The organism is Streptomyces sp. NPDC097981, from assembly GCF_040302565.1.
Classification (GTDB): Bacteria; Actinomycetota; Actinomycetes; order Streptomycetales; family Streptomycetaceae; genus Streptomyces.
Genome location: NZ_JBEORW010000002.1, coordinates 111683 through 167905 on the forward strand (window position 1 = coordinate 111683; position 56223 = coordinate 167905).

A 56223-nucleotide genomic window follows, 5' to 3' on the forward strand; every position below is an offset into this window, starting at 1 on the left:
GTCCAGGTCACCGCCCCCTGCTCCAGCAGCCGGGCCGCGCCGCGCTCCTCCGCGGTGATGCCGACCTTGACCATGCCGGGCCCGAACCAGGCCAGGTAGACGCGATAGGTGCGCGGATCGGCGGCGTTGGTGTCGGCGGCCACCGAGAACGACCGGTCCAGGCGGGCGCATTCGGGGCACTGGGCGTTCCCGGCCCGGCCGGGCACGGTGGCGGCCGTGGGGCACGGTGTCCGCTTGCCGGCCCGCCGCACACCGAGGCAGTGCCGCTCCCCCCGGGCCGCGAACGCCAGCCGCTGCCCGTACACGAGCGGGCTGCTGCGCTCAGCGCGGCCCGGCGCCCACCACCCGATGGCGGGGCGGCCGTCGTTCCACCGGATCCCGGTGCACCGCCAGGTCACAGCGGGAGCGGCCGCTCGAAGAACGTCTCCAGTACGACGGTGGCGTGCGTACCGCTGACGCCCTCGATGGCGTAGAGGCGGCGCAGCACGTCCTGGAGCTGTTCGGTCGAGGCCGTGCGCACCTTCACCAGGACCGAGGCGGTCCCCGCGATGATGTGTGCCTCCTGGATCTCGGCGATCGCCTCGAAGGCCGCCTTCGAATCCCCCATCCAGGCGTTGGAGTCGACCATCACGTAGGCGAGCACCCCGCTCCCGACGGCCGCGGGATCCACGTCGACCGTCGTGCGCCGGATGACCCCGCGCTCGCGCAGCTTGCGTACGCGCTCGTGCGTGGCCCCGGCCGAGAGCCCGACGGCGGCACCGAGGGTGGCGTACGACTGGCCCGCGTCCTGCTGCAGGCGCAGGACGAGCGCCCGGTCGATGTCATCCACGCGATCTTCCTCCCACATCCCCGGAATCCCTTGCGCTGACGGTACAGGATCCTGCAATGTCACCACGATACCGAACAAGATTCGGCAATCAACGCGACAGGAGGAATGATGTCATCCATAGCCGACCTCGATCTGTACGAGATCCTGGACGAACGCTTCCGCACAGGCCGCTGCGCGAACGGCGACATGCGGCTCGAACGGCTCTACGACGACTGCCGCTGGGCGGAGGGCCCGCTGTACCTGCCGGCCTGGCGGCAGCTGGTGTGGAGCGACATCCCCAACGACCGGATGCTGCGCTGGGACGAGGCGACCGGCGCGGTCTCCGAGTTCCGCTCCCCGGCGGGCCACCCCAACGGCAACACCCTGGACCGCGAAGGCCGCCTGATCACCTGCGAGCAGGGCAACCGGCGTGTCACCCGCACCGAACCGGACGGCAGCCTCACGGTCATCGCCGACCGCTTCGACGGCAAGCGGCTCAACAGCCCGAACGACGCAGTGGTGCACTCGGACGGCTCGATCTGGTTCTCCGACCCGGACTTCGGCATCACCAGCGACTACGAGGGCAGGCGCGCACCGGGCGAGATCGGCGCGTGCAACCTCTACCGCGCCGACCCGGCGACCGGCGAGGTGCGCCTCGCCGCGGACGGCTTCCTCGGCCCGAACGGCCTGGTCTTCTCACCGGACGAGAGCGAGCTGTACGCGGCGGACACCCGGGCGGGCCACATCCGCGCGTTCAAGGTCGGCGCGGACGGCACGCTGACGGACGACCGCGTCTTCGCCGAATGCCGCCCGGTGGACAACATCCGCTTCGACGACGGAGGCCGGCTGTGGGCGGCCGCGATGGAGAACGGCGTGCACTGCTACGACCCGGACGGCACCCTGATCGGCCGCATCCGCGTCCCCGAACCGGTCTCGAACATCGCCTTCGGCGGCCCGCGGAACAACCGCCTCTTCATCACCGCCACCACGTCCCTCTACTCCTTGGTGGTCTCGGTGACGGGCCTCCCCCGCGTCCGCTAGGCCCTGTCGACGACCGCGGCGGGGCTACCGCGCGACGAACTGCGTCAGGATGGCCTGCACCTCGTAGATGTCCACACCCTTGGTGAACGTCTTCTCGATCGGCGCCGCACTCCCGGAGAGCCAGATCTTCAGCTCGGCGTCGAGGTCGAAGTGGCCGGCGGTCTCCACGGAGAAGTGCGTGATGCTCCGGTAGGGGATGGAGTGGTACTCCACCTTCTTTCCGGTGAGCCCCTGCTTGTCGACGAGCACGAGGCGCCGGTCGGTGAACAGGATCGTGTCCCGTATCAACAGGTACGCGGCGTGCACCTGCTCCCCCTGCCCGAGCAGCCGCGCGTAGTCCCGCTGCGCCGACGTCGGATCGACCGTGTGCGCGTTCCCGAACAGCCCCATGGGAGTCCCCCTCTCTCGGCCCGAACCGTTCCGAACCGTCTGCGAGGACCGTATCCGGGCCCCGGGCCCCCGGTCGTCCTCCACTGGACCGATCCCCGACCCGGACGACCCCCGGGTCCCCCTCCCCACCAAGGAGGACCCCCGCACCCCGCACCGGGGCTCACACCGTCGCCGGACAACGCAAGAGGCCCCCCGGTGAACCGGGGGGCCTCTTCGGCTGTGCACTCGGCAGGATTCGAACCTGCAACCTTCTGATCCGTAGTCAGATGCTCTATCCGTTAAGCTACGAGTGCTTGGGCTTCCCGGGGTTTTTCGCCCCGTTGGCCTTGCGAGAACAACAATACATGGACCTCGGCGGGACGCGAAATCCATTACCCAAACCGCCCCTGACCTGCGAAAACGCCCTGGACGGAGATCATCCGGAAGGGTTCGCACAGACGTCGGGGCGGGTGGGGCGGGGAGAAGCCGTGGCCGGAAGCCGCCGGGGTGGCCCCGGAACGCACCGAAGCCCCGGTCCGTCAGGACCGGGGCTTCGGCAGGTGCGGAGGCGGAGGGATTTGAACCCTCGATGGGCTTTAAGACCCAAACCGCATTAGCAGTGCGGCGCCATAGACCGGACTAGGCGACGCCTCCAGCACACCCCCGCGTACGAGGGTGCGTGCAGATGATGACACAGCCACAGGGCCGCTCACCAATCCGCTCCCACGGTACAAGCACAGCCGCCGCAAGAGCAAAGCCTTAAGCCCGCCACGCACGCATGCACGCATGCAACGTCGGCGGGTGCACGTCGTTGGTCAGACGTACGACGTACGGACGACCTGGAGTGCCCCATGCTGCGTCTCGCCGCCTTCGCCGTCACCTCAGCCCTCGCCGCCACAGCGGCCACGACCGCCGGGCCGCTGCCCCCGCTGCCGCCGCTGGGCCGGCTGCTGGCCGCGCCCGACCACCTCACCATCTCCGTGTCCGCCTCCGGCAACCCCCGGGCGGACGGCGAGTACGTACTCGAATGCAACCCCGTCGGCGGGAACCACCCGAAGGCCGAGGAGGCCTGTGCCCGCCTCGACACGCTCGCGAGGCAGGACAAGGACCCCTTCGCCCCCGAGTCCAAGCAGCAGATCTGCACCATGCAGGACGGCGGCCCGGCCACCGCACACGTCACCGGAACGTGGCAAGGCCACAAAGTGGACGCCACGTTCCGGCGGACCAACGGATGCGAGATCGCCCGGTGGAACAACCTGGAACCTGTGCTTCCGGGTGGGCGCTCCTGACCTGGGAGGATGCGGCGGATGCGTGGTGTCCGCCGCACATCCGCCACCTCGGGCCGGGGCCGTGCCCTTAGACTCCTCCCGTGACATGCCGGTAGTTGTGGTCAGGGAGGAAGCTCGTCGTGAGCAGCAGGCCATCCCGAGGCGCTGCTCGCCTCGCAGCAATACTCGACGCTCTTCCGGACGCGCTGTTGCTCGTCAACGCCAACGGCACGGTCGTCAACGCGAATTCGATCGCCCTTGAGGTCATGGAGAGCCCCGGCACCGGGCTCGTCGGCCGCGGCGTGCTGGACCTCCTGCCCGAGTTCGACTCCAAGCTGATCCCCGGCTCCATGCGCCGGCCCGGCGAGGACGAGGGCGGCCGGGCCAAGCCCAAGCGGATGCTCGCGCGCCGCACCGACGGCAGCGAGTTCCCCGTCGAGGTCACCGCCGCCCACCTCGACGGCCGCGACGCCTACCGCGAGCCGCAGCCCTACACCGGTGACGAGCTGCTGATGCTCGTCGTGCGCGACCTCTCCGAGACCGTGGACACCGAGGCCGAGCTGGCCCGCTCGCAGCGGCAGACCGAGATGATCCTGCGGGCCGCCGCCGAGGGCGTCGTCGGCACGGACACCGACGGGCGGGTCGTCCTCGTCAACCCGGCCGCCGCCCAGATCCTCGGGTACCGCGCCACCGATCTCGGCAACCGCGAACTGCACGGGCTGATCCAGCACTCGCGCACCGACGGTTCGCCGTTCCCCTTCGAGGAGTCCCCGCTCGCCGACACCCTGCGCAGCGGCCGCAAGCACCGGGTGCGCGGCCAGGTCCTGTGGAACAAGGCCGGACAGCCCGTCGCCGTCGACCTGACGACCTCGCCCGTACGGGACGGGGAGCTGCTCGTCGGCGCCGTCATGACCTTCACGGACCGCCGGCCCTACGACGCCCTGGCCGCGCGGCACGCACAGCTGCTGGCGGTCCTCGGCGAGTCGCTGCGCGGGCCGCTGGAGGAACTGCGCGGGGAACTGGCCACGCTGGCCGCCGACGACGCGGGGCAGCTGTGGCCCGAGGCCAACCAGCTCCTGCACCACCTGGCCGCCGGGTACTCCCGGATGACCACGCTGGTCGACAACGTGCTCGGCTTCCAGCGCCTCGACGCGGGCGCCGAGAAGCTCAGGAAGAAGAAGGTACTGATCAACAAGGTCGTCGCCGCCGGCATCGACGGCGCGGTCGAGCTGATCGGCCCGGGCCGCGTGCAGTTCGCCGTGCACGCGCCGACCATCGAGGCCGAGGTGGACGCGGAGCGGATCGCCGGCGCCCTCGCGCACCTCGTCGCGGACGTCGCCGGGGTGGACGCCACCGGCAAGACCCCCCAGGGCAGCGGGTACAGCGACTCGACCATCGTGGTGGCCGCCGCTCAGCGGGGCGAGGTCGTACGGATCGAGGTGCGCGGGCCGTTCGAGGGCGGGAACCCGGTGCACGAGCCGATCGTGCGGGGCATCGTCGGCGCGCACGGGGGTGTGCTCCAGACGGTGGAGGTGCCGGGCGCGCCCGGCGGTGCGTACGTACTGGAGCTGCCGCTGGGTGCGGGAGCCGGAACGGTGACGCTGCCGGAGCCCGTGCAGGAGCCCGCGAAGGAGCCGTCGGCCGAGGAGGCCGCGGAGAAGGGCCCCGCCGGGCGGCGGGCCCGGCGCGGGGTGGACGCGTTCCTGGAGGACGGCGCCGACGAGGCACGGCCGAACGGGGCCGCCGAGGGCGGGAGCGCCCTGGCGCTGCCGTCCGGGCGGCGGCGGGCGGGCGAGGCCGGCGCCCCGGACGCTCCCGCCACGGGCCCCGAGCTCGCGCAGTCCCCGGTGAACCCGGCGGGGCTGGGAACCGGGCGCCGGCGCGGCCGGGACGGCGACGGAAACGGAAACGGAAGCGGCGGCGAGGGCGCTCAGGGCGGTCCCGGCCGGCCCGTGCCCCCGCAGGGAACCGCCATGCCCGCTCTGCCGCCGGTGCCGCAGCCGGCTCCTGGTCCCGGTCCCGGCGTTCCTGTGGGGCCGCAGGGCTCGCCGGTGCCGTTGGGCTCTCCGGTGCCGCCCGTGCCTCCCGTACCGCCGGTGCCCGCCGTGCCGCCGGTTCCGGTGAGCGAGCATCCCGCCGGGCGTCGACGGGCGCTGGGTCCCGCTGCCGCGCCGCAGCCCGGCGGTCCCGTGCCCGCGACGGGTCTCCGGCCGGCTCCGGCCGCCCCGCAGGCCCCCGTACGGCCCATCGCCCCGGAGGGCGGCTTCGCGCTGCCCGCCGGCCCGACTCCGGCCGCGGCTCCCGCCCCGGCCGAGGCCCCGGCCCCGGCCCCGGCTCAGGCCGCTGCGCAGGCCTCCGCTCCCGGCGAGACCGAGGGCGACGTCCCGGCCGGGCGGCGTGGCCGCCGGGTCCTGGGCGCGCCCGGTACCGAGCCCGCGGCTCCCGCCGCGCCGCCGGCCGCGGCCGCCGAGGAGCCCGTACCCCCGACCGGGCGGCGGCGTGCGCTGCCCGCCACTCCGGCCTGGCCGGTTCCGGCGGCCCGGACCGCTCCCGAGGACGAGGAGGCCTCCGGTCAGGTTGCCGTGCCCGGGGCCCGGCAACCGCAGGAGTCCGCGGCCGAGGCCGCACAGCCGATCAGCGTGCGCGCCCTCGGCACCCTCGGCCAGGGCATCTCGGTCGACTCCGCAAGCACCAACGGCGCGGGCGCCACGAGCGGCTCCGGCCGCCGGCGCCGGCTCGCCGAGCCCGCGCCCCAGGGCCGGGCGTTCGCGATAGGAGCCCCCGAGGCGGGCGCCGACGAGGGCCCCGAACCGCTGGACGGTCCCGGGGGCGCCGTCGAGGTGGTCAACCGGCCGCCCGTACCGCTGCCCGTGGACGACGAGCTGCCTCCGGAGCCGCTGGACAACCCGCGCCGCCTCCTGGTGTGGCCGGCCCCGGACGTGCAGACCCAGCAGGCGCTCAGCGATCGCGGCTACCGGCCGGTGATCGTGCACTCCCGTGAGGAGGTGGACGCGCAGATCGCCGCGTTCCCCGCCGCACTGTTCGTGGACCCGCTGACCGGGCCGATCACCCGGACCGCCCTGCAGTCCCTGCGCCAGGCGGCGGTGGCCGCCGAGGTCCCCGTACTGGTCACGGCCGGTCTGGGGCACGCCACGCGCGAGGCGGCGTACGGGGCCGACCCGGCCGTCCTCCTCAAGGCGCTCGCGCCGCGCGACAGCGAGCAGCACCCCTCCCGGGTGCTGCTGATCGAGGAGCACGACGCGATCGCGACGGCTCTGACGGCCGCCCTGGAACGGCGCGGTCTCCAGGTCGCACGGGCGGGGGCGGACACCGACGCGGTGGAGCTGGCGACGCGGATGCGGCCCAACCTGGTCGTCATGGACCTCATGCAGGTCCGGCGCCGGCGGGCCGGGATCGTGGACTGGCTGCGCGCCAACGGGCAGCTCAACCGGACGCCGCTGGTCGTCTACACGACCGCGGGGATCGACCCGGCCGAACTGCCGCGGCTGGCCTCCGGGGAGAGCGTGCTCTTCCTCGCCGAGCGGTCCACCACGCCGGACGTCCAGGGCCGCATCGTGGATCTGCTCGCCAAGATCGGCACGAACTAGTCATCCTGGCCCGATGGCCATCATCGACACGAGCGAGCAGGCCGTCCCCGCCGACAACGGGGAAGTGAACCTGCTCATCGCCCGGCAGGTGGAGCCGGGGCACGAGGAGACGTTCGAGGCCTGGGCCCACGGCATCCTGGAGACGGCCTCGACGTTCCCGGGCCACCTGGGGTACGGGCTGTTCCGTCCGGCGACGGACGGCGGGCCGTGGTTCCTGGTCCACCGCTTCCGGGACCAGGCCGCCTTCCAGCGGTGGCAGGACTCCGCAGAGCGGGCCCAGTGGTTCTCCAACTGCCTCGGGCACCACCACACCGAGATAGCCCGGCGCGAACTGCACGGCATGGAGACGTGGTTCGCCAAGCCGGGTACGACCCGGCCCGCGCCGCCGCGGTGGAAGATGGCGATCAGCTCGGGGCTGGCCATCTTCCCGATCTCGCTCGCCGGCAACGCGGTGCTCGGGCCGTACCTCGTGAACCTGCACTTCATCCTGCGGACGGCCGTGTTCGCCGTGGTCTTCAGCACGTTGATGACCTACCTGGCGATGCCCGCGGTCAGCAGGCTGCTGCGGCCCTGGCTGACGAAGGGCGGCCAGGGCTGAGCAGGTGGCAGTCCGCGGTCAGTCGAGCCTGATGACCTCCAGCTCGCCGTCCGCGTACTGCTTGCGGATCACCTTCTTGTCGAATTTGCCGACGCTGGTCTTCGGCACGGCCGTGACGGTCGTCCAGCGCTCGGGCAGCTGCCACTTGGCGATGGACTGGCCGAGGAAGACGCGCAGCCCCGCGTAGTCCACGGTCGCGCCCTCCCTGAGGACGACGGTGGCCAGCGGGCGCTCGCCCCACTTGTCGTCGGGGACGGCGACGACCGCCGCCTCGGCGACCTCGGGGTGCGCCATCAGCGCGTTCTCCAGCTCCACGCTGGAGATCCACTCACCACCGGACTTGATGACGTCCTTGGCCCGGTCGGTCAGCGTGAGGAACCCGTCGGGGCTGATCACGCCGACGTCTCCGGTCTTGAGCCAGCCGTCCGCGCTGAACTTGTCCTCGGGGCGCAGCGGTTCGCCGGAGGCGCCGCCGTAGTAGGCACCCGCGATCCAGGTGCCGCGCACCTCCAGCTCGCCCGCCGACTCGCCGTCCCAGGGCAGGATGTCGCCCCCGGGGCCCACCAGGCGGGGCTCGACGCCCGCCGGGAAGCGGCCCTGGGTGATCCGGTACGGCCACTCCTCCTCGGCGCTCAGGCCGGCCGGCGGGTGCGCCATGGTGCCCAGCGGGGAGGTCTCGGTCATGCCCCAGGCGTGGCAGAGGCGGACGCCGAGCTTGTCGTAGGCCTCCATCAGGGAGGGCGGACAGGCCGCGCCGCCGATGGTGACCTGCTTCATGGAGGTGAGGTCGCGCGGGTTGGCGGTGACCTCGGCGAGCAGCCCCTGCCAGATGGTGGGGACGGCCGCGGCGTGCGAGGGCTTCTCCCGCTCGATCATCTCGGCGAGCGGGGCCGGCTGGAGGAACCGGTCCGGCATCAGCATGTTGATGCCGGTCATGAAGGTGGCGTGGGGCAGGCCCCAGGCGTTCACGTGGAACTGGGGGACGACGACGAGGCTGGTGTCCTTGTCGGTCAGGCCCATCGACTCGGTCATGTTGACCTGCATGGAGTGCAGGTAGATCGAGCGGTGGGAGTAGATGACGCCCTTGGGGTCTCCGGTGGTCCCGGAGGTGTAGCACATGGCGGCGGCCTGGCGCTCGTCCAGCTCCGGCCAGTCGTAGCTGTCGGGGCGGCCGTCGAGGAGCTCCTCGTACTCGTGGACGCGTACGTTCAGCCCGTCGAGCAGGGATCGGTCGCCGATGCCGGAGACCACCACGTGCTCGACGACGGGCAGGTGCGGGAGCAGCGGTGCGAGCAGGGGCAGCAGGGACCCGTTGACCAGCACGACCCGGTCGGCTGCGTGGTTGACGATGAAGACCAGCTGCTCGGGCGGCAGTCGCAGGTTGAGGGTGTGGAGGACAGCGCCCATGGAGGGGATCGCGAAGTAGGCCTCGACGTGCTCCGCGTTGTTCCACATCAGGGTGGCCACCCGGTCGTCCTGCTGGACGCCCAGTCCGTCGCGCAGGGCGTTGGCGAGGCGGGTGGCACGGGTACCGATCTCGGCGAAGCTGCGGCGGTGCGGCTCGGCCTCCCCGGTCCAGGTCGTGACCTGGGATTTTCCGTGGATCGTCATCCCGTGCTGGAGTATGCGGGTGACGAGGAGCGGTACGTCCTGCATGGTGCTCAGCAAAGCGTCCTCCCGGTGGGCGCTGCGGCGCTGCGGCGGCTACGGATGCTGCCGATTCTGCGCACGTACCGGTCGGCATGTCACTACCCGGGGGTACAAACGCGGCAAGTAATCGCTGTTCGGGTCCTTGCGGTGGCATCGTGCACAGGCTGGGGGCGGGCGCGCAGTGCACGGCGCACAGCGCCGGGGCAGCGGGGATGTTTCACGTGAAACAGCCACGGCGCCCCGGCCCTGGCTGTTTCTCCCCGGCCGCCGCCGGGAGGTGCCCCCGGTGAGACGTCGGCCGTTCAGCGGACCGGCGTGAGCTCCGGGTCCTCGCGGAGCTTGACCAGCGCGCGCGAGACGGCGCTCTTGACGGTGCCGATCGAGACTCCGAGCAGGTCGGCGGTCTGCGCCTCGCTGAGGTCCTCGTAGTAGCGCAGTACGACCATCGCGCGCTGCCGGTCGGGCAGCCGGGTCACCGCGCGCCACATCGCGTCGCGCAGCGCCTGCGCCTCGGCGGGGTCGGACGCGGGCGTCGCCTCGGTTTCCGGGAGCTCGTCGCAGGCGAACTCGTCGACCTTGCGCTTGCGCCACTGGGAGGTACGCGTGTTGACCAGGGCCCGCCGGACGTATCCGTCGAGGGCGCGGTGGTCCTCGATGCGGTCCCAGGCGACGTAGGTCTTGGCGAGGGCCGTCTGGAGCAGGTCCTCGGCATCGCACGGGTTGGCGGTGAGCGAGCGTGCGGTGCGCATCAGGACCGTGCCGCGGGTCCGGACGTACGCCGAGAACGACGGGTACGGCGTCGGATTCGAGGCGAGCGTGCACACAGGCGTGGTCATGGCTCCACGCTAGAAGCGCGGGCCGCTCCTGGGATCGGCCGCAAGTGCCGAAGCCGGATCCATCTCAGGTTGTAGGGGTGGGGCTCACCTCACCTCCTGAAGGTGGAGGAGGCGGGGTGAGCCGGGGGTGGCGCCGGGGACGGCCCGCAGGCCGGCGCCCGGAATCCGGCCTCAGCCGTCGGCGCCGAGGATCAGTCCGGACGTCGGCACCCCCGTACCGGCCGTGACCAGGGCACGGGCGGCTCCCGCCACCTGGTTGACGGAGGTGCCGCGCAGCTGGCGGACAGCCTCGGCGATGCCGTTCATGCCGTGCAGGTACGCCTCGCCGAGCTGGCCGCCGTGGGTGTTGAGCGGCAGCCCGTCCGCGGCCACGAAGCCGGCGGCCTCGCCGGGCTCGCAGAAGCCGAACCCCTCAAGCTGCATCAGGACGAACGGGGTGAAGTGGTCGTAGAGGATGCCGACGTCGATGTCCGAGGGCCGCAGTCCGCTGGTCCGCCACAGCTGCCGGGCGACCACGTCCATCTCCGGCAGCCCGGTGAGGTCGTCGCGGTAGAAGGAGGTCATGCCCTCCTGGCGGCGCCCTGCGCCCTGCGCGGCCGCGGTGATCACGGCGGGCGCGTGGCGCAGGTTCCGGGCCCGTTCGGTGCTGGTGACGATCAGCGCCTGGCCGCCGTCCGTCTCCTGACAGCAGTCCAGCAGCCGCAGCGGTTCGACGATCCAGCGTGAGGCGGCATGGTCGGCGAGGGTGATGGGCTTGCCGTGGAAGTACGCGGCGGGGTTGTTCGCGGCGTGCCGGCGGTCGGTGACGGCGACATGGCCGAAGGCCTCGGGGGTCAGGTTGTAGGCGTGCAGATAGCGCTGGGCGGTCATGGCCACCCAGGAGGCCGGGGTGAGCAGCCCCCAGGGCAGCGACCAGCCGAGCGCCGCGCCCTCCGCCGAGGGCTCGCGCTGCTGCACGCCGGAGCCGAAGCGCCGGCCGGAGCGCTCGTTGAAGGCCCGGTAGCAGACCACGACCTCCGCGATCCCTGCGGCGACGGCGAGGGCGGCCTGCTGGACGGTGGCGCAGGCCGCGCCGCCGCCGTAGTGGATGCGGGAGAAGAAGGAGAGGTCCCCGATCCCGGCGGCCTGGGCCACGGTGATCTCGGGGCTGGTGTCCATGGTGAAGGTGACCATGCCGTCGACGTCTGCGGGGGTCAGCCCGGCGTCGTCCAGGGCGGCGTGCACGGCCTCGACGGCGAGCCGCAGCTCACTGCGGCCGGAGTCCTTGGAGAACTCGGTCGCGCCGATTCCGGCGATGGCGGCGCGCCCGCCGAGCGTGTCACGTCGTCGGACGCTCATGCCGCCACCTCCGCGGTGACCGTGCCGGTGACGTGGTGGCCGATGCCGTTGGCGCCGACGACCCGGATCTCCACCCTGCGCCCGTCGACGGCGACCACGGTGCCGGTCAGGACCATGGTGTCGCCCGGGTAGTTGGGTGCGCCGAGGCGGATGGCCACCTTGCGCAGGACGGCGCCCGGCCCGAGGCGGTCGGTGATGTACCGGCCGACCAGGCCGTTGGTGGTCAGGATGTTCATGAAGATGTCCGGGGAGCCCTTCTCGCGGGCGAGCGAGGCGTCGTGGTGCACGTCCTGGTAGTCGCGCGAGGCGATCGCGCCCGCGACGATCAGCGTGCGGGTCACGGGGATCTCCAGCGGCGCCAGTGTGTCGCCGACGTTCATGCGTCGTCCCCCTCGGGTGCGGCGTGGTCGGACAGGAGCGCGCCCAGTTCGGCCAGCAGTTCGCTGCCGCAGCCCAGGTACGCGTCCAGCTGGCGCCCCCAGAGGAAGTGCCGGTGGACGGGATGGTCCAGGTCGGCGCCCATCCCGCCGTGCAGGTGCTGGCCCGCGTGCACGACCCGCTTGCCCGCTTCCGAGGCCCACCAGGCCGCGGTCAGGGCATGCTCGCGGGCCGGAAGCCCCTCGTCGATCCGCCAGGCCGCCTCGTACGCGGTGACCCGGATCGCCTCCGTGTCCATGTACGCGTCGGCGGCGCGCAGCATCACGCCCTGGTTCGTGGAGAGCGGCCGGCCGAACTGCTCGCGGGTGGAGGTGTACTCGACCGCACGGGCCAGGGAGCCGGTGCAGACCCCCGCCTGCAGCCCGGCGAAGGCGGTGCGGGCGGTGGCGAGGACCTCGTCGTGGGCCCGGCCGTCCCCGAGCCGTTCCGCCTCGGCCCCGGCCAGGATGAGCCGCCCCGCCGACCAGGGTGCCGTGGTCTCCACCTCCGGCGTCCCGACGCCGGGCGCGTCCGTCCGTACGAACCACAGGGCCCGGTCGGCGTCCGGGACCAGCACGTGCGTGGCGTCGCGCAGCCAGGGCACGACGGGCGCGGTCCCGGTCAGCCGTCCGTCCGCCGAGGCAGTGATGCGGCCGCGGGCCGGGAAGGCGCCGGTGGCGACCGCCTCGCCCGAGCCCAGGGCGGGCAGCAGCCGGGCGCGCTGCTCGGCGCTGCCGTGCGCGGAGACGGGCAGGATCCCGTACACGCAGGTGGCGGCGTACGGGACCTGCGCGGTGGTGCGGCCCTGCTCCTCCAGCAGCAGCACCAGGCCGAGGAGGCCGATGTCCTCCACGGCGGTGGTCAGCCCGGCGGCGGTGAGGGCCTTCCACAGCTCGGCGTCGCTGCCGGTGCCGGCGGCGGCGAGGCGTTCGTGGGTGGCGAGGTCGCGGAAGATCCGGCCGGCGAGTCCGGCCGCCGCGGCCTGGTCCTCGGTGGGGTGGAAGTCCATCAGCCCTCGCTCCCCCGGAAGACCGGCAGCTCCAGGTCCTCGTCGACCCGCAGGAACTCCAGGTGCACGGGCAGCCCGATGCGCACCTTGTCGTACGGGACGCCGGTGATGTTGCTGACCATCCGGACGCCCTCGGCGAGTTCGACGAGGGCGACCGCGTAGGGACCCGCCGCGGCAGCGGCATGTTCATGCGCGGTGAAGGCGGGGAACGGCGGGTGGTGCATGACGACGTAGCTGAACACCGTGCCGGCGCCGGAGGCCTCGACGGTGTCCCACTCCAGGCTCGCGCAGGCATTGCAGCCGGGCAGCCAGGGGAAGCGGAGGGCCGTGCAGGCGGCGCAGCGCTGGATCAGCAGCTTGTGTTCCGCGACCCCGTCCCAGAAGCCCTGGTTGTCGCGGTTGACCACCGGGCGGGGGCGCCGGGCGGCGGGCTTCTTCGCGCCGCCGGCGGCGGGCGCGTACTTGAGGATCCGGAAGCGGTGGGTCCCGGCGAGTTCGCCGTCCGCGCGGACGTCCGTGCGGGTCGTCACGAAGTGGCCGGTGCCCAGCTTGGTCGTCTTGCGCGGGGACACGGACTCGATGACGGCGTCGAATGTGATCGTGTCGCCGGGGCGCAGCGGACGCAGGTACTCCTGCTCGCAGTCCGTGGCCACGACGGAGGTGCAGCCCGCGCCGTCGAGCAGGGCGAGGAGCTCGTCGTACGCGGTGGAGCGGTCGCCGTGGCCGGAGAGCCCGCCCATCGTCCAGGCCTGGAGCATGGTGGGCGGGGCGATGGCGTCCGGGCCCGAGTAGGCGGGGTCGGCGTCGCCCATCGCCTCGCACCAGTGGCGGATCATCGGCTGGTTGACCGGGTCCTTGCCCCGGCCCGCGGTGGCGGCGGGCTGCCCTTCGAAGGCCTTCAGCAGCGTGTGGAACCGGGCCGCCTCCTCGGCTCCCGCTGCCTGGTCCGCCGTGGCGGTCATCGCTTCCTCCCCTTCATGCCGAGCCGCATCATGGCGACGATCTCCCGCTGGACCTCGCTGACCCCGCCGCCGAAGGTGTTGATCTGGGCGGCCCGGTTCATCCGTTCCAGCTCGCCTCCGGCGAAGGCCGCAGGCCCCCGTACGAGAGCCTCCTCACCGACCACCTCCTGGCACATCCGGTACACCTCGACGGTGGACTCGGTGCTGAGGAACTTCACCCCGCTGGCGTCGCCGGGGGCCAGTGCGCCGCTGCCCACGTCCTGGACGAGGCGCCAGTTGAGGAGGCGTACGGCGGCCAGCCGGGCATGTGCCTCGGCGAGCCGGGAGCGCACCCAGGGCCGGTCGGCGGGGCGTTCGCCGGTGACCGGATCGGGGGTCCGGGCATGGCAGAGCACGCGCTTGTAGAAGTCCTCGGCCTGCATGCCGATGGCGGCGAGGGCCACGCGCTCGTGGTTGAGCTGGTTGGTGATCAGCCCCCAGCCGCCGTGCTCGGGGCCGACGAGGTTGCCGGCGGGCACGCGGAGCGCGTCGTAGTACGTGGAGGTGGTCGTGAGGCCGCCGACCGTGGCGATCGGGGTCCACGCGAAGCCGGGGGCGTCGGTGGGCACCAGGATGATCGAGATGCCCTTGTGCTTGGGGGCGTCGGGATCGGTGCGGCAGGCGAGCCAGATCCAGTCCGCGTTCTGGGCGTTGGAGGTGAAGATCTTCTGCCCGTCGACGACCCAGTCGGCTCCGTCGCGTACGGCGCGGGTGCGCAGCGAGGCGAGGTCCGTACCGGCCCCGGGCTCCGAGTAGCCGATGGCGAAGACGGTCTCGCCGCTGAGGATCCGGGGCAGGAAGTAGTCCTTCTGCTCCGGGGTCCCGTACTTCATCAGGGTCGGCCCGACGGTGTTGAGGGTGACCATGGAGACGGGGGCGCCGGCCCGGTAGGCCTCGTCGAAGAACACGAACTGCTCGTCGGGACCGCGCCCTTGGCCGCCGTACTCGACCGGCCAGCCGAGGCCGAGCAGTCCGTCGGAGCCGATGCGGCGCAGCAGTGCACGCTGGGCGGCGGGGTCCTCGGGGGGCCCGTCCGGCAGCAGATCGTGGAAGTACTCCCGCAGTTCGGCGCGGAGCCGCAACTGGCCTTCGGTCGGGGCGAGGTGCACGGCGCTGGCCTCCCGGCTTCGCATCGTCGAGTGAACCTGACTGTCCGTCAGATTCACTGCCGGTGTCAAGGTCGGGCTCGGACGCGGGCGCAGGTGCGGACGCACGAGGGCGCCCGCCCCACCGGACCCCAGCCGGTCCGGTGGCACGGGCGCCCTCGATGCTCAGAGGACGGGAGAACCCCTACCACCAGGGGTGGAAGTCGACCGCGATGTTCGAGTTGGCCTGGTGGATCGCCGTGAAGGCCGAGCCGTTGACCTGCGCGGTGTTGTTCTGGTTGGACGCGCCGGAGCCGGTGGCGATCTGCTGGGAGGTGGACGAGTTGCCGAGGTTGCTCCCGCCGACACCGCTGCCGAAGATGCTGCCGGCACTCGCAGTCGATCCGTCGTTCGCGAAGGAGCCGTTGTCGGCCGAGGCCAGCCCGCCGAAGAGGCCGACGGCGAGGGGGAGAGCGGCGACGGCGGCCATGACGCGGGCGGTACGGATGCTTGCCATGTCTGAATCCTCCAGAAAACCGAAGTGGGAGTTTCTCCAAGGCAGTTGGCCGGCCGCCTCGGTCTTTCCGTGTGGTGACGACGTCGCGAGACCAGAGTTGCCCACCGAATCCCTGGCGAACCGCCTCGGAGTCCGCGATTCCCTCGCAAGCATGAGCAACATCGAATAAACCTCATTCACACCCCATCGGCGCATGTCAGCGCCTCGGAAGCCGTCGAAACCGCCGTCACGCGCATGCTGAAACGTTCCCTCAAATCTGTGTGCGCCGGGCATGCCGAAAAGGGCCGCGCCGTCCGGGAACCCCACCGTCTCCCGGCCCTGCGGCCCTGCGATACCAAGCTTCACGCCCCCTGCGCGCCCCTGGCGCCCGCCGGGGCGTTCCTGTCGTGCCCCGCTCCGGGGCACATCACCGGCGCGATCCGCGGTCGCGAGCTGCCGACCGGGCTCCAGCGCCTGCTGCTGTTGCTCCTGATGTCCCTTGCGGCTGATGTTGCTGCTGCCGCGGTACTGCCTCACTGCCTACCGCGTTCGTACGAGGTACCCGGTGCGCGTCACCGTACGGGCGCTACGCGGCCAGATCGAGCTGTTCGCGACCGGCTCCGACGGTGCCACCGGCCAGGGACGCGGCGGTGGTCGAGCGGCGGACGGACGGAGCCTTGCCGTGCGCCTCGGCGCGGATCCGCTGCTTGATGGTCGGCGGGAGGGATCCGCCACGCATCATCGCCCGCCAGGACCTCCGGCTCATCGGCCGCACCGGCCGGCGTACGGCGGCAGTGAGGCCGGAAGGAGCAAGGCCGGAGGGGGCTGCCGGGGCAGCCGGGGCGGTCTTGGCGGCCTTGGCGCCGAACCCGAGGGAGGCGAGGAGCGCCACGACGACGGCGACGACTGCGGTCCAGACCGACTTGACGGTGATGCGGTGAGCCATGAAGAGGTCCTTCGATTCGCGATGTTCCGACGGGCGGATCTGCATACATTCGTCATGATGTGTCCGCAACCGCAGCGCCCCCACCACGCGCGCCGATCTTCCGACAAACACCACTCGAAGGGCCCAACGCGACCTTCCGAGACCCGCGTACGGGCCGGGACGGGGCACTGTGCGCCGGCCGGGACATCGACATTCGCGCCACGGGCGAATCATGATCCGCAGGCGCGACGGCTCTTGCCTTCTCGTGGCCGGGGGACCACGAACCGGCCACTCACATCTGCCAGTTCGGCGAGACGGTCAGCCAGCGGGGGCACTTCCATGCAGAACCAGGACGTCCTGATTTCCGGCGCCGGCATTGCGGGCACGGCCTTGGCCTATTGGCTGCGGCGGCACGGCTTCCGGCCGACCGTGGTCGAACGGGCCCCGGCCCTCCGTGAGGGCGGGTACAAGATCGACGTCCGGGGCGCCGCCCTCGACGTGGTGTCCCGCATCGGCGTGCTGGACGCCGTCCGCGCGCAGCGCACCGACGTCCAGGGCGGCTCCATCGTCAACGCCGCGGGCAAGCGGGTGGCCACGCTGGACGGCGACGCCTTCGACGCCCGGGAGAGCCGCGACGCCGAGATCATGCGCGGCGACCTGAGGGAGCGCATGATGGCCAAGGTCATGGAGCCGGTCCAGAAGGCGGCGAAGTCGATCACCCTCAAGGACTACTGACCGGACCGCCCGGCACCCGGTCGGCCGCCTTGGCAGCCTTGGCCTCCTTGGCCTCCTTGGCCTCCTTGGCCGCCTCAGGCGAGCTTGGCCGCCAGGATGTCGACCGGGAGGATCTCGGGGTCCTCGGCGAGCAGCTTCGGGGCGTTCTCCATCAGGGCCGCGGCGATCTCGCCCTGGAGGTGGGCGGTGCGGTCCTCGTCGGTGCCGAAGGCATCGAAGATGCCGAACGTGGTCGGTCCGAGCCGCAGAGCAAACCAGACCGTGGTGCCGGTTTCCTGCTGGGCCAGGGCCAGGGCGCCGGTGAGGAGCGCCTCGACGTCGGCGGCGTGCTCCGGCTTGGCCTCGATCCGGGCGAGCAGGCCGAGACGGGTGGTGTCGGGGACGGAAGCGCTGGTCATGGAGGCTCTCCTTCTGCAGTGGGCGTACCGCGCCGTGCGGTGCGCGCTGTGCGGTACGACCACCGTAGGAGCGGGCCCCGCCCGTGCTCAGTGGCGGATCCGCCGGATGCTTTACCGTTTCCGCCATGCGAATCTCGGTGCTGGTCATGGACGACCTCTTCGACTCCGGGCTGGCCACGGTCCTCGACGTCCTCCAGATGGCCAATGAACTGCGGGGCGAGCTCCCTCATCCCCCGCCGCGCTGGGAACTGACCCGGGTCAGCGGCTCCGGCGCCGTGCGCACCGCCTCGGGGCACGCGATCGAGGCCGTCGCCGTCGCGGACGCCCCGCGGCCCGACCTCCTCCTCGTACCGGGTGCCGGCCCCAAGCAGCCCGAGCCGCTGCTGGACTGGGTGGCGTCGGCGCAGCGCGGTCCGGAGCGCGAGGCGCTGCGGCAGGCCCGGGCCGACGGCATCCCCCTGGCCGCGGCCTGCACGAGCACGTTCCTCCTCGCCGAGGCCGGAATCCTGGACGGGCTCCGTGCCACCACCAGTTGGTGGCTGGCCCCGGCCTTCCGGCAGGCCTACCCGCATGTGGGTCTGGACGAGAGCAACATGCTGGCCCACGCGGACGGAGTGATCACTGCCGGCGCTGCCATGGCCCACCTCGACCTGGCCCTCGCGCTGGTCAGGCAGGCGAGCCCCGCACTGGCCGAACTCACGGCCCGCTACCTGGTGGTCGACGACCGCCCTACCCAGGCGGGTTACGCGATACCCAGCCACCTCGCCCGCACCGATCCCACGGTCAGCGCCTTCGAACGCTGGGTGCGCCGGCACATCGACGAGCCCCTGCGGATGGCGGACGCGGCCCGGGCGGTCGGTACCAGCGAGCGGACCCTGCAGCGGGCGGTGGACCGGGTACTGGGGGTGTCACCGCTGCGGTTCGCCCAGACCATCCGCCTCGAACAGGCCGCCCACCTGCTGCGCACCACCGGTCTCCCCACCGAGGCCGTGGCCCGCCGCGTCGGCTACGAGAACGCCTCGACCCTCACCACCCTGCTCCGCCAACGCCTCGGCACCACCCCGGGCCGCCTCCGCACCCCGGACTCGCCCCGCCCATGACGAAGACGAAGGGGCGCCCCGGACCCGGGACGCCCCTTCTGACCAGCGCATTCGCTGAGCTGGCGGTGGGTGTGGGATTTGAACCCACGGTGACTCGCGCCACGACGGTTTTCAAGACCGTTCCCTTAGGCCGCTCGGGCAACCCACCTGGCCGGTACAGAGTACCGGCAGGTGGGGGGCTGCCGGGTCAGGAATTCTGGGCCTTGTCGTAGGCCGCCTTCGCCTCGTTGCCGAAGTACGGGCCGAACATGCGGTTGGGCAGGAAGTTGTAGCCGAAGCTGTTCACCGAGACCTGGGTGCCCAGGCCCGTGGCCTCGTTGAAGTCCTGGAGCCAGGGGCCGCCGCTGGAGCCGCCGGTCATGTTGCAGCCCAGGCTGTGGTCCTTGGTCAGCAGGAAGTCCTTGCCGGTGTTCCCGCTGCAGTAGACCAGCTTGGTGCCGTCGTAGGGCGCGGCCGCCGGGAACCCGAAGGAGTACATCTTCTTGTTGTAGCCGCCGTTGAACAGGATCCCCTGGGCGCCGACGACCTGGCTGAGCTTCTGTCCGTTCAGCGGGGCGACGACGGCGAGGCCGACGTCCATGTTCATGTCCTCGCTGGCGGCCCACTGGTCGGTGGCGAAGGTCTTGGTGGCCGACCACTGGCCGTAGGGCGCGTTCCCGTTGTCGTACGCGGGGACGAAGATCCAGTTGGTGTGCCAGGTGCCCTGGTACTTCACGCAGTGGCCGGCGGTGATGACCGTGCTGCCGTTGGCACTGGTGATCGAGTCGCCGGAGCAGGACGCGGTCCGGTCACCGAAGGTGAAGAAGACCCGGCCCGAGGTCTTGACCACCGCGCCGCCACCCGTCCACGCGCCGCCCGCCTGCGGGAACGCCGTCGGGGAGGCTGCCACTGCGGACGCCGCAGAAGACGCCGCCGTCGGGGCGACCGCCGTGGGCCGGGCCGCGGCCACGGCCGGCGCCCGCCCGGATCCGGGCGCTGTCGTCACGTCCAGCGGGGTGGCGCTGCGCATCCGCTCGGCGGTCCAGAAACCCTGGCTGTGCTGCTGCTTGAACGAGGCCGGGGCGTCGGCGGCGACCGAGGGGGTGGCCGCCGTCAGCGCGCCCGCGATCAGGGCGCCCGCCGCCATGAGGACCGATGCTGCCGTGCGATGACGATTCACGCAGGACTCCTTCTGCCGTGCCCGGTCCCGGTGGACCGGGCAGGGTGGGGGTGAAGAACTGTCGGTGCGGATCGGCCGCAGGGTCGCACGCGCGGCACGAGAAGTCAGGAGACGGTCGGAACGTTCGGTTGGTTCCGGCCAGGAATTGGCCAACTCCCTTCGGTGGGCACGTTCTGCGACGTCATGCGGTCAGCAGCACCCCCGCGTACGAGACGCCGGCGACCACCAGCCAGGCCCCGAGCCCGAGGACCGCGGCCCGTCCGCCGGTCCGGGCCAGCCGGGGAAGGTCCACCGCGCTGCCCAGCCCGAACAGGGCTGCCGCCAGCAGCAGTTCCTGCGCGGTGTGCGCCCACTCCAGTGCCGCGTCGGGCAGCACGCCGGTGGCACGCACCGCGGCCGCCGCCAGGAACCCGGCCACGAACAGCGGCACCGGCGCCGGTCGGCGTCCCGAGGGCATGCGCACACCCTGCCGCCGCGCCCGTACGGAGAAGGCCACCGCAGCCACCAGCGGGGCCAGCAGGGCCACCCGCATCAGCTTGACCAGGACGGCCTCGCCGAGCGCGTCCGGGCCCGCGGTCTGGGCTGTGGCCACCACCTGGCCCACGTCGTGGACGCTCGCGCCGACCCAGCGCCCGAAGGCCGGGTCCGAGAGCCCCAAGGGGCTCTGGAGGAGCGGGAGGACGGCGATGGCCAGCGTCCCGCACAGGGTCACCAGCGCCACCGAGGCGGCCACGTCCTCCTCGTCGCTGCCCGACACCTGGCTCACCGCACCGATCGCCGAAGCCCCGCAGATCGAGTACCCGGTGGCAATCAGCAGCGGCTGGTCGCCGGGCAGCCCGAGCCGGCGGCCCAGCCAGAGCGTGCCGAAGAAGGTGGCCGCGACCACCGCGGCCACCATGGCCACCGTGGCCCAGCCCAGCCGCAGCACCTGGTCCAGGCCCAGGCCGAGGCCCAGCAGGACGATGCCGATCCGCATCAGCCGCCGCCCGGCCAGAGAGAGGCCTGGTCGGGCGGCTCCGCGTACGACCTCGCGTATGCCCGGGAGATGGGCCACCGCGATACCGAGCACCACCGACACGGTCAGCATGGGCGCGGCGGGCACCAGCCGGTGCACGCACCAGGCCACCAGCACTCCGACGGCCGCCAGCCCCAACCCCGGCCAGGACGAGGATGTTTCACGTGAAACATGCCCGGAACTCTGCGTCTCCGCCCCGCGTACCGGGCGGTTCAGCAGCGCCATCAGTCGGTGGGGAGCGTGTAGACCCGGCGGACGCTGCTGCCCAGACGGATGACGTCGGCTCCGTAGACATGCAGCGATATCGCCGTGGTGCTACAGGAGTTGCGTACCTTGTGGATATCGCCGGGCGGGGCGAATCCGCAGACGTCACCGGGGCCGTTGACCACCTGCTCGGTCGCCACCAGGCGGGCGCAGGCCTCTCCCGTGGACGGAGCCAGCCGGTAGCGGAGCTCGCTCTCCTGGCCCTCGTGCACCCCGGCCACGCACCACGAGACGTGGTCGTGGATGGCGGTCTCCTGGCCGGGCAGCCACACCAGGGCGACCACCGAGAAGCTGCCGTCCGGCTCCGCGTGCAGGACGTGCTGCCGGTACCGGTCGGGGCGTCCCTCGCGCTGCTCGGGGGTGAGCAGATCGGGGGTGCCCAGATGCGGGGCGACGCGCTCGCCGACGAGGTAGGCGGTCAGGTCCGGGGCCAGCCCCCGGTCCACGACCGTACGGATCTCACTGACGAGGGCGGCCATCCTCGCGGTCGTACGGGCCGGCGTAGTGGTGGTCATACGGGCAGCGTCGAACAGCCGACCCATCACGTCCAACGACAGTTCTCACCTGGAATCCCAAGCACCGCTTATGGATTCGGAGGGCCTGCCAGGCTGTCAGCAGCCGACGCGGTTCGAGGCGACCTGCTTCAGCGCGTCGAGGACCACGGAAGTCGCCGGGATGCGCAGGTGGTCGCGGTAGACGTAGGCGGCGATGTGCCGGCGCGCGGCGGGCTGGAGCGGCCGCCCGCACACCTTGCTCAGGGAGAGGGACGGCAGCACCAGCGCGGGCATCATCGCCACGCCGAGCCCCTGCCCGACCATGCTCTGCACGACCAGGTTGTCGTCGGTGGCGAACCGGATGTCGGGCACGAAGCCCAGCTCGGCACACTCGTGGAGCAGGTTCGCCCGGCAGCGCAGGCAGCCGGCGATCCACCGCTCCTCGGCGAGGTCGGCCAGGTGCACGGCCCGCCGCCGGGCCAGCGGGTGCCCGGTCGGGAGCAGCACCGTCAGCTGGTCCTCCAGGAGCCTGACCTCGGCGACTTCCTCCGGGATCTCCTCGTGGAGCCCGGGATAGGTGAAGGCCAGGGTGATGTCGCACTCCCCGCGCTCCAGCCGGCGCAGGGACTCCGGCGGCTCCCCCTCCAACAGCTCGACCTGGATGCCCGGATGGCCCTTGGCCAGATCACTCAGGGCCTCCGGGACCAGGGTGACGTTGGCACTGGGGAATCCGCAAAGCCGTACCCGGCCGGTACGCAGGCGCGCGTACGCCTTGAGCTGCGCCTCGGCGGCGGAGAGGCTGCCGAGGATGGACTCGGCGTGCCGGGCCATGGACTCCCCGGCCTCGGTGAGCTGCATCCTGCGGCCGACCCGGGTGAAGAGCGGGGTCCCGACGGCGCGTTCCAGCGCCTTCATCTGCTGGGTGATCGCAGGCTGGGTGTACCCGAGGGCACGGGCGGCCGCCGAGTAGGACCCGGAGGCGACCACTTCATGGAAAGTACGTATGTGCCGCGAATCGAACACATGGGAAGCATAAGCGGACGTTGGGAGGGGCCGTAGGCGGAATCGCGCCCACGGCCCCTCCCCATCAAGCCAGCGGTCCCGGTCCTCGCCCGCCGGGGCCGGCCGTGCTACTTGTCGCCGACCCGCGAGCCGAGCGTGATGTCGACGGTGGTCGGCTTGCCGCCGCGCAGGTAGGTCAGCTTCACCACGTCGCCGGGCTTGTGCGTCCAGATCTCGCTGATGAGGGTCGGGCCGCTGTCGATCGGCTTGTCGCCGAACTGGGTGATGATGTCGCCGGGCTTGAGGCCCGCCTTGCCGGCCGGGCCGTTGGGGTCGACCAGCTCGTTGGCCGGGGCACCCTGTTCGGAGATCTTGGCGCCATCGGTCTTGGACTGGAGGTCCACGGAGACCGAGATGATCGGGTAGACGGGCTTGCCCGTCTTGATCAGCGACTCGGCGACGTTCTTCGCCTGGTTGATCGGGATGGCGAAGCCCAGGCCGATCGAACCGGCCTGGCCGCCGCCGAAGCCGCTGTTGCCGGCCGACTGGATGGCGGAGTTGATGCCGATGACCGCGCCGCGCCCGTCGAGCAGCGGACCGCCGGAGTTGCCCGGGTTGATCGAGGCGTCCGTCTGGAGCGCGCTCATGTACGAGTTCTTGCTGCCGGAGCCGTCACCCGAGGCCACCGGGCGGTTCTTCGCGCTGACGATGCCGGTGGTGACCGTGTTGGACAGGCCGAAGGGGGCCCCGATGGCGATGGTCGAATCGCCGACCGCGACTTTGTCCGAGTCGCCGAGCGGCAGCGGCTTGAGGCCGGACGGCGGGTTCTTCAGCTTGAGCACGGCCACGTCGTAGCCCTGGGCCCGGCCGATGACCTCGGCCTCGTACTTCTTTCCATCGGAGAAGGTCGCGGAGAGCTTGCCGCCGTTCGCGGCGGAGGCCACCACGTGGTTGTTGGTGAGGATGTGGCCCTGCTGGTCGTAGACGAAGCCGGTGCCGGTGCCGCCCTCGCCGTCGCCGGCCGAGGCCTCGATGGTGACGACGCTGGGCAGCGCGCCCGCAGCCAGGCCTGCGATCGACCCGGCCTCCCGCTTCAGGTCCTTGGGGGTGTTGCCCGCGGTGATCGTGGTCGAGCCGTAGCCGTTGCCGTTGCCGTTGCGCTCGGCGGCCCAGTAGCCGACGCCTCCGCCGACGCCGCCCGCGAGGAGGGCCGCCACGAGCACGGCGGCGATCAGGCCGCCCTTGCCCTTCGGCTTGGCGGGCGGGAGGCCGTCTGCGGTGGGGGGCGCACCCCAGACGCCACCGCCGTGGCCGCCATGCCCGTCGGCCGAGCCGTACGCCGGGACCGCGGGCGGCCGGGGCGGCCAGCCCTCGGCGCCGTGTGCGGCCGGGGCCGGAGCCTGCGGCGCAGGGGCCTGGGCGTAGGCCGGGGCCGGGGTCGGCGGGAACTGCTGGGTCGGTTGCGTGCCGGGCTCAGGCGTCGGCGGCAGCTGCTGCGTGACCGGCTCGGCGGCGGGCACGGCCGGCTCGGCCGCCGGGGCGGGTGCCGGCGCCACCGGGGCCTCCGCGGCCGGTGCGGGTGCGGGAGCCTCGGGGGCAGGAGCGGCCACCGGAGGTGTAGACGGGGCCGCGGGGGGCTTCGGGGCCGCGGTGCCCTCGTTCTCGGTGCTCACAGCGCTCTTCTCCTCGTCACACACGGCTTCAAAAAACTGGCGATTCGGCCCGACAGAACGTTCGACGCGCCGCACAAGTTCCTGGGAAAAGCCTTCCCCATGACCCGTCAGAGCACTGTAAGCCGGACCTGTGCGTCTCCCCCATCCTTCATCTCCGGCATTTCGGGCGCATCCGCAAGCCGGAGCCCGACACCGGAGGCCTTCCCGGTGGCACCATGACCCGGTGACCCACGCACTGCCGCCCATCCAGGTCGTCGCCCACCGCGGCGCCTCGGAGGATGCCCCCGAGCACACCCTGGCCGCCTACCGCAAGGCCATCGAGGACGGCGCCGACGCCCTCGAATGCGATGTCCGGCTCACCGCCGACGGCCATCTGGTCCTGGTCCACGACCGCCGGGTCAACCGCACGTCCAACGGCCGCGGCGCCGTCTCCGCCCTCGAACTGGCCGACCTCGCCGCGCTCGACTTCGGCTCCTGGAAGGACCTGGAGGAGTCCCCCGACTGGGACGCCGACCCCGAGCGCACCTCAGTGCTCACCCTGGAGCGGCTGCTGGAGCTGGTCTCCGACGCCGGCCGAGCGGTGCAGCTCGCCATCGAGACGAAGCACCCGACCCGCTGGGCCGGACAGGTGGAGGACCGGCTCCTCTTCCTCCTCAAGCGGTTCGGGCTGGACGCGCCGCCCGCCGAGGGTCCGCACCCGGTCCGCGTCATGAGCTTCTCCGCGCGCTCCCTGCACCGGGTGCGGGCGGCCGCGCCGACGATCCCGACCGTCTACCTGATGCAGTTCATCTCGCCGCGGATGCGCGACGGGCGGCTGCCGGCCGGGGTGCGGATCGCGGGTCCGGGGATGCGCATCGTGCGCAGCCATCCCGGGTTCGTCCGCAAGCTCCAGAGCGCGGGCCACTCCGTACACGTATGGACCGTGAACGAACCGGAAGACGTTCAGCTCTGCGCTGATCTTGGTGTGGAAGCGATCATCACGAACAGGCCGCGCCAAGTTCTGTCACAGCTCGGGCGCTGACGTCCCCATTTGCCCACCCGTCCCGCCCGCCGCGAACGTAACAGGGTGTGCCCCGGCGCATCCGTTCCGCAACTGCTCGCCGTGAATGCGTCAGACCCCCCGGCTTGGTCGGTTTCCGGTCCAGGCCATTGGGGCATCCAGACCATGGCGTGGGGCTAAGGAGGTTCCGGGGGTGGCGTTGGTGGTGGCACAGGAAGTGCCCACGTCTTCGTGCATGGACGTATGCCATGGTCCTGCGGGCGTGGGCGAGGCGAGACGCCGCATGCGCGAGCAATTGCGTATGAGCGGGGTGTCCGAATCGGTCGTCGACGACGCCGCACTGATCCTTTCAGAACTGCTCAGCAACGCCTGCCGGCACGGCAGACCGCTGGGCGCCGGGGAGATCGGGGACGGGGAGATACGCGCCGCATGGCGCATCGACCAGGCGGGGCGGCTGACGGTCGAGGTCACGGACGGGGGCGGTCCCACCCGCCCGGTTCCGGCCACGCCTTCGGTCACCGCGCGCGGCGGCAGGGGACTGAACATCATCAGCGCCCTTGCCCAGGACTGGGGTGTCCGGGACGGAGCGGCAGGCGAGGTCACCGTATGGGTGATCGTTGCGTGCGGGCCCCGGCACGAGGATTTCGCTACGCGCGTTGCGCCCCCGGCGATCGACTTCAGTACGGCCTTCAACGATCTGAATCCCTGAGCGGGAGCCCGAGCCGCGTCCCCGAGCCGTTTCCCCGGCCCGGACGTCCGGCCCGGATCCCGGACAGCAGCACCCGCAACACCGGCCATTCGGACGAGCGGCCGCCGGGAGCGCACGCCGACCGTGCTCCCGGCCGCACCCTCCCGGTTGCGGCCGTACGAAACGGCTAGGCTCGCGCCCAGACACAACGCCGTACCGCCGCAACCGGGAGACACCCACGATGGCCAAGAAGCGCCCCGCAGCGAAGACTGCAAAGCCGCAGCTCAAGAACGGGGAGATCCCGGTGGTGGGCGCACGCGAGCCCTGCCCCTGCGGATCCGGGCGCCGTTACAAGGCCTGCCACGGGGCAGCCGCCGCACACGCCGTCACCGAGCACGTGGCGCGCCCCTTCGAGGGCCTGCCCGGCGAGTGCGACTGGGTGGCGCTGCGCGAGCTCGTGCCCGCGGCGACCATTCCGCTGACGCTCAAGGGCGGCCTGCCCGAGGGCGTCCCCTCCGTCACGCTGGTGACCGTACTGCCGATGGCCTGGCCGGCACTGCGCCGCGAGGACGGGTCCGTCCTTCTCGGCCTCCAGAACGACTCGACCACCGGGGACCTGGCCCGGGACATGGCCGACACGCTGGAGCGCGCGCTCGTCGCGGAACCGGGTACTCCGATTCCGGCCCGCCGCGTTCCCGCCGAGGGTCCGCGACTTCAGGATCTCCTGGACACCGACGGCGTTTTCGAGCCGGTTGTGCACAGCGGCTTCGAATTCTGGATTCCGGATGCGGAGAGCGCCCAGAACGCCTCCCCGGAGATCGCCGCCTCCCTGGAGCGCGCCAACGCCGCCGCCATCCCCACGGTCAAGCTGGCCGGCGTGGACGCGGCCTACTGGTGCGAGACCCCGGACAAGAACCACCTGCGCTGGGTCATGCCGCACCCCGAGGAGAAGCTCCTCGACGCCCTCGCACGGCTGCACGCCGCGGGCGCCTCCTCGCTCCGGGAAGGCACCCGACTGGTCGGTTCCTTCCGGGCGCACGGCCTGGTGGTCCCGGTCTGGGACCTGCCCACCGGAATGACCGCCGACGACGTGGAGAAGCCGGCGGCGGAGTTCGCGGAGCGGCTGGCCACGGCCCTGGCCGCGGACGCCCCGCTGACCGCCGAGGAGCGCCGGGCGCGCGGCGGACTCACCAACCGCCAGGTCACGCTCAGCTGACCGCCGGGACCCCGCAGGACCGGTGACCGGGGTCACAACTCCCGCTAATCGCCTGCAAATCGGTGTCTGAATATCAGAGATCGAATTTGCGAACAGGCGATCTCTTGTTACCGTTCTTGTAGCCCGGTCGCTGGTGCATCCCCCGTCGCCAGCGACCGGGCCCTTCCATTTCGTCCGTCGGTCAACCGTCGGCCGGTGCCGGTGAGTTGCTCCCGGACCTCAGCAGCAGCCGCCCTTCATCATCCGGAACTGCAAACTCCGCAACAGCCGAGTAGGCATCCGGCGCGCCCGCCGAATCCTCCTTCGGCGTCTCGCACAGCGCCGGCTCGTCGCCGGCCCCGACCGCGCACCGGATCTGCACCGTGCGCCGTTCGGGTCCCATCACCGTGAGGACGGCGTCCAGCGCTCGCCCGCCGGTGTTGCGGTAGTAGCTGCGGCCCCAGGTCTTGCCCTCGCCCGCCAGGATGCAGGTCTGCGCCTCCACACCTTGCGGAGAAGAGAGTTCGGGGCCACACCGGGAGTCCGTACGGGGCTGCCGGGCCGGGCCGGGCCGCGGCGCCTCGGCCTGCTGCGGTCCGGACTGCCGTGCGGGCGTCCGCGTACGGGAACCGCCCGCCGGGTCGGTGAGCCCGAGCGTGGAGAGCAGCCCGCCGGCTTTTCCGTCATCCTGACCGGCGAAATCCGGTCCGGCGATCGCCCCTGCCAGCGGGAGAGACAAGATGATCAGCACACCGGCACTGATACCGATCAAGCGGAGATTCATTCGGCGAAGATAGCGATGCGGGAATGGGGCACGGAGATGCCCGCGCCCAATTCCCTTGGAAACTCGTCGCGCTGACACCCGTACGAGTGATCGGCGGATGGCCGATGCGTCGGTACGGCCGCTCGCGCGCGGGCCTCGTGCACACCGTGATGCGCACCCTGCGTGATCAGTACGCGAGCCGGCTGCCGCCGCCGGAGGCCCCGGTGCTCGCCTCGACCAGCGCGTCCACGACGGCCTCGACCTCCGGCAGCCACAGGCCGCCGGCGTCCGCGGGCTCGCGCTCCCACCGCACCTGCCCGCCGCCGGACGCGGGGGAGGGCGGGAGCAGCAGGTAGCCGCCCTCGCCGTGGAAGCGCAGCGCGGAGGGCACGTGGTCCTTGGCGTAGAGGAGTTCGCCGAGCCGCTCCAGCGAGTACGGCGCGACCAGCAGCGCCCAACGGGTGGGCGTGGCCACGACCGGGCCGAGCCGCATGCCCTGCGCGTCCAGCCGTACGACGGCCCGCGCGGCCGCGTTGGCGGGCAGGCTCACGGCGCACGGTGCGGACCCGCCGGTGGCCAGCAGCAGGGGAGCGGTGGGCCGGTTGGTCCACCACCAGGCCACCATCCGGGGGTCGGTGGTGGCCGCGAGCAGCCCGGGGTCGAAGGGATGCGCGCCGGGAACGACGCAGTCGGGATCGGGGCAGGCGCACCGGGTGCTGTCGGCGCCGGAGCGGCCGACGCCGGGCAGCACCGGCCACTGCCGGGCGGTGGCGCAGGTGAGCGCCGCGTCGAGGAGGGCCGGGTCGCCGCTCTGCCCGGGGTCGGGGCGGAGGGACTTCAAGCGATTGCGGAGCCGCTGGAGACGCCTTCCGAGGATCTCGCGCATGAGCGCTCGTTCCTTTCCGTTGAACGCCGAGGGCCACATCACACCATGCAACCGATATGTCACCACACGTACACGTTTCGCGTCATTGTCCGACAGAAGCGGGTTCACACGGTTCGTGCAGTTTTCTTACGGGTCCATCAAACGTCCGGCGGGGGCGGAACGCGACCCGCGCCGATGCCGAGACCGGCTGCCGCCGCTAAGGACGACGACCCGTGCCGGGCGGTTCCCGGCGGCTGCCGGGCTGCGCCAACTCTCCCCCGGCACCACCGATTAGGTACCCGGAGCCACTCCGGCGCCCGACCAGTCGATCGCAAAAACCGTCCGCTTCCAGCTTTTTCCAGCCAAGTTCTAGCCTTGGCTGGACGGTGAGTTGCCATCCCACGGACACCAGGATTCCCACCTGGGCAATGCTGGACATCGATCCTGGTGTGCGTGTAGATGTGGATTCATTGATGGCGGCGCAGCACGATCTGGGGGTTTGCGATGCTATATGGCGAATCGCACCAGGTGGAAAGGCGGACGCCATGAGCACCCCGCATCTGCCGAAAGTGGCTGGAATCGATCCAGCAGTTACCGCGGTCCCGGAAACTGCTGCGCCCGCGACCGCCCGAACGGCCCCCGCACCGGCCCCGGCCCCGGTTCCCGGACCGGGCAGTCTGATCCAGGACCGGCTGGCGGGGATGGTCTCCGACCTGACCACCCTCCACGAGCTCACCGAGCGACTCGCCCGCGCCCGCGACCTCGACGCCTCCCTCCAGGAGTTCCTGCGCGCCGGGGCCGCGCTCGTCGGCGCCCGCCGCGGCCTGGTCGTCCTGGAGCCCTCCGACGGACTCGGCCCGACGACCACGATCGGCCTCGGCCTCGGCCGCGCGGACCTCGGGCACATCGAGACCGTCCCGCGCACCGCCACCTCCTACGGCCGGATCCTCGACGGGCTCCCCGACGCCCAGGGCGGCTCCGAGGTGCTCCCCGAGCCCGACGCCGCCCCCGGTACGGGCGGGTGCGGCACCCCGGTCGACCCGCGCCACCGCGAGGTCGCCGCCCGGCTCGGCTACGCCGCGAGCTACGCCCTGCCGCTGACCGCCGAGGCCACCGGCCGGCTCGGCGCGGCCGTCTGGCTCTACGACGAGCAGGCCGAGCCGAGCGACCGCCAGCGCGATCTCGTCGGGCTCTACGTCCGCCACGCCGCCGAGCACCTGGCCCGGATGCTTGAGGTGGAACGGTCCCGCAGCCGGCTCGCCACGGTCGCCGAGGAACTGCTGCCCAGCCGGCTCCCCCGGATCCCCGGGGTCCAGCTCTCCGCCCGCCACCACACCGGACCCCGCGGCGGAGGCGACTGGTACGACGCGCTGCCGCTGCCCGAGGGCGCCCTGGGGCTGGCCGTCGGCTCCGTCACCGGGGCGGGGCCCAGCGCCGTCGCCGCGATGGGCCGGCTGCGCGCCTCGCTGCGCGCCTACGCCGTCATGGAGGGCGAGGACCCCGTCGCGGTCCTGTCCGACCTGGAGCTGCTGCTGCGCCTGACCGAGCCCGCGCGCTGCGCGACCGCGCTCTTCGCGTACTGCGAGCCCGCCCAACGGAAGATCATCCTGGCCGGGGCGGGTCACACCCCGCCGCTGCTCATCGGCGAGCACCGCACGGAGTACGTGGAGACCTCGCTCTCCGCACCGCTCGGGATGCTCTCGTGCTGGGAGGCGCCGAGCGTGGAGATCGAACCCGCACCCGGAGAAACGGTGCTGCTGTACACCGACGGGCTGCTGCGGCGCACCGGGGACGCCATGGACCGGGCCTACGCAAGGCTGCACGCCGCAGCCGCGGGGGCGCCCCGCGGCGTCCGGGACGACCCGGCGGCGCTCTGCGACCACATCCTGCGGACGGTGCTGCCCGCGGACGACCCGGCCGTCGCCCCCGCGGGCTCCGGCACCGCCGTGGCAGTGTCCGCCACCACCGCCGCCATGGCCGCCACGGAGGACGGGGTGGAGGACATCGTCCTGCTCGCTGCCCGTTTTGACTGATATTTCACATTGCCGACAGGCGTCTTCCCCTCGCACATACGATGGATGCGGTCCATACCCGGTCCTGTCGTAGCTGAGGAGAAGACGTGGCTGACGAGCTCACCCCGGAGACCCCGGAAGAAGAGCAGCCCAAGAAGAAGCACAAGCAGCGCAAGAACGGGCTGTACCCGGGCGTCAGCGACGAACTCGCGGAGAACATGCGCACGGGCTGGGCCGACACCGAGCTGCACGGGCTGGAGCCGATCGCCCAGGCCGCGCACACCGCCGCCCGCCGCGCAGCGCTGTCCGCGCGCTTCCCCGGCGAGCGCCTGGTCGTGCCGGCAGGCCGCCTCAAGACGCGCTCGAACGACACCGAGTACCCCTTCCGCGCCTCCACCGAGTACGCGTACCTGACCGGCGACCAGACCGAGAACGGCGTGCTGGTCCTCGAACCCTCGGGCGAGACCGGCCACACCGCCACCGTCTACCTGCTGCCCCGCTCCGACCGCGAGAACGGCGAGTTCTGGCTGTCCGGCCAGGGCGAGCTGTGGGTCGGCCGCCGCCACTCCCTCGCCGAGGCCGAGCAGCTGCTGGGGATCCCCGCGAAGGACGTCCGCAAGCTCGCCGAGGAGCTGGCCGAGGCCACGGGCCCGGTCCGGGCCGTCCGCGGCCACGACGCGGTCATAGAGGCCGCGCTGACCGACAAGGTCACCAAGGAGCGCGACGAGGAGCTGCGCGTCCACCTCTCCGAGGCCCGCGCCGTCAAGGACGACTTCGAGATCGGCGAGCTGCAGAAGGCCGTCGACTCCACCGTCCGCGGCTTCGAGGACGTCGTGAAGGTCCTGGACAAGGCCGAGGCCACGTCCGAGCGCTACATCGAGGGCACCTTCTTCCTGCGCGCCCGCGTCGAGGGCAACGACGTCGGCTACGGCTCCATCTGCGCCGCCGGCCCGCACGCCTGCACCCTGCACTGGGTCCGCAACGACGGCGACGTCCGCTCCGGCGACCTGCTGCTGCTCGACGCCGGTGTGGAGACCCACTCCCTCTACACCGCCGACGTCACCCGCACGCTGCCGATCAACGGCACGTACACCGACATCCAGCGCAAGGTCTACGACGCCGTCTACGCCTCCCAGGAAGCCGGCATCGCCGCGGTCAAGCCGGGTGCGAAGTTCCGCGACTTCCACGACGCCTCGCAGCACGTCCTCGCCGAGAAGCTCGTCGAGTGGGGCCTGCTGGAGGGCCCGGTCGAGCGCGTCCTGGAGCTCGGCCTCCAGCGCCGCTGGACCCTGCACGGCACCGGCCACATGCTCGGCATGGACGTCCACGACTGCGCCGCCGCGCGCACCGAGGCCTACGTCGACGGCACGCTGGAGCCGGGCATGTGCCTCACCGTCGAGCCCGGTCTGTACTTCCAGGCCGACGACCTGACCGTGCCCGAGGAATACCGCGGCATCGGCGTCCGGATCGAGGACGACATCCTCGTCACCGAGGACGGCAACCGGAACCTGTCGGCCGGGCTGCCCCGTGCCTCGGCCGATGTCGAGGCCTGGATGGCGCGCCTCAAGGGCTGACCTCACGCGGGCCCGGACGGGCCTGCGCCGGACCTCCGGTGAACCCCCGATGGGCGGGATCTCGTACGCGAGTCCCGTCCATCGGCGTGTCCGGGGGACTCCTCCGCCGCTACGACACCTTCAGCAGCGCTCCCTCACGCCATTTCAGGATCTTGTCGAAGCTGACCACCGCACCCCGGCCCGGCCGGTTGCGCAGCCTGACGTGGTCGGCGAGCTCCGCGATCAGCCACAGGCCCCGGCCGTGCTCGCTCTCCGACGGCGCGGAGGGGCCGGCCGGCGGGGGTCTGTGCCCCGCGACCGTCGCCGCCGGGAAACCCGGGCCGGAATCGGTCACCTCGATGCGGCAGCGGTCCCCGTCCAGGTAGGCCGTGACGCGGTACTCCGCGGACGCCTCCGGCACGGATTCCGGGCCTGCACCGGCTCCGGCCGCCGGGCCGCCGTGCTCCACCGCGTTCGCGCAGGCCTCGCTCAGTGCGACCGACAGGTCGAAGGAGATGTCCGGGTCCACCCCCGCGGTCTCCATCGTCCCCAGCAGCAACCGCCTGGCGAGCGGCACGCTCGCGGCTTCGCGCCTCAAGTGGAGAGACCACCAGATGCTCATACGGTTACGTATTGCCGCCCACGGCGGGGCGTAAGCCCCTGGCGTCCGCCACAGCACTCATTCGGCCGATGCGGCACTCCCGGGCAGCGGTGTATGCGGCGGTGCACAGGCCCCGGCCGCGGCGCGGACACCCGAGGTGAAGCCCTCGTACAGGGGCACTCACGACCTTCCGGACCTGCCGTATGGACGGCATGAGCGCAGTGCGATGATGGCCCGGCCATGACTGTCCCCCACGCGACGCCCGCCGGAGCCGGCCTCCGGCTGATCCGGGCCGCGGTGTTCACCGCGGTCTGCGTCGTGCTGTCCGCGGCCGGGCACGCCCTGGCGTCCTGCGCCACGGTGCCCTGGTGGGCCCTCGTCATCGCCTTCCTCGCCGTGTTCGCGGTCGCCGCCCCGCTCGCGGGACGCCGGCGGTCGCTGCCCGGCATCGCCGCCGGGCTCGCCTTCGGACAGCTCGGGCTGCACGCGGTGTTCGGCCTCGGCCAGAACGGCGCAGCCGTGGCCCAGGCACCCCAGGGCACCGACACCTCTGTCGCGGCACTCGCCGGCCGGCTGGTCTGCGGAGGCAACTCCGTCCCGCTCAGCCCGGCCGACGCCCGGCAGATCCTGGAGACCGCCGGACTGGACCCGGCCGCCGTGACCGCCCAGGCCGCAGCCCAGGCGGCAGCCCACGCGCACGCCGGCCACGCGCACATGGCGCAGGCCGCCACGGCACCCGCCACCGGCCTGTTCAGCACCGGCATGGTCGTCGGCCACCTGCTCGCCGCACTGGCCGCGGGCTGGCTCCTGGGGCGCGGCGACGCCGCCCTGTTCCGGCTCGTCGAGCTGTCCCGTGCCTCCGCCGAAGCCGATCCGGTACGCCCTCTGCGCGCCGCGCTGGCCTTCGTACGCGCCCTCGGCACCGGGCTTGCGGGCATGCCCGCCGGCGCCCCGCGGGCCGCCCGGACCGCCGCCGAACCCGCAGCACACACCGGGCGGGAAGCACTCCAGCACACGGTGATCAGGCGCGGGCCGCCCCGCACGGCACTCGCCCTCGCAGCCTGACGCGGCACCCTTCCCCGGAACACCCGGCGGAGGCACGGTGCCGCGAACTCCGCGCACACCCGTGCCCGGAACCACCGCCACCACTGCCTCTGTGGAGTGTTCCTGCCATGAAGACCTCTCGCGTCTCCTTCGCCGCCGCCCTTGCCGCCGGCACCGTCCTCGTGCTGTCCGGCACCGCCTTCGCGCACGTCGGCGTGCAGCCCGTCGGCGAAGCCACCAAGGGCGGGTACGCGACGCTCAACTTCAAGGTTCCGAACGAGCGGGACAACGCGTCGACCACGCAGCTGGAAGTCAACTTCCCCGTCGACCAGCCGCTGACGTCCGTCATGCCGCAGGAGATCCCCGGCTGGACGTCCAACGTCGAGAAGACCAAGCTCGACAAGCCGCTCACCGTGCACGGCAAGCAGGTCAACGAGGTCGTCACCAAGGTGACCTGGAGCGGCGGCAAGATCGAGCCCGGCAAGTTCCAGCAGTTCCCGGTCTCCGTCGGCAAGCTGCCCGAGAACGCCGACCAGATGGTCTTCAAGGCGATCCAGACGTACGACAACAACGAGATCGTCCGCTGGATCGAGGAGACGAAGGAAGGCGCGGCGGAGCCGCAGAACCCGGCTCCCGTCCTGAAGCTGACCGCGGCCAAGGCCGCCGCCGACCACGACGACCACGACGACCACGACGGCAAGAGCACCGAGGCCGCCAAGGACGACAAGGGCCACGACGAGGCCGCAGCGAACGCCTCCGACACGACCGCGCGCGTCCTCGGCGTCGCAGGAATCGTCATCGGCCTCGGCGGTGTCGCCTTCGGTGTCGCCGCGCGTCGCCGCGCCTCCTGACCCGGTGCGGCCGCAGGCCGTATCCCCCTGTCCAGAACGTGCGCGCAGCCGGCCCGTCTTCGCGGCCGGCCCCTGCGCGCACCACATCCCCGATCCCAGGGACATCCCTCCATGCGCACCACACGTGTGACGGTCGCCGCCCTCGCGGCAGCGGCCGCGCTCGCCCTCACCGCCTGCGGCGGTGAGCCCGCCAAGCCCGGCGCGGTCACCCAGATCACCGGCCAGTCCAAGGCCGGTTCCGCCACGGTCCTCGACCGCCCGTTCGACAAGCCGGAGCTGGTCCTCACGGACACCACCGGCAAGCCGTGGAACCTGCGCGAGCAGACCAAGGGCAAGCCGACGCTGATCTACTTCGGCTACACCAACTGCCCCGACGTGTGCCCCCTGACGATGAGCAACATCGCCGTCGCCAAGAAGGCACTGCCCAAGGCCGACCAGGACAAGCTCCAGGTCGTGTTCGTCACCACCGACCCCGAACGGGACACTCCCGACTCCCTCGGCTCGTGGCTCAGGTCCCAGGACCCGTCCTTCACCGGACTGACCGGGGACTTCGCCACCATCCAGGCCGCCGCGCGGAAGCTCGGCATCGGTATCGAGGCTCCGAAGAAGGAGGCCGACGGCAGCGTCGTCTCCATGCACGGTGCCCAGGTCATCGCGTTCTCGCCCAAGTCCGACGAGGGATACCTCCTCTACGGCGAGGGCACCACCGTCGACGACTACACCAAGGACCTGCCGAAGATCATCAAGGGAGAGAACCCGTGAACGCCCGCACCACCCGCACCCTCGCCGCCGCACTCTCCCTGACGGCAGCGCTCGCCATATCGGGCTGCTCCTCGGACTCCGGCTCCGGCGCCGGCGCCAAGGCCGACGGGGACAAGCCGAAGATGACGGTCACCGGCGCCTTCATGCCGGAGCCCGTGAACGACAAGATGGCCGGCGCGTTCATGGTCATCAAGAACGACTCCAAGACGGCGGACAAGCTCACGGCCGTCACCAGTCCGCTCTCCGACGATCTGCAGATCCACGAGACCAAGGACCAGAAGATGCAGCAGGTCGCGGCCATGGACGTGCCGGCCAACGGCGAGCTCAAGCTGGAGCGCGGCGGCAGCCACGTCATGTTCATGGGGCTGAAGAACACGCCGAAGGTCGGCGACAAGGTCACCGTCGAGCTGCGCTTCGAGAAGGCCGACCCGGTCAAGGTCGAGCTGGACGTGAAGGAGCGGACGTACAACGCCCAGAACACCAGCGCCCACTGACGGACCGAGGTACTGACACGCCATGACGGCCATCGCCCCCTCCCCGGCCCGCGTCCGGGCCCCGGCTCTCCTGCCGCGGCTCGCGCTGGTCCTCGCAGCCCTGCTGGCAACCCTGTTCACCGCGGCCGGCCCGGCCACGGCGCACGCCGCACTCACCGCGAGCGACCCCAAGGACGGGGCGGTGGTCGCCACGGCCCCCGCCCAGGTCACCCTCTCCTTCTCGGAGCACGTCGCCATGGGCGACGACTCCATCCGCGTCATGGACCCGCAGGGCAGGCGGGTGGACACCGGCGAACTGCGCGACATGTGCAGCGGATCCACCATCCGCTACGGCACCGCGCTGCACTCCGGGCTGCCGGACGGCACCTACACCGTCGCCTGGCAGGCCGTGTCTGCGGACAGCCACCCCGTCTCCGGCGCCTTCACCTTCTCCATCGGCGCCCCCTCGGCGACCAGCGTCGCCCTGCCCACCGGGAAGGTGGGCGGCGGACCGGTCGGCGTCGCGTACGGCATCGCCCGCTACGCCGCCTACGCCGGTTTCACCGTCCTCGTCGGCGGCGCCGCCTTCATCCTGCTGTGCTGGCGCCGCGGCGCGGGCGAGCGCCCGCTGCAGAAGCTCGTCGTGCGCGCCTGGGTCACGCTCACGGCCGCCACCCTCGTGATGCTGGTGCTCCGCAACCCGTACACGGGGTCGGGGAAGTTCGCCGACGCACTGGACCTCGCCGGCCTCAAGGCCGTCCTGGAGACCAAGGCCGGCGCCTCCCTCGTCTCCCGGCTGCTCCTCCTGGGCGCCGCAGCGCTGTTCATCGCCGTGCTGTTCGGCACGTACGCACGAAGGACGGCCGGGGCCGGAGCCAAAGGCAGCAGCAAGAGCAAGGAGAAGGACAAGGAGGCCGACGACCTGCTCTTCGGCCTCGGCATCGGCGGAGCCGTGGTGGCCGGCGGCATCGCCGCCACCTGGGCACTGTCCGAGCACGCCTCGACCGGCATCCAGCCCGGTGTCGCCATGCCCGCCGACATCCTGCACCTGCTGGCCGTGGCCGCCTGGCTCGGCGGACTCGCCACACTGCTCGTTGCCCTCCACAAGATCCCCGGGATCGAGCGGGAGGCCGTCCAGCGGTTCTCCCGGGTGGCGTTCTTCAGCGTGCTGGTCCTTTCCGTCACCGGCGTCTACCAGTCCTGGCGCCAGGTCGGCAGCTGGTCGGCCCTCACGGGTACCAGCTACGGCAGGCTTCTGCTGCTGAAGGTCGGGCTCGTCGCCGTCCTGGTCGGCATCGCCTACGTCTCCCGCTCGTGGACTGCACGGCTCACCGATGCACCCGCGGGGAAGGCCGCCAAGATCACCCGGCAACGCGATGTTTCACGTGAAACACAGCCGGCCGCCGTCACCGTCCCCGAGGACGCCAAGCGCGCCGCCCAGCTCGCCCGGCAGCGTGCCGCCCGCGAGAGCGCCCGCGAGAAGCAGGTCCGCGACGCCGATCCGAGCCGGGCGGGGCTGCGCCGCTCCGTCCTCGCCGAGGCAGGGGTCGCCATCGCGCTGCTCGCCGTGACCACCGTCCTCACCAGCACCGAACCCGGCCGGACCGCCGAGCAGGCGAGCGGGCGCGACGTGGCGGCCACGGCCGTCCCCAACCGCGCCGTCAAGATCACCCTCCCGTTCGACACCGGCGGCGAGAACGGGAGGGGAACGGTCAGGGTCGAGGTCGATCCGGGCCGGGTCGGCGCCAACTCGCTCCACGTCTGGGTCGACGACCCCGAGGGCCGGCCTCTCGACATCCCCGAGATCAAGGTCGCCTTCACCCTCCCCGCCAAGGACATCGGCCCCCTGCCGCTCCTCCCGGAGCGCGCGGCACCCGGACACTGGAGCGCATCCGGAGTCCAGCTGCCGCTCGCCGGGGAATGGCGGATCGACGTGACCGTCCGTACCTCCGACATCGACCAGACGACCGTGCAGAAGAACGTGAAGATCGGCTGACCAGCGTGACCGAGAGCAACCCCGACATCGAGATCTCCCGGCGCCGGCTGCTGGGCACCGTCGGCGCCGCAGGCGCCGCCGGACTCGCACTCGGCGCCGCCGGCGGCGCCCTCGTGCACTCCGCACTCGGCGACTCCCCGGCCGGCGCTCCCGGCGCCGCAGGGGGACTCGCCTCCCTCGGCGCCACCCAGGTCGCCTTCCACGGCGACCGCCAGGCCGGCATCACCACCCCCCTGCAGGCCAAGGGCCACGTCCTCGCCTTCGACCTGGCCCCCGGCGCCGGCCGCAAGGAGGCCGCCGCTCTGCTGCGGCGCTGGTCCGACACCGCCCGCCTGCTCATGGCGGGCGAGGCCGCGTCGGCCGCGGACTCCGGCATCGCCCTCGACGCCGGTCCGTCCTCCCTCACCGTCACCTTCGGCTTCGGCCACTCCTTCTTCGAGCGCACCGGGCTCACCGCCCGCCGCCCCACCGCCCTCGACCCGTTGCCCGACTTCTCCGCTGACCGGCTCGACGCCCAGCGCAGCAACGGCGATCTGTGGGTCCAGATCGGCGCCGACGACGGGCTCGTCGCCTTCCACGCCCTGCGCGCCCTCCAGAAGGACGCCGGGGACGCCGCCCGCGTGCGCTGGCAGATGAACGGCTTCAACCGGTCCCCCGGCGCCACCGCGGCCCCGATGACCGCCCGCAACCTCATGGGCCAGGTCGACGGCACCAACAACCCGAAGCCCGCCCAGCCCGACTTCGACAAGCGGATCTTCGTTCCCGCCACCGGCCCCGGGCCCGCCGAACACGCGTGGATGGGCGGGGGCTCGTACGCCGTCGTACGTCGCATCCGGATGCTCCTCGACGACTGGGACAAGCAGTCCCAGGCCCAGCAGGAGCAGGTCATAGGCCGTACGAAGGCCACCGGCGCGCCCCTCACCGGCGGCACGGAGACCACCAGGATGGCCCTCGACAAGATCGGCCCCGACGGCAAGCCCGTCATCCCCTCCAACGCGCACGCCCGGATCTCCGCGCCCGAGCAGAACGGCGGGGCCGCCATGCTCCGGCGCCCGTTCTCCTTCCACGACGGGATCGCCCCCGACGGCACCCCGGACGCGGGACTCCTCTTCATCTGCTGGCAGGCCGATCCGCTGCACGGCTTCGTACCCGTCCAGCGCAAGCTCGACCGGGGGGACGCCCTGTCGGAGTTCATCCGGCACGAGTCCAGCGGGCTGTACGCCGTCCCGCCCGGCCCCCGCGACGGTGAGTACGTGGGGCAGCGACTGCTCGAAGGGTGAACAGCACCCCGGCGGCCGGGGACCCGGCATTAGGCTGATCACATGTCGGCCACCCGCTTCACCTATCTCGGTCCCGAGGGCACCTTCACCGAAGCCGCCCTCCGCACTCTGCCGGAAGCCGCGACCCGGGAGCTCGTCCCGATGGTGTCGGTCCCGGCCGCCCTGGACGCCGTACGCAACGGGGAGGCCGCGGCCGCCCTGGTGCCGATCGAGAACTCGGTGGAGGGCGGGGTCACCGCCACCCTGGACGAGCTGGCCTCCGGCGAACCGCTGATGATCTACCGCGAGGTGCTGCTGCCCATCGCGTTCGCGCTGCTCGTGCGGCCGGGGACCAAGCTGTCGGACGTCAAGACCGTCACCGGGCACCCGGTCGCCCAGCCCCAGGTGCGCAACTGGCTGCGGGGGAACCTGCCCGACGCGGTGTGGGAGTCGGCCGCCTCCAACGCCGACGGTGCCCGCCTGGTCCAGGAGGGCCGCTTCGACGCCGCCTTCGCGGGCGAGTTCGCGGCCGCCACGTACGGGCTCGTCCCGCTGGTGACCGAGATCCACGACGCGGAGAACGCCGAGACCCGGTTCGTGCTCGTCGGGCGCCCCGCGCGGCCCGCCGCGCCGACCGGCGCCGACAAGACCTCCGTCGTGCTGTGGCTCGGCGACGACCACCCTGGTGCGCTGCTGGAGCTCCTTCAGGAGTTCGCCGTCCGCGGGGTCAACCTGATGCTGATCCAGTCCCGGCCGACGGGCCAGGGCATCGGCAACTACTGCTTCGCCGTCGACGCCGAGGGCCACATCTCCGACCGCAGGGTCAGCGAGGCGCTCATGGGGCTCAAGCGCACCTGTCCCCAGGTCCGCTTCCTCGGCTCCTATCCGCGCGCCGGCGTCGCTCAGGGTGAAGTGCGCGCTCCGCGGCCCGGTACCTCGGACGGTGACTTCACGGCCGCTTCCGACTGGCTGACGCGCTGCCTCGACGGCCGGGCGTAGCTCTTCCCCTTGTCCACAGAGTTATCCACAGGGCGAGATGAGGACCTGTGGACTAGTCGACATCCTGGCGCGACAAGGTCGACAAATCGGTCGGTCGGCCCAGGTTTCGCGCTGGGGGACGGAAGGTGAACGGCGTCACCCCCGCATCGCCGATCAACTCTTTGGGGCGAGCCATTCCCACCCGAATGAGCGTGTGGGGGCGGTTTGAACTCTGATTCGTCCGGACGGGCCTCCGGCGGGGATTGATCTCATGACGTGTCCACAGATCCGACGCACAGCCTGTGGACAAGTCCGCGCGGTGAACCATTCCTGTGGACAAGGAAGAGCCTCCCGCCCTGCTCAGGGGATGCCCGGACACCCCGATTGCGCCCCTTTTCAGGGAATGGGCCGCTTTTATTGACCGATCGGGAAGGGCTACTTCCGGCCAGCCGGCCAGAGTTTTCCATTCTCCGCATTCGGGACATAGCGACAGGCAGCGTGATATCGGTGCGAGCCCGGGAAGCCCAGCCCGGTAGCCTGGAGGGGTGATTGACCTCCGGCTGCTCCGTGAAGACCCTGACCGTGTCCGCGCCTCGCAGCGCGCCCGTGGAGAGGACGTCGACCTCGTCGACGCACTGCTCTCCGCCGACGAGCGCCGCAGGTCCTCCGGCATGCGCTTCGACGAACTGCGCAATGAGCAGAAGTCGCTCGGCAAGCTCATTCCCAAGGCCTCTCCGGAAGAGCGGGCGGAGCTGCTGAAAAAGGCCGAGCAGCTCAAGACGGACGTCAAGGCCGCCGAGGCCGAGCAGAACGAGGCCGACGAGGCCGCCAAGCGACTGCTGCTCCAGCTCGGAAACATCGTCCACGAGGACGTCCCGGTCGGCGGCGAGGAGGACTTCACCGTCCTTGAGACGCACGGAACGATCCGCGACTTCGGTGCCGAGGGCTTCGAGCCCAAGGACCACCTGGAGCTCGGCGAGTTGCTGGGCGCCATCGACGTCGAGCGTGGCGCCAAGGTGTCGGGCTCGCGCTTCTACTACCTGACCGGTGTCGGCGCCCTGCTGGAGCTCGCCCTGGTCAACGCGGCGATCGCGCAGGCCACCGAGGCCGGCTTCGTCCCGATGCTGACCCCGGCGCTGGTCCGCCCGCGCGCCATGGAGGGCACCGGCTTCCTCGGCCAGGCCGCGGAGAACGTCTACCACCTGGAGAAGGACGACTACTACCTGGTCGGCACCTCCGAGGTCCCGCTTGCCGCGTACCACATGGACGAGATCATCGACGCCGACAAGCTGCCTCTGCGGTACGCCGGATTCTCGCCGTGCTTCCGCCGCGAGGCAGGTACGTACGGCAAGGACACCCGCGGCATCTTCCGCGTCCACCAGTTCGACAAGGTCGAGATGTTCTCGTACGTCGCACCGGAGGAGGCCGAGGCCGAGCACCAGCGTCTCCTGGAATGGGAGAAGCAGTGGCTGACCAGCCTGGAGCTGCCCTTCCAGGTGATCGACGTCGCCACCGGTGACCTGGGTGCCTCCGCCTCGCGCAAGTTCGACTGCGAAGCGTGGATCCCGACGCAGGGCAAGTACCGCGAGCTGACCTCCGCCTCGAACTGCGACAGCTTCCAGGCCCGCCGCCTGTCGATCCGCTACCGCGACGGCAAGAAGACGGCGCCGCTCTCGACGCTCAACGGCACGCTGTGCGCCGTACCGCGCACGATCGTCGCGATCCTGGAGAACCACCAGCAGGCCGACGGTTCGGTGCGGGTGCCCGCAGCGCTCCGCCCGTACCTGGGCGGCCGCGAGGTCCTGGAGCCGATCACCAAGTGAGCCCGGCTCCATTCCCGTACAAGCTCGTCGCGACCGACCTCGACGGCACGCTGCTGCGTGGCGACGACACCGTCTCGGAACGCACCCGTGAAGCGCTCGTCGCGGCCACCGCGGCGGGCGCGGCCCACATCATCGTCACCGGCCGGGCCGTGCCCTGGACCCGGGGTGTCCTGGACGATCTCGGCTACCGGGGGATCGCGGTGTGCGGGCAGGGCGCGCAGGTCTACGACGCGGGTGCGCACCGGCTCCTGACCTCGGTGACGCTGGACCGGCAGCTGGCAGGTCTGGCGCTGTCGAAGATCGAGGCCGCGGTGGGACCACTGGCACTCGCGGCCAGCCGGGACGGAGTGGACGGCGACGTGCTCTCCGGGCCCGGCTACCGGGTGCAGGAGGGCCTGCCGGCGGTGTACCTGGAGGACACGGCGGAGGTGTGGACGGCTCCGCTGAACAAGCTGTACATCCAGCACCCGGAGCTCGACGACGACACGCTGGTCAAGGTGGCCCGACAGACCGTGGGCTCCTTGGTGGACGTCATCATGGCCGGTCCGGGCATAGTGGAGATCCTGCCGCTGGGGCTGACGAAGGCCACCGGCCTCTCGCTGGCCGCGCGCCGGCTGGGTGTGAAGTCTGGGGAGACGATCGCCTTCGGCGACATGCCCAACGACATCCCGATGTTCGGCTGGGCTGCGCACGGGGTCGCGATGGCCAATGCACATGCGGAGCTGAAGGCAGTGGCCGACGAGGTGACGGCCTCCAACGAGGAGGACGGCATCGCGGTGGTGCTGGAACGCCTGCTGGGTGCCGCCTGACGATCCCGCCCGGAAACGGGGAAGGTCCGGAACAGCCCGCGCCGCAAGGCGCGCTCGAAGTGGCTGCTCCGGACCTTTTTGTTGCTCCCCGCACACTTCACTCTGCCCGGGGCGCACGCCCCGTACCAGTGATTTTCCGTGTGCCGGCCATAGCGCCGCGGTGGTCATGTTTCACGTGAAACATGCCTGGGGTGCGGGTTGCGGGTCAGCGGCCAGGCGAGCAGGCCGACGGAGAGCGAGATCGCATGCCCGAGATCGGTGAAGGTGCCTCCGGTGACGAGGGGCAGACCGAAGAAGGCGACGACACAGGCGAGATAGAGCCAGCGCAGTGGGTCCGGGAGCCGGTAGGTGAGGACTCCGATCGAGGCCGCGAGCCCGTAGCTGACGCCGACGTCGACGACGTGGACCATGCTGTGCGGGGCCCGGTGGTCCTGAATGGCCATCAGGACCACCTTCTCGCTGACCAGGGTGGCCGTGATGTGGGCGGTCGCGACGATGGCGAGCCAGCGCAGGGTACCGAGCCAGCGTTCGACCGGGGCGTGGAAGAGCTCGAAGAGGACGGCGTACAGCGCGAGCGAGGCGGGGTCCTCGATCCAGAAGGCACTGGAGAGCAGGGCCCGCACGGGGTGCCGGGTGAGCTCGTGGATGTTGCTGCTGTGGCGGTGGAGCAGGACGTGTTCGAGGTGGTCGGGCGCTATCACGACGATGACACTGGTGACCGCGATGATCAGCAGCCATATGTGCGTACCCGGCGACGAGCGTATCCAGGACCGTACGGGCCTGGACGGCTCGGGCTCGGGGTGCTCGACCATGCACTGATTTTGCCCCGGACGACGGTGCCCCGCCCGGCCGGTGGGCCGGGCGGGGCACCGTGCGCGAAGCCGGTACGGCTGTGGGTTACTCCTCGCCCGCCAGGGTCAGGCGGCGCAGCTTCTGGCCGGCATAGACGGTGGCGCCGACGGTGACCACCAGGAGCAGGATCACCGCGGTGGGGAGGCTGACGGTGGCGTCGACGTAGCCTTCGCCGGCGACCTTCTCCGCGAGGGCCAGAGCCCACTGCTGGACGCTGAGGGTCTTCGCCCCGGAGACCAGGCTGCCGAAGAGAGACTCCCAGATCAGGGCGTAGACCAGGCCGAAGACGACGGCGTGCCGGCTGATCGTGCCCAGCAGCAGGAACAGGGCGCTGTAGGCGATCGAGGCGACGAGGGCCGCGACGGTGTACGCGACGGCGATCTGCTGGCCGTTGCCGTTGAGGATGAAGCCTGCGATCAGGGTCGGGATCGCGGAGAAGGCCATCGTGACGCCGATCGCGACGATCAGCTTGGTCATGATGATCGTCGGGCGCTTCACCGGCTTGGAGAGCAGGTAGACGATCGAGCCGTCGTCGATCTCGGGGCCGATGGCGCCGGTGCCGGCGATGACGCCGATCAGCGGAACCATGGTGGCGAGGGCGAAGCCGCCCAGCAGGTCGGCGGCAACCTTGTCGTCCAGGCCGGCGAAGGTGCGGACGGCCAGGGAGAGGGCGATCAGCAGGGCGGGCAGCGCAAAGAGGATCAGCGCGCGGCGGCGGCCGAGCAGCGCACGGTAGGTGAGCCGGGCGACGGTGGGGTTGTACATGGGTGCCAGCTCCTTCAGGCCGCGACGAGGTAGGAGAAGACCGACTCAAGGGACTCGTCGGAGGGCGAGACCGTCAGCAGCCGGATGCCCTGCGCACGGGCGACCCGCGGCAGCAGTTCGGTGAAGCGGCCGAAGTCGACGGCCTGGATGCGCAGGGCGCCTTCCTTGAGGTCGACCTCGATGCCTGCGGTCGAGGGGTCGGCGATCAGGGCCGCGGCGAGGGCACGGTCGTCCGAGGAGCGGACAACGTAGCGGTGCGGGCGGTCCGTCATCAGGCGGCGGATCTTGCGGAAGTCGCCGGAGGCGGCGTGCCGGCCGGCGACGACCACCTCGATGTGGGAGGCGAGCTGTTCGACCTCTTCCAGGATGTGGGAGGAGAACAGCACGGTGCGGCCGTCCTCGCCCATGCGCCGCAGCAGGTCCATGAGCTGCATCCGCTGGCGCGGGTCCATGCCGTTGAACGGCTCGTCGAGGAGCAGCACGGACGGGTCGTGGACGAGGGCGGAGGCCATCTTCACGCGCTGCCGCATGCCCTTGGAGTACGTGGAGATCTTGCGGTCCTGGGCGTACTCCATCTCGACGGTGGCGAGCGCCCGCCCGGCGGCCGCGTCGTCGAGGCCGTGGAGCTCGGCGTTGGCGACGACGAACTCCCGGCCGGTGAGGAAGTCGTACATGGCCTCGCGCTCGGGCACGACGCCGATCTGCCGGTAGACCTGCTCGTTCTGCCAGATCGGCGTGCCGTCGAGGGTGACGGTGCCCGTGGAGGGGGCGAGGAAGCCGCCCATCATGTTGATGAGGGTGGACTTCCCGGCGCCGTTGGGGCCCAGGAGCCCGGTGACGCCGGGGCCGATGCGCATGGTCACGTCGTTGACGGCGACGACGTTCCCGAACCAGCGGGAGGTGTGGTCGATGTCGATGATGGTCACAGCCCGGCCTTCCGGTAGCGGGCCATCAAGGCGGCGTACGAGCCGGCGATGAGGGCGAGGACGACGAGCAGGTAGACGAAGCCGACGCCGGCCGAGGGGCCCTCGCCGCCGGGGAAGGCGGTGGTGGCACCGAGGAAGGCCGTCTGCACACCGTCGATCAGGGTGATCGGGGAGAACAGGCCCATCCATTCGATGGCACCGGTCGAACCGGTGCTGTACGCGATGCCCTGGACGGCGGTCACCGCGCCGTACGGGATCAGCAGCAGGGCGATGATGGCGGCGACGCCGAAGCCGCGGCGCGGGGTGAGCGCGGCCATGATCAGGCCGAGGCCGGCGAACAGCACCGAGAGCAGCAGCACGGAGACCAGTCCCTCGGCGAACCCCTTGGTCTGGTCCGCGAAGTCGAATTTGGCCAGCAGCGAGCCGATCCACATGATCAGCAGCGGTGTGGCGGTGAGGATGAACAGGGCCGAGGCCATCGCCGCGAACTTCGCGAGGACGTAGTCGATCCGCTCGATCGGCCGCGAGAAGTAGAGCGGCACGGTCTTGAAGCGCAGGTCCCGGGAGACCGACTGGGGTGCCTGCGAGGCGAGGTAGAGGCCGATGACCACCTGGGTGGTCAGGGCGTACGTCGTGTACTTGATCGGCAGGCTGGTGGAACCGGGGACCGCGATGGCGATCGCGACGATGATCAGCGCGGGGACGCACATCACCGCGAAGAGGATCATCGGGAGGACCTTGGACTTGGCGGACCGGCCGAGCCCGTAGGCGCCGCGCAGGGACTGCGAGAACAGCGACGTGCGGGCGTAGGAGCGGCCGAGCCGGGCTCCCTCGTAGGACCGGTAGCCGATGTTGTGGATCTGGGTCGAGGTGTCAGGCGCCATCGGAACCGGCTCCCTTCCGGACGAGCTGCTGCTGGTCGTTGTCGCGGAAGACCTCCGCGATGTGGTGGCGGCGCTGTTCCATGCGGACCAGGCCGAGTCCGAGGCCGGCGACGGTGTCGCGCACGATGTCGTACGTGTCCTCGCCGGTGGCCTCCAGGAGCAGGATGTGGCCGGCGCCGGGCAGGCCCTGCTCCTCGCCCGCGTGCAAGGTGAGGCCCGCGGCGGCGAGTGCCTTGCGCAGTGCGGCGGTTCCGTCCGGGTGGGCGTCGGTGTCGGTGACCTCGACCGCGAGGGTCGTGGTGATCTGCGTGAAGTCGCTGGTCGAGCTGGAGCGCAGCAGCTTGCCGCCGTCGACGACCACGACGTGGTCGCAGGTCCGCTCCAGCTCGCCGAGCAGGTGGGAGGTGACCAGGACGGAGATGCCGAAGTCGGTGTAGACGCGGCGGATCAGGCCGAGCATCTCGTCGCGGCCGACGGGGTCGAGCCCGTTGGTGGGCTCGTCGAGGAGGACCAGCTGGGGGTCGTGGACGAGCGCCTGGGCCAGCTTGACCCGCTGCTTCATGCCGGTGGAGTAGCCGCCGATGGGGCGGTAGCGCTCCTCGTACAGGCCCACGTGGCGCAGGGTGTCGGCGGTCCGCTCGCGGGCGGCGGTCGGCGGGAGCCCGGACATGCGCGCCATGTGCACGACGAACTCGGTGGCCGAGACGTCGGGCGGCAGGCAGTCGTGCTCGGGCATGTAGCCGACACGTTCACGGATGGCACTGCCATGGGTGGCAACGTCGAGCCCGAGCACGGCGGCGCGGCCCTCGGTGGCGGGGGACAGTCCAAGCAGGATCTTGATCAGCGTGGACTTGCCGGCTCCGTTGGCACCCACGAGGCCGGTCACTCCCGGCCCGATGTCCAGGGAGAGCCGGTCGATTGCGGTCACTCGGGGGTACCGCTTGCTCAGGCTTTCGGTCGCGATGACAGTCACGGCTTCGACGTTAGTGGCGCGGGTCGCGCGGATCGTCAGACCTGGAGCGTCATCCCGTCTCCGCCTTCAGGACTACACACCCTGACGAAAGGCTGATGCGGACCGGACAAGTTTGTCCACAGGTCCGTGCACGGGCCTTGACGTGATCTCCGGTCATTGTCACATTCATCAGTGTCAAGTTACGGGCGCGTAGCGCGTACGGCTCTAGGGACGGACGGCTGTCATGGCTGGGGACACCAGGCAACGCACCGCGCAACTCTCGGCGGACCTGCGCGGGTTCAGGGAAGTGCAACACCTCTCGTACGAGTGCGCGGAGACCGTCGCGGCGCAGCTGCGGCCGGGCGTGACCGAGCGCGAGGCGGCGCGGATGCAGCGCGAGTGGCTGCGCGAGCGCGGGGTGCGGGACTGGTTCCACCTGCCGTTCGCGTGGTTCGGGGACCGCACCGCGTTCGCGGACTTCAAGATCCCTCTCCAGTTCTTCCCGACGAACCGGAAGCTGGAGCCGGGGATGCCGTTCATCCTCGACATGGCGCCGGTGTACAAGGGGTACGCCGCCGACATCGGGTACTCGGGCAGCCTCGGGCTGAACCCCGTACAGGACCGGCTCATGTCCGATCTGCGGGTGCACCGCGAGCTGATCCTGGAGCAGGTCCGCGAGCGCCGCACGCTGCGCGAGATCTACGAGAACGTCGAGCGGCTGATGATCCGCCAGGGGTACGCCAACCGGCACCGCGCCTACCCCTTCGGCGTGATCGCCCACAAGATCGACCGGGTCAGGGAGCGGCGCTGGTCCCCGACCGCCTTCGGGTTCGGGACGCAGTCCCTCAAGGGGCTGGTCTCCGACGCCCTGCACGGACACCGCGAGGGCTGGTCCCCGCTGTGGAGCCCGTACCGCTTCTCCGACCACCGGCCGCAGCCCGGCCTGTGGGCGGTGGAACCGCACCTGGGCTTCCGGGGCACCGGCGCGAAGTTCGAGGAGATCCTGGTCGTCACCGACTCACGGGATCCCGTGGAAAGCGCGTTCTGGCTGGACGACGATCTGCCGCACGTGCGGCGCTGGGCCGAGGAGAAGGCAGCATGAGCGGCATGAGCGAAGCGGACGGCATCAAGGACACGGGCCTCGCAGGAGCGCGTGAGCGCCGGGTGAGCACCGGCGGCATCGAGCTGTGCGTCGTCGAACTCGGCGAGACGGACCGGCCGACCGTGGTGCTCGTGCACGGGTACCCGGACAGCAAGGAGGTCTGGTCGCAGGTCGCCGAGCGGCTCGCGACCCGCTTCCACGTGGTGCTCTACGACGTGCGCGGCCACGGGCGCTCCACGGCTCCGGTGCCGCTGCGCGGCGGCTTCACCCTGGAGAAGCTGACCGACGACTTCCTGGCCGTGGCAGATGCCGTCAGCCCGGACCGGCCGGTGCACCTGGTCGGCCACGACTGGGGGTCCGTCCAGGGCTGGGAGTTCGCGACGGTCGCCCGCACCGAGGGCCGGATCGCCTCCTTCACCTCGATGTCCGGCCCCTCCCTCGACCACTTCGGGCACTGGATCAAGAAGCGGATGGCCCGGCCCACCCCGCGCCGGGCCGCCCAGCTCCTCGGCCAGGGCGCCAAGTCCTGGTACGTGTACATGCTGCACACCCCCGTACTGCCGGAGCTCGCCTGGCGCGGACCGCTCGGCAAGCGGTGGCCTAGGATCCTGGAGCGCATGGAGAAGGTCCCGGCCGGCTCCTACCCGACGGACTCGCTGCCCTCGGACGCCGCGCACGGGGCCTGGCTCTACCGCGACAACGTACGGGCCCGGCTGCGCCGGCCGCGCCCCGACGCGTACGCGCACGCGCCCGTCCAGCTGATCACCCCGACCGGGGACGCCTTCCTCTCCGAGCGGCTCTACGACGAGCTGGAGCTGTGGGCCCCCGACCTGGTGCGGCGGACCCTGCCCGCCAAGCACTGGGTGCCTCGGACCCGGCCCGACCAGCTGGCGGCGTGGATCACCGAGTTCGTCACCGCCCGGGAGGAACCGGCCGCCCGGGCACCGCAGCAGAAGGCCCCGGGCAGGTACGCCGACCGGTTCGGTGGCCAGCTGGTGCTGGTCACCGGCGCCGCCAGCGGCATCGGCCGGGCCACCGCCTTCGCATTCGCCGAGGCCGGCGCCCGGGTGGTCTGCGTGGACCGGGACGCCGAGGGCGCGGCCCGCACGGCCGACATGGCACGGCTCATCGGGGCCCCCGAGGCCTGGGGCGAGTGCGTCGACGTCAGCGACGAGCAGGCGATGGAGAAACTCGCGGCAAAGACCGCCGCCGAGTACGGAATCGTCGACGTCCTGGTCAACAACGCCGGGATAGGCCTGTCGGGGCCCTTCCTGGAGACCACCTCGGAGGACTGGAAGAAGGTGCTGGACGTCAACCTGTGGGGTGTCATCCACGGCTGCCGGATCTTCGGCAGGCAGATGGCCGAGCGCGGCCAGGGCGGACACATCGTCAACACCGCCTCCGCCGCCGCCTACCTGCCCTCCAGGACCCTGCCCGCGTACAGCACGTCGAAGGCCGCGGTGCTGATGCTGAGCGAGTGCCTGCGGGCCGAGCTCGCATCTCAGTCGATCGGGGTCTCGGCGATCTGCCCCGGCATCGTCAACACCAACATCACCGCCACCTCGCGCTTCGCCGGGGTGGACGCGGCGGAGGAGAAGCGCCGCCAAGAGCGCTCCTCCCGGCTGTACGGCCTGCGCAACTTCCCGCCGGAGAAGGTCGCCGACGCGGTCCTGCGGGCGGTGGTGCGCAACGAGGCGGTGGTGCCGGTGACACCGGAGTCCAAGGGCGCCCTGTGGCTGTCCCGGTTCGCGCCGGGCACCCTGCGGCGGCTCGCGAAACTGGAGCCCCGGCTGTGAGCGGGTCGGCGGAGCCGGACCGCGGCGGCTCCGGGACCGCCTCGCGCGGGTCCCCGTACGCGATCGGCCCGCGCCGGGCGGCCTTCGGCCGGCCGACCACCCCGCCTCGGTGGAGAGAGCCCGGCACGGCCATATCCCGCTCCTTCCGGCGGTCGTACCATCCCTCGCAGGAGGGCTCGCTGCGCAGGGCGGTCGAGTGCCTTGCGGCTTCGCCTGCCGCCCGGGCCGCGGCGGCCGCGGTCGGCCGAGCCGCCATGTCGTAGGGAGCCGGGATTGTCAGAACAGGCGGTGGCCGAGTACCGGATCGAGGATCTCGCACACCACAGCGGAGCGACGGTACGCACCATCCGGGCGTACCAGGACCGCGGGCTGCTGCCGAAGCCCGAGCGCAGAGGCCGATCCAACGTCTACCGGAACACGCATCTGGCGCGGCTGCGCCAGATCGCCGACCTGCTGGACCGCGGCTACACGCTGGCGTCCATCAAGGAGCTGCTGGAGGCCTGGGACGCCGGGCGCGGGCTCGGCGGCGTGCTGGGGCTCGTCGCCGAGGTGCACGGCCCCTGGACCGACGAGGAGGCCGCCCGGATCAGCCGGGCCGAGCTGAACGAGCGGTTCGGCGGCCGGCCCGACGACGACGCGGTGGGCGAGGCGTGCGAGCTGGGGGTGCTGGAGGCGATCCCGGGGCGCCCGGACGAGTTCCTGGTGCCGTCCCCGCAGGAGCTGGCGGTGGCTGCCGAGCTGTACGCGGCCGGAGTGCCGCTGTCGGCGATCACCGGGCACCTGCGGGAGCTGCGCGGGCAGGTGGAGCACATCGCCTCGCGGTTCCTGGAGTTCACCACCGAGCACGTCTTCGCCCGCTACCTCGGGCAGGTGCCGCCAACGGACGCGGACGCGGCCGAGGCGGCGACGATGGTACGGAGACTGCGCCCTCTGGCCCAGCAGACGGTGGATGCCGAGCTGGCACGGGCGATGCGGCTGTTCGCGACCCGGCATCTCCAGCGCCACCTGGGAGCGTCCGGGGCCCCGCAGCCTTCGGGGCCCGCGTCGGTGGCACTGCCGGCGGAGACGGTACGGGCGGTGCAGGAGCTGGTCGGCGCCGAGCACGTGGGGGAGTTCGTCCGGGCCGCGACGGAGCGGGAGCTCCAGGCCCGGACGATGAACGAACTGGCGCGCCGGGGCGGCGGGTAACGGCCGACGCCACTCGGTCGGTAGTCCACAGGGCGGATCACTCGTTTACCGTCAAATCCCACCCAACCGGCTGTGGACAAGTCGGTATTACCTGTGGGCAACCCTGTGGACATCCCTGCGGGACGGCTCAACCGATGGTCTCGTACGCGGGTTTCACGGGGGTCGCGGGAGCGGTGACACCGGTGGTGCCGGTGACACCGGTGGTGCCGGCAGTACCGCGCCGGGTGCTCCCGTAGAGGAGTGCTGCGAGGGCCAGGCCCAGGACGCCGCCGGCCAGCTGGGCCGCGACGAATCCGGGCAACGACTGCGGGGCGATGCCGGTGAAGGAGTCGCTGAAGGCGCGCCCGATGGTGCCCGCCGGGTTGGCGAAAGAGCCGGACGAGGTGAACCAGATCGCGGAGGCGATGTACGCGGCGACCGCGGCCGGGATCAGCTTCGGCCGTCCGATGCGCTCCAGGCCCTGGATGACGAGGACGAGCCCGGCGGTGGCCACGATCTCGCCGACGAGCAAGTGGCCGCCACCACGGACATGCGTGGAGAAAGTGCCGGGGGCGCGGCCGAACATCGCCTCGGCGAGGACGGCGCCGCCGATGGCCCCGGCGGTCTGGGCGGCGGTGTAGACCAGGACCTCCCGGCCGCCGAGCCCTTCACCGCCCGTCCGACGGGCCCACCAGGAGGTGAGGGTGACGACCGGGTTGAGGTGGGCCCCGGACAGCGGCCCGAAGAGAGTGGTGATCAGCCCCAGGCCGATGGCCGAGGCGAGCGAGTTGGCGGCGAGGGCGACACCGGTGTCATGGCTGAGGCCGGCGGCCTGGATACCGGAACCGATCACCACCACGAGAAGGCCGGCGGTGCCGATGAGCTCGGCGACCGCGCGGCGCGGCAGAGAAGCGTGGACTGTCATGGGTTCTCCCCCTGGGCAGCAGTTCAACGGAAAATGTATTCCGTATCTTGGAAATGCGATAGAGGGTGTCTCAGCTGGACAGAACGGCGATAAATCCCTGCTGAACCCCCGCCCGACCCGGCAAGCTGGGTCCATGGACGACAGACGCACCGTGAAGGTGTCCAAATACGTCTCGAAACATCTGCGGCATCAGCCGGAACGCATCGGACTGGTGCTCGATCCCCAGGGGTGGGTGGAGATCGACGACCTTCTCCGCGCGGCCGCGGCCCACGGCTTCCCCGTCAGCCGCGCCGAACTCGACCACGTCGTCGCCGCCAACGACAAGCAGCGGTTCGCCGTCGCCGGCACCCGCATCCGGGCCAACCAGGGCCACACCGTCGCCGTGGACCTGGATCTGCCGGAGGCCGAGCCGCCCGCGTACCTCTACCACGGCACCGTCGCCGCCGCTCTGGACGGGATCCGCGCCGAGGGCCTGCGCCCCATGGCCCGCCACCACGTGCACCTGTCCCCCGACCGGGAGACCGCGACCCGCGTGGGCGCCCGGCGCGGTCGGCCGATCGTGCTCGCCGTGGACGCGGGGGCGATGCGGGCGGCCGGGCACGTTTTCCGGATCAGCGCCAACGGCGTGTGGCTGGCGGACGCCGTCCCGCCGCAGTTCCTGCGCTTCTCTTAGCGCCGGAATTCCCCAAGAGATTGTCAGATCATCCCCCTACTCTGTTTCTCATTCCGATCCGTGAGGGGGGTACCTCGCGATCGCCGAACCATCCATGCGAGCACGCGAGGTGACGCCCCGTGACGTCCACATCCTCTTCCTCTTCCTCTTCTTCCTCGTCTTCTTCTTCCTCCTCCCGCTCCGCCGACCACTCCGACCCCTCGGCCAACAGCTTCCAGGTCGATCTGCGCGGCCTGGTCGACCTGCTCTCCCACCACCTCTACTCCAGCCCGCGCGTCTACGTCCGCGAGCTCCTGCAGAACGCAGTGGACGCCGTCACCGCCCGCCACGCACTCGACCCGGAGGCGGAGATCCGCATCCGCCTGTCCGCATCCGCGGGCCGGGTGACCATCGAGGACAGCGGCATCGGCCTGACCGCCGCCGAGGCCCACTCCCTCCTCGCCACCATCGGCCGCAGCTCCAAGCGCGGCGGCGACCACGGCCTGGAGACCACCCGCCGCGAGTTCCTCGGCCAGTTCGGCATCGGCCTGCTCGCCTGCTTCGTCGTGGCCCGCCAGATCCGCGTCATCACCCGTTCCGCCCGCGACCCCCAGGCCGCACCCGTCGAATGGCTGGCCACGGACGACGGCTCGTACACGGTCCGCGAACTGCCCGACGAGGCACGCCGGGAGCCCGGCACCACCGTCGTCCTCCAGGCCCGCCCCGGAGCCGAGGAGTGGACCGTCCCGGCCAAGGTCGAGCAGCTGGCCCGCGACTACGGCTCCCTGCTCCCGTACGACATCAGCTTCGACGACGGCGAGGGCGGCGAGCCGCGTGCCGTCACCGACCGCCCCGCCGTGTGGGACCGTCCCTTCCCCACCCCCGCCGCGCGCCGCGTCGCGCTCGCCGGCCACTGCGCGCAGCTCTTCGGCTTCACCCCGCTGGACAGCATCGACCTCGACCTGCCCGTCGCCGGGGTGCGCGGCGTGGCGTACGTGCTCCCCGAGCCGACCAGCCCCGCCCACCGGACCGGACACCGCGTCCACCTCAAGGGCATGCTGCTCACCGACCACGCCGACAACCTGCTGCCGGACTGGGCTTTCTTCGTCCGCGCGGTCATCGACACGGACACTTTGCGGCCCACCGCCTCCCGCGAGAACCTGTACGACGACGAGACCCTGTCCGCCGTACGGGAGGCCCTCGGCGCCCGGGTCCGGGCCTGGCTCGCCGAGCTCGCCGCGAGTGAACCGGAGCGCCTGGCCGCCTTCCTGGGCGTCCACCACCTCGGAGTGAAGTCCCTGGCCCGGCACGACGCCGAACTGCTCGGACTGATGCTGCCCTGGCTTCCGTTCGAGACCAGCGACGGATCGATGAGCCTCCAGGAGTTCACCGCCGCCCACACCGAGGTCCACTTCACGCGCACCGTCGAGGAGTTCCGTCAGATCGCCCCGATCGCGGCCGCCCACGGCCTCGGCGTCATCAATGCCGGATACACCTACGACGCCGACCTGCTCGCCCTGCTGCCCTCCGTACGGCCCGACCTCAAGGTCACGGAGCTGGACGCCGGGGCGGTCACCGAGCGGCTCGACCCGGTCCCGACGTCCGCCGAACTGGCCCTCGCGCCGTTCCTGTCCACGGCGCGCACCCGGCTGGAGCCGCAGGGCTGCGACGTGGTGCTGCGCGCCTTCCAGCCCGTCTCCGTACCCGCCCTCTACCTCGACGACCGCCAGGCCCGCCAGGAGCGCGACCGGACGGCGGCGCTTGACAGCGCCGACTCGCTGTGGAGCGGAATCCTCGGCGCGCTGCGCGGCTCCGGGCCGCGCGCCCGCCTGGTGCTCAACCACAACAACCCGCTGATCCGCCGGATCTCGGCCCTGCCCGACGAGGCCCTGACCGCCACAGCCGTCGAATCGCTCTACGGGCAGGCGCTGCTGATGTCCCAGCGGCCGCTGCGCCCCGCCGACACCACACTGCTGAACCGGGCCTTCCTCGGGCTCCTGGAATGGGCGACCCACTCCACCGACTCCCAGGAGGGACAGAAGTGACCACGCTGACTCGCGAGGAGATCGAGCGGGGCCTGGAGGAGAACCACGGCGCCCCGAACGGGGCCGCGCGCAACGCGCACGCCGAGGTGCTGGCGGGCGCGGCCGAGGCGACCGGTGACGGGCCGCTGTTCCGCAAGGCGCTGGACAACCTGATCAACGCCTATCTGTGGAGTGCCGAGTCCTCGAAGATGCTGGTGCCCTTCGCCCGGCTGCTCCAGGAGTACGACAAGGACCCCGGCGCCTTCTCCCGCTGGGACGCACACTCGCTGTTCTGGCAGTTCAAGTGGGTGGCGACGGCCATCAGCGATTCCCCCGAAATCCCGCTGGAGTCCGCGACCGGCTGGCTGGACGAGATGGAGCGCCGCTACCGGATCGCGGGCTACAGCGAGCGGCCGGTGCGCGAGGCCGAGCTGTGGCTCGCCGACGCGATCGGCGACGACGACCGGGCCGAGCGGGCGTACCGCTCCTGGCTGGCGGCCGACCGCGACGACATGAGCGACTGCCGGGCCTGTGAGCTCAACGGCCAGGGCGCGTATGCCGTGCTCCGCGGGGACGACACCCAGGCCCTGGAGGTCTGGCAGCCCGTGCTGGCGGGCGAGCGGACCTGCGCCGAGGAGCCCCACCGGCTGCTCGCCACCTCGCTGCTGCCGCTGCTGCGCCTCGGCCGCCTCGACGAGGCCCGTTCGCATCACGTGCGCGGCTACCGGATGGCCCGCGGCAACGAGAGCCTGCTGCCGTCGGTCGGCAAGCACATCGAGTTCTGCGCCCTGAGCGGCAACGAGTCGCGCGGCCTGGAGATCCTCGCCGAGCACGCCGCCCACGTCGGCCCGCTCGCCAATGCCGACGACCAGATGGCCTTCCACGGCGGCATCCTCGTGCTGCTGCGCCGGCTGATGGAACTGGGGCACGGCCAGAGCCCGGCCGTCCCGTACGACGGCGTCCCGCACACGGTCTCCACGCTGTACGAGGTGCTGCGCACGGGCTCGATCGAGATCGCCAGGCGGTTCGACGCCCGCAACGGCACCACCCGCGTCTCCGACCGGTTCCTCACCCGGATCGGGCGGGAGCCGCTCGTCGATGTACTGCCGCTCGGGGTGCGCAGCACGGAGCTGCCGCAGCCGCAGACCACTGCGTCCGTGACCGCCCCTGCCGCTGCGGCTGCGCCCGCAGCGCCCGCGGCCGGTCTCGACGTACTG

At 71.7% G+C, this 56223-nt stretch carries 53 protein-coding genes and 3 tRNA genes (2 of these 56 only partly in view); 26 read left to right on the forward strand and 30 right to left on the reverse strand.

Features of this window, described 5'->3' with window-relative positions; all coding sequences use genetic code 11:
- On the reverse strand, positions 1-398 hold the 5' end (the start) of the coding sequence (locus tag ABTY04_RS02195; protein WP_352211391.1) for a DUF2797 domain-containing protein. Its footprint begins 484 nt before the window's first position; 398 of the gene's 882 nt are visible here — the first part of the coding sequence; it begins with the start codon at positions 396-398; the stop codon falls past the left edge of the window.
- Complete coding sequence (locus ABTY04_RS02200) at positions 395-829, reverse strand: Lrp/AsnC family transcriptional regulator (protein ID WP_352211392.1); 435 nt, start codon at positions 827-829, stop codon at positions 395-397. Before ABTY04_RS02200 ends, ABTY04_RS02195 begins: the two co-directional genes overlap by 4 nt.
- Positions 830-937: 108 nt before the next feature.
- On the opposite strand from ABTY04_RS02200, the gene ABTY04_RS02205 reads away from it, so the two are divergent.
- On the forward strand, positions 938-1849 hold the full coding sequence (locus ABTY04_RS02205; protein ID WP_352211393.1) for an SMP-30/gluconolactonase/LRE family protein: 912 nt from the start codon (positions 938-940) through the stop codon (positions 1847-1849).
- Positions 1850-1873: 24 nt separating this feature from the next.
- Here the strand turns inward: ABTY04_RS02205 and ABTY04_RS02210 are convergent, their stop codons facing one another.
- From ABTY04_RS02210 to ABTY04_RS02220, 3 genes are all read right to left on the reverse strand, one after another.
- Positions 1874-2239 (reverse strand): PH domain-containing protein, encoded by a 366-nt coding sequence (locus ABTY04_RS02210; RefSeq protein ID WP_266665825.1) that lies wholly within the window; start codon positions 2237-2239, stop codon positions 1874-1876.
- A gap of 220 nt (positions 2240-2459) precedes the next feature.
- A tRNA-Arg gene (locus tag ABTY04_RS02215) sits at positions 2460-2532 on the reverse strand.
- A 249-nt stretch (positions 2533-2781) separates the two neighbouring features.
- Positions 2782-2872: transfer RNA gene (locus ABTY04_RS02220), tRNA-Ser, on the reverse strand.
- 197 nt (positions 2873-3069) lie between these two features.
- On the opposite strand from ABTY04_RS02220, the gene ABTY04_RS02225 reads away from it, so the two are divergent.
- From ABTY04_RS02225 to ABTY04_RS02235, 3 genes are all read left to right on the forward strand, one after another.
- On the forward strand, positions 3070-3507 hold the full coding sequence (locus ABTY04_RS02225; protein ID WP_352211394.1) for an SSI family serine proteinase inhibitor: 438 nt from the start codon (positions 3070-3072) through the stop codon (positions 3505-3507).
- A gap of 119 nt (positions 3508-3626) precedes the next feature.
- On the forward strand, positions 3627-7094 hold the full coding sequence (locus ABTY04_RS02230; RefSeq protein WP_352211395.1) for a PAS domain-containing protein: 3468 nt from the start codon (positions 3627-3629) through the stop codon (positions 7092-7094).
- Positions 7095-7107: 13 nt separating this feature from the next.
- Positions 7108-7692 carry an antibiotic biosynthesis monooxygenase gene (locus ABTY04_RS02235; protein ID WP_352211396.1) on the forward strand — a complete coding sequence of 195 codons (585 nt, stop codon included), beginning with the start codon at positions 7108-7110 and terminating at the stop codon, positions 7690-7692.
- Positions 7693-7710: 18 nt separating this feature from the next.
- Here the strand turns inward: ABTY04_RS02235 and ABTY04_RS02240 are convergent, their stop codons facing one another.
- The 9 genes from ABTY04_RS02240 to ABTY04_RS02280 form a co-directional block, all read right to left on the reverse strand.
- Positions 7711-9360: a long-chain fatty acid--CoA ligase gene (locus tag ABTY04_RS02240; protein ID WP_352211397.1), complete on the reverse strand. Its 1650-nt coding sequence runs from the start codon at positions 9358-9360 to the stop codon at positions 7711-7713.
- A gap of 284 nt (positions 9361-9644) precedes the next feature.
- Entirely contained in the window at positions 9645-10178 is a 534-nt protein-coding gene (locus ABTY04_RS02245; RefSeq protein ID WP_352211398.1) for a SigE family RNA polymerase sigma factor, read from the reverse strand.
- A 171-nt stretch (positions 10179-10349) separates the two neighbouring features.
- The gene (locus tag ABTY04_RS02250; protein ID WP_352211399.1) at positions 10350-11516 is read right to left on the reverse strand and encodes a lipid-transfer protein; all 1167 of its coding nucleotides are present in this window, start codon (positions 11514-11516) and stop codon (positions 10350-10352) included.
- Entirely contained in the window at positions 11513-11896 is a 384-nt protein-coding gene (locus tag ABTY04_RS02255) for a MaoC family dehydratase (protein WP_352211400.1), read from the reverse strand. The genes ABTY04_RS02250 and ABTY04_RS02255 overlap by 4 nt, the downstream gene beginning before the upstream one ends.
- A complete protein-coding gene (locus tag ABTY04_RS02260) occupies positions 11893-12942 on the reverse strand; it encodes an acyl-CoA dehydrogenase family protein (protein ID WP_352211401.1) in 1050 nt (349 codons plus the stop codon). The genes ABTY04_RS02255 and ABTY04_RS02260 overlap by 4 nt, the downstream gene beginning before the upstream one ends.
- The gene (locus ABTY04_RS02265; RefSeq protein ID WP_352211402.1) at positions 12942-13904 is read right to left on the reverse strand and encodes a bifunctional MaoC family dehydratase N-terminal/OB-fold nucleic acid binding domain-containing protein; all 963 of its coding nucleotides are present in this window, start codon (positions 13902-13904) and stop codon (positions 12942-12944) included. Before ABTY04_RS02265 ends, ABTY04_RS02260 begins: the two co-directional genes overlap by 1 nt.
- Positions 13901-15052 carry an acyl-CoA dehydrogenase family protein gene (locus tag ABTY04_RS02270; RefSeq protein ID WP_352211587.1) on the reverse strand — a complete coding sequence of 384 codons (1152 nt, stop codon included), beginning with the start codon at positions 15050-15052 and terminating at the stop codon, positions 13901-13903. The genes ABTY04_RS02265 and ABTY04_RS02270 overlap by 4 nt, the downstream gene beginning before the upstream one ends.
- Positions 15053-15233: 181 nt before the next feature.
- The gene (locus ABTY04_RS02275; RefSeq protein WP_352211403.1) at positions 15234-15545 is read right to left on the reverse strand and encodes a hypothetical protein; all 312 of its coding nucleotides are present in this window, start codon (positions 15543-15545) and stop codon (positions 15234-15236) included.
- Between the two features lie 565 nt (positions 15546-16110).
- Positions 16111-16470: a DUF6344 domain-containing protein gene (locus ABTY04_RS02280; RefSeq protein ID WP_352211404.1), complete on the reverse strand. Its 360-nt coding sequence runs from the start codon at positions 16468-16470 to the stop codon at positions 16111-16113.
- A gap of 318 nt (positions 16471-16788) precedes the next feature.
- Between ABTY04_RS02280 and ABTY04_RS02285 the strand changes: the two genes are divergently transcribed.
- Positions 16789-17184 carry an FAD-dependent monooxygenase gene (locus tag ABTY04_RS02285; protein WP_352211405.1) on the forward strand — a complete coding sequence of 132 codons (396 nt, stop codon included), beginning with the start codon at positions 16789-16791 and terminating at the stop codon, positions 17182-17184.
- Between the two features lie 74 nt (positions 17185-17258).
- On the opposite strand, the gene ABTY04_RS02290 is transcribed toward ABTY04_RS02285, so the two are convergent.
- Positions 17259-17582 carry a putative quinol monooxygenase gene (locus ABTY04_RS02290; protein ID WP_352211406.1) on the reverse strand — a complete coding sequence of 108 codons (324 nt, stop codon included), beginning with the start codon at positions 17580-17582 and terminating at the stop codon, positions 17259-17261.
- 125 nt (positions 17583-17707) lie between these two features.
- Here ABTY04_RS02290 and ABTY04_RS02295 point away from each other — a divergent pair, with 125 nt between their 5' ends.
- Positions 17708-18682: a GlxA family transcriptional regulator gene (locus ABTY04_RS02295; RefSeq protein ID WP_352211407.1), complete on the forward strand. Its 975-nt coding sequence runs from the start codon at positions 17708-17710 to the stop codon at positions 18680-18682.
- Between the two features lie 60 nt (positions 18683-18742).
- Here ABTY04_RS02295 and ABTY04_RS02300 read toward each other — a convergent pair.
- The 6 genes from ABTY04_RS02300 to ABTY04_RS02325 all read right to left on the reverse strand — a co-directional run bounded on the left by ABTY04_RS02300 (position 18743) and on the right by ABTY04_RS02325 (position 24289).
- Positions 18743-18830, reverse strand: a tRNA-Ser gene (locus tag ABTY04_RS02300).
- A gap of 39 nt (positions 18831-18869) precedes the next feature.
- A complete protein-coding gene (locus ABTY04_RS02305; protein ID WP_352211408.1) occupies positions 18870-19841 on the reverse strand; it encodes a trypsin-like serine peptidase in 972 nt (323 codons plus the stop codon).
- A gap of 181 nt (positions 19842-20022) precedes the next feature.
- The gene (locus ABTY04_RS02310; protein ID WP_352211409.1) at positions 20023-21081 is read right to left on the reverse strand and encodes a YeiH family protein; all 1059 of its coding nucleotides are present in this window, start codon (positions 21079-21081) and stop codon (positions 20023-20025) included.
- A complete protein-coding gene (locus tag ABTY04_RS02315) occupies positions 21081-21635 on the reverse strand; it encodes a cysteine dioxygenase family protein (RefSeq protein WP_352211410.1) in 555 nt (184 codons plus the stop codon). The genes ABTY04_RS02310 and ABTY04_RS02315 overlap by 1 nt, the downstream gene beginning before the upstream one ends.
- A gap of 96 nt (positions 21636-21731) precedes the next feature.
- On the reverse strand, positions 21732-22637 hold the full coding sequence (locus tag ABTY04_RS02320; protein ID WP_352211411.1) for a LysR family transcriptional regulator: 906 nt from the start codon (positions 22635-22637) through the stop codon (positions 21732-21734).
- Between the two features lie 107 nt (positions 22638-22744).
- Positions 22745-24289 carry a S1C family serine protease gene (locus ABTY04_RS02325; RefSeq protein ID WP_352211412.1) on the reverse strand — a complete coding sequence of 515 codons (1545 nt, stop codon included), beginning with the start codon at positions 24287-24289 and terminating at the stop codon, positions 22745-22747.
- Between the two features lie 223 nt (positions 24290-24512).
- Here ABTY04_RS02325 and ABTY04_RS02330 point away from each other — a divergent pair, with 223 nt between their 5' ends.
- From ABTY04_RS02330 to ABTY04_RS02340, 3 genes are all read left to right on the forward strand, one after another.
- Entirely contained in the window at positions 24513-25310 is a 798-nt protein-coding gene (locus tag ABTY04_RS02330) for a glycerophosphodiester phosphodiesterase (RefSeq protein WP_352211413.1), read from the forward strand.
- Positions 25311-25395: 85 nt separating this feature from the next.
- On the forward strand, positions 25396-25998 hold the full coding sequence (locus tag ABTY04_RS02335; RefSeq protein WP_352211414.1) for an ATP-binding protein: 603 nt from the start codon (positions 25396-25398) through the stop codon (positions 25996-25998).
- A gap of 220 nt (positions 25999-26218) precedes the next feature.
- On the forward strand, positions 26219-27193 hold the full coding sequence (locus ABTY04_RS02340; protein WP_352211415.1) for a DUF5926 family protein: 975 nt from the start codon (positions 26219-26221) through the stop codon (positions 27191-27193).
- Positions 27194-27374: 181 nt separating this feature from the next.
- Here ABTY04_RS02340 and ABTY04_RS02345 read toward each other — a convergent pair whose 3' ends face one another.
- Both ABTY04_RS02345 and ABTY04_RS02350 read right to left on the reverse strand, forming a co-directional pair.
- Positions 27375-27956 carry a hypothetical protein gene (locus ABTY04_RS02345; RefSeq protein WP_352211416.1) on the reverse strand — a complete coding sequence of 194 codons (582 nt, stop codon included), beginning with the start codon at positions 27954-27956 and terminating at the stop codon, positions 27375-27377.
- Between the two features lie 166 nt (positions 27957-28122).
- A complete protein-coding gene (locus ABTY04_RS02350; protein ID WP_352211417.1) occupies positions 28123-28821 on the reverse strand; it encodes a bifunctional DNA primase/polymerase in 699 nt (232 codons plus the stop codon).
- 407 nt (positions 28822-29228) lie between these two features.
- On the opposite strand from ABTY04_RS02350, the gene ABTY04_RS02355 reads away from it, so the two are divergent.
- On the forward strand, positions 29229-30833 hold the full coding sequence (locus tag ABTY04_RS02355) for a PP2C family protein-serine/threonine phosphatase (RefSeq protein ID WP_352211418.1): 1605 nt from the start codon (positions 29229-29231) through the stop codon (positions 30831-30833).
- Positions 30834-30919: 86 nt separating this feature from the next.
- Positions 30920-32386 carry an aminopeptidase P family protein gene (locus ABTY04_RS02360; RefSeq protein ID WP_352211419.1) on the forward strand — a complete coding sequence of 489 codons (1467 nt, stop codon included), beginning with the start codon at positions 30920-30922 and terminating at the stop codon, positions 32384-32386.
- A gap of 109 nt (positions 32387-32495) precedes the next feature.
- Here the strand turns inward: ABTY04_RS02360 and ABTY04_RS02365 are convergent, their stop codons facing one another.
- Positions 32496-32987: an ATP-binding protein gene (locus ABTY04_RS02365; protein WP_352211420.1), complete on the reverse strand. Its 492-nt coding sequence runs from the start codon at positions 32985-32987 to the stop codon at positions 32496-32498.
- A 219-nt stretch (positions 32988-33206) separates the two neighbouring features.
- Here ABTY04_RS02365 and ABTY04_RS02370 point away from each other — a divergent pair, with 219 nt between their 5' ends.
- The 9 genes from ABTY04_RS02370 to ABTY04_RS02410 all read left to right on the forward strand — a co-directional run bounded on the left by ABTY04_RS02370 (position 33207) and on the right by ABTY04_RS02410 (position 42961).
- Entirely contained in the window at positions 33207-34031 is an 825-nt protein-coding gene (locus ABTY04_RS02370; protein WP_352211421.1) for a hypothetical protein, read from the forward strand.
- A 107-nt stretch (positions 34032-34138) separates the two neighbouring features.
- Positions 34139-34861, forward strand: a complete 723-nt coding sequence (locus tag ABTY04_RS02375; RefSeq protein WP_352211422.1) for a YcnI family copper-binding membrane protein — start codon at positions 34139-34141, stop codon at positions 34859-34861.
- Positions 34862-34972: 111 nt separating this feature from the next.
- Positions 34973-35623 (forward strand): SCO family protein, encoded by a 651-nt coding sequence (locus tag ABTY04_RS02380; RefSeq protein ID WP_352211423.1) that lies wholly within the window; start codon positions 34973-34975, stop codon positions 35621-35623.
- A complete protein-coding gene (locus tag ABTY04_RS02385; protein WP_352211424.1) occupies positions 35620-36117 on the forward strand; it encodes a copper chaperone PCu(A)C in 498 nt (165 codons plus the stop codon). Before ABTY04_RS02380 ends, ABTY04_RS02385 begins: the two co-directional genes overlap by 4 nt.
- Positions 36118-36139: 22 nt before the next feature.
- Positions 36140-38092 (forward strand): copper resistance CopC/CopD family protein, encoded by a 1953-nt coding sequence (locus tag ABTY04_RS02390; protein WP_352211425.1) that lies wholly within the window; start codon positions 36140-36142, stop codon positions 38090-38092.
- A complete protein-coding gene (gene efeB, locus ABTY04_RS02395) occupies positions 38089-39372 on the forward strand; it encodes an iron uptake transporter deferrochelatase/peroxidase subunit (RefSeq protein WP_502996543.1) in 1284 nt (427 codons plus the stop codon). The genes ABTY04_RS02390 and efeB overlap by 4 nt, the downstream gene beginning before the upstream one ends.
- 42 nt (positions 39373-39414) lie before the next feature.
- On the forward strand, positions 39415-40350 hold the full coding sequence (gene pheA, locus ABTY04_RS02400; protein ID WP_352211427.1) for a prephenate dehydratase: 936 nt from the start codon (positions 39415-39417) through the stop codon (positions 40348-40350).
- A 524-nt stretch (positions 40351-40874) separates the two neighbouring features.
- A complete protein-coding gene (gene serS / locus ABTY04_RS02405) occupies positions 40875-42152 on the forward strand; it encodes a serine--tRNA ligase (RefSeq protein ID WP_352211428.1) in 1278 nt (425 codons plus the stop codon).
- Positions 42149-42961, forward strand: a complete 813-nt coding sequence (locus ABTY04_RS02410; RefSeq protein WP_352211429.1) for an HAD family hydrolase — start codon at positions 42149-42151, stop codon at positions 42959-42961. The genes serS and ABTY04_RS02410 overlap by 4 nt, the downstream gene beginning before the upstream one ends.
- Positions 42962-43125: 164 nt before the next feature.
- Here ABTY04_RS02410 and ABTY04_RS02415 read toward each other — a convergent pair whose 3' ends face one another.
- The 5 genes from ABTY04_RS02415 to ABTY04_RS02435 form a co-directional block, all read right to left on the reverse strand.
- Positions 43126-43773, reverse strand: a complete 648-nt coding sequence (locus ABTY04_RS02415) for a rhomboid-like protein (RefSeq protein WP_352211430.1) — start codon at positions 43771-43773, stop codon at positions 43126-43128.
- A gap of 85 nt (positions 43774-43858) precedes the next feature.
- A complete protein-coding gene (locus tag ABTY04_RS02420; protein WP_352211431.1) occupies positions 43859-44578 on the reverse strand; it encodes an ABC transporter permease in 720 nt (239 codons plus the stop codon).
- A 14-nt stretch (positions 44579-44592) separates the two neighbouring features.
- Positions 44593-45504, reverse strand: coding sequence for an ABC transporter ATP-binding protein (locus ABTY04_RS02425; RefSeq protein ID WP_352211432.1), 912 nt, complete (start codon positions 45502-45504; stop codon positions 44593-44595).
- Positions 45501-46388 (reverse strand): ABC transporter permease, encoded by an 888-nt coding sequence (locus ABTY04_RS02430; protein ID WP_352211433.1) that lies wholly within the window; start codon positions 46386-46388, stop codon positions 45501-45503. The genes ABTY04_RS02425 and ABTY04_RS02430 overlap by 4 nt, the downstream gene beginning before the upstream one ends.
- Positions 46378-47361, reverse strand: a complete 984-nt coding sequence (locus ABTY04_RS02435; protein WP_352211434.1) for an ABC transporter ATP-binding protein — start codon at positions 47359-47361, stop codon at positions 46378-46380. Before ABTY04_RS02435 ends, ABTY04_RS02430 begins: the two co-directional genes overlap by 11 nt.
- Before the next feature lie 223 nt (positions 47362-47584).
- Here ABTY04_RS02435 and ABTY04_RS02440 point away from each other — a divergent pair, with 223 nt between their 5' ends.
- The 3 genes from ABTY04_RS02440 (at position 47585) to ABTY04_RS02450 (ending at position 51426) form a co-directional block, all read left to right on the forward strand.
- On the forward strand, positions 47585-48442 hold the full coding sequence (locus ABTY04_RS02440) for a M24 family metallopeptidase (protein ID WP_352211435.1): 858 nt from the start codon (positions 47585-47587) through the stop codon (positions 48440-48442).
- A gap of 5 nt (positions 48443-48447) precedes the next feature.
- Positions 48448-50238: an SDR family oxidoreductase gene (locus ABTY04_RS02445; RefSeq protein ID WP_352211588.1), complete on the forward strand. Its 1791-nt coding sequence runs from the start codon at positions 48448-48450 to the stop codon at positions 50236-50238.
- Between the two features lie 273 nt (positions 50239-50511).
- Complete coding sequence (locus ABTY04_RS02450) at positions 50512-51426, forward strand: MerR family transcriptional regulator (protein WP_352211436.1); 915 nt, start codon at positions 50512-50514, stop codon at positions 51424-51426.
- Between the two features lie 127 nt (positions 51427-51553).
- On the opposite strand, the gene ABTY04_RS02455 is transcribed toward ABTY04_RS02450, so the two are convergent.
- A complete protein-coding gene (locus ABTY04_RS02455) occupies positions 51554-52330 on the reverse strand; it encodes an aquaporin (protein ID WP_352211437.1) in 777 nt (258 codons plus the stop codon).
- A gap of 133 nt (positions 52331-52463) precedes the next feature.
- Here ABTY04_RS02455 and ABTY04_RS02460 point away from each other — a divergent pair, with 133 nt between their 5' ends.
- The 3 genes from ABTY04_RS02460 to ABTY04_RS02470 all read left to right on the forward strand — a co-directional run.
- Positions 52464-53003, forward strand: coding sequence for an RNA 2'-phosphotransferase (locus tag ABTY04_RS02460; protein ID WP_352211438.1), 540 nt, complete (start codon positions 52464-52466; stop codon positions 53001-53003).
- Positions 53004-53122: 119 nt separating this feature from the next.
- On the forward strand, positions 53123-55027 hold the full coding sequence (locus ABTY04_RS02465) for an HSP90 family protein (protein WP_352211439.1): 1905 nt from the start codon (positions 53123-53125) through the stop codon (positions 55025-55027).
- Positions 55024-56223: the beginning of a tetratricopeptide repeat protein gene (locus ABTY04_RS02470; RefSeq protein ID WP_352211440.1), read on the forward strand. 1815 nt of this gene lie beyond the right edge of the window; only the first 1200 of its 3015 coding nucleotides appear in the window; the start codon lies at positions 55024-55026; its stop codon lies beyond the right edge, outside the window. Before ABTY04_RS02465 ends, ABTY04_RS02470 begins: the two co-directional genes overlap by 4 nt.

Excerpts from the sequence above, each read along its gene's own strand:
- ABTY04_RS02345 (WP_352211416.1), bottom strand. The coding sequence starts at position 27,956 with ATGAATCTCCGCTTGATCGGTATCAGTGCCGGTGTGCTGATCATCTTG.
- ABTY04_RS02310 (WP_352211409.1), bottom strand. The coding sequence starts at position 21,081 with ATGGCGCTGCTGAACCGCCCGGTACGCGGGGCGGAGACGCAGAGTTCC.
- ABTY04_RS02380 (WP_352211423.1), top strand. The coding sequence starts at position 34,973 with ATGCGCACCACACGTGTGACGGTCGCCGCCCTCGCGGCAGCGGCCGCG.
- ABTY04_RS02285 (WP_352211405.1), top strand. The coding sequence starts at position 16,789 with ATGCAGAACCAGGACGTCCTGATTTCCGGCGCCGGCATTGCGGGCACG.
- ABTY04_RS02335 (WP_352211414.1), top strand. The coding sequence starts at position 25,396 with ATGCGTCAGACCCCCCGGCTTGGTCGGTTTCCGGTCCAGGCCATTGGG.
- ABTY04_RS02280 (WP_352211404.1), bottom strand. The coding sequence starts at position 16,470 with ATGGCTCACCGCATCACCGTCAAGTCGGTCTGGACCGCAGTCGTCGCC.
- ABTY04_RS02440 (WP_352211435.1), top strand. The coding sequence starts at position 47,585 with ATGGCTGGGGACACCAGGCAACGCACCGCGCAACTCTCGGCGGACCTG.
- ABTY04_RS02355 (WP_352211418.1), top strand. The coding sequence starts at position 29,229 with ATGCTGGACATCGATCCTGGTGTGCGTGTAGATGTGGATTCATTGATG.
- ABTY04_RS02445 (WP_352211588.1), top strand. The coding sequence starts at position 48,448 with ATGAGCGAAGCGGACGGCATCAAGGACACGGGCCTCGCAGGAGCGCGT.
- ABTY04_RS02205 (WP_352211393.1), top strand. The coding sequence starts at position 938 with ATGTCATCCATAGCCGACCTCGATCTGTACGAGATCCTGGACGAACGC.
- ABTY04_RS02210 (WP_266665825.1), bottom strand. The coding sequence starts at position 2,239 with ATGGGGCTGTTCGGGAACGCGCACACGGTCGATCCGACGTCGGCGCAG.
- ABTY04_RS02225 (WP_352211394.1), top strand. The coding sequence starts at position 3,070 with ATGCTGCGTCTCGCCGCCTTCGCCGTCACCTCAGCCCTCGCCGCCACA.
- ABTY04_RS02295 (WP_352211407.1), top strand. The coding sequence starts at position 17,708 with ATGCGAATCTCGGTGCTGGTCATGGACGACCTCTTCGACTCCGGGCTG.
- ABTY04_RS02265 (WP_352211402.1), bottom strand. The coding sequence starts at position 13,904 with ATGACCGCCACGGCGGACCAGGCAGCGGGAGCCGAGGAGGCGGCCCGG.
- ABTY04_RS02460 (WP_352211438.1), top strand. The coding sequence starts at position 52,464 with ATGGACGACAGACGCACCGTGAAGGTGTCCAAATACGTCTCGAAACAT.
- ABTY04_RS02315 (WP_352211410.1), bottom strand. The coding sequence starts at position 21,635 with ATGACCACCACTACGCCGGCCCGTACGACCGCGAGGATGGCCGCCCTC.
- ABTY04_RS02365 (WP_352211420.1), bottom strand. The coding sequence starts at position 32,987 with ATGAGCATCTGGTGGTCTCTCCACTTGAGGCGCGAAGCCGCGAGCGTG.
- ABTY04_RS02370 (WP_352211421.1), top strand. The coding sequence starts at position 33,207 with ATGACTGTCCCCCACGCGACGCCCGCCGGAGCCGGCCTCCGGCTGATC.
- ABTY04_RS02245 (WP_352211398.1), bottom strand. The coding sequence starts at position 10,178 with ATGACCACGCCTGTGTGCACGCTCGCCTCGAATCCGACGCCGTACCCG.
- ABTY04_RS02275 (WP_352211403.1), bottom strand. The coding sequence starts at position 15,545 with ATGGCAAGCATCCGTACCGCCCGCGTCATGGCCGCCGTCGCCGCTCTC.
- ABTY04_RS02350 (WP_352211417.1), bottom strand. The coding sequence starts at position 28,821 with ATGCGCGAGATCCTCGGAAGGCGTCTCCAGCGGCTCCGCAATCGCTTG.
- ABTY04_RS02260 (WP_352211401.1), bottom strand. The coding sequence starts at position 12,942 with ATGGACTTCCACCCCACCGAGGACCAGGCCGCGGCGGCCGGACTCGCC.
- ABTY04_RS02420 (WP_352211431.1), bottom strand. The coding sequence starts at position 44,578 with ATGTACAACCCCACCGTCGCCCGGCTCACCTACCGTGCGCTGCTCGGC.
- ABTY04_RS02340 (WP_352211415.1), top strand. The coding sequence starts at position 26,219 with ATGGCCAAGAAGCGCCCCGCAGCGAAGACTGCAAAGCCGCAGCTCAAG.
- ABTY04_RS02290 (WP_352211406.1), bottom strand. The coding sequence starts at position 17,582 with ATGACCAGCGCTTCCGTCCCCGACACCACCCGTCTCGGCCTGCTCGCC.
- pheA (WP_352211427.1), top strand. The coding sequence starts at position 39,415 with ATGTCGGCCACCCGCTTCACCTATCTCGGTCCCGAGGGCACCTTCACC.
- ABTY04_RS02375 (WP_352211422.1), top strand. The coding sequence starts at position 34,139 with ATGAAGACCTCTCGCGTCTCCTTCGCCGCCGCCCTTGCCGCCGGCACC.
- ABTY04_RS02250 (WP_352211399.1), bottom strand. The coding sequence starts at position 11,516 with ATGAGCGTCCGACGACGTGACACGCTCGGCGGGCGCGCCGCCATCGCC.
- ABTY04_RS02430 (WP_352211433.1), bottom strand. The coding sequence starts at position 46,388 with ATGGCGCCTGACACCTCGACCCAGATCCACAACATCGGCTACCGGTCC.
- ABTY04_RS02235 (WP_352211396.1), top strand. The coding sequence starts at position 7,108 with ATGGCCATCATCGACACGAGCGAGCAGGCCGTCCCCGCCGACAACGGG.
- ABTY04_RS02415 (WP_352211430.1), bottom strand. The coding sequence starts at position 43,773 with ATGGTCGAGCACCCCGAGCCCGAGCCGTCCAGGCCCGTACGGTCCTGG.
- ABTY04_RS02390 (WP_352211425.1), top strand. The coding sequence starts at position 36,140 with ATGACGGCCATCGCCCCCTCCCCGGCCCGCGTCCGGGCCCCGGCTCTC.
- ABTY04_RS02455 (WP_352211437.1), bottom strand. The coding sequence starts at position 52,330 with ATGACAGTCCACGCTTCTCTGCCGCGCCGCGCGGTCGCCGAGCTCATC.
- ABTY04_RS02255 (WP_352211400.1), bottom strand. The coding sequence starts at position 11,896 with ATGAACGTCGGCGACACACTGGCGCCGCTGGAGATCCCCGTGACCCGC.